The sequence below is a fragment of the Streptomyces sp. NPDC041205 genome (assembly GCF_055591765.1).
In genome coordinates, this window is sequence record NZ_JBVIZH010000004.1 from 308,639 (window position 1) to 366,309 (window position 57,671).

Here is a 57,671-nt window from a genome sequence, read left to right on the forward strand (position 1 = left end):
AGGAACTGACCCAGGGCGAGATCGGCGACCGTCTCGGCGTCTCCCAGATGCAGGTGTCCCGGCTCCTGAAGCGCATCCTCGGCCGCCTGCGCGCGGGCCTGATGCCGGCCGGGGTCTGACCCGGGAACAGCGGTGCGACCCGACAGGATCGATCCCGCAGGATAGATCCCGCTCATCCGGGAACCCGGCCCGTGGCGAGTCCACCGGCCGGGCTGCTCCCGGGAGAGTTCGGAGGTGAGCTCCCTGCCTCTGCCCCCGTAGCCGGACGCGGGGGCAGAGGCACAGCTGTGTCAGGGAACGCCGGTCCCGCTCACCGACCCTCGGCCCCCGGCTGCGGCACCGTCGCCCAGACGTTCTTGCCTCCGGGGCGCCATTCCACCCGCACGCCCTCGGTGAGGCCGCGGACCAGATGCAGGCCGAAGCCCCCGGGGCGGGCCGGGTCCGGCGGCAAGGTGCGCGGCGGCCGGTTGCCGGCGTCGCGGACCGAGACGGTGAGGCCCCGGTCGTGGTGGCTGAGCCGGAGGCCGGTCACCCCGCGGGCGTGCCGCAGGGCGTTGGTCACCAGCTCCGACACCACGATGAGGACGGCGTCCCGGTGTCTCTCGTCGTCGTAGCCCGCGGCCGCCATGAAGTCCCGTGCCATCGCACGGGCCTGCGCCGCCGACGTCGGCGCGTCCCGTCTCCACTCCCGGCACACCCGCTGCTCCCCTGGGGAGTGCACCATGGCAACCTCCCGTCGCTCTGCGGCTCCTGGACACCGTTCGCTTTCCCGGATCCGCCGCCTGTACGCGGGTGTCATCCAAGTGGCCGACAGTGGAGGACGCGAGGCGTGGAGCTAGCCGCAGTCGGGCCGGGGCTTCGGCGGTGTCGTGTTCCCCGAGTCCGCCTCCTGCGACGTCAGCACCTGGACCCTCAGGAAGCACTCGACCTGCTTCACGGTGTGGAAGAGGACCGTGTCGTCCGGCCCTGTCGGATTCTGCTTGCCACCGGCGACGAACAGCCCGACGAGCAACGCGCCGTGCACCGGATGTCCGTCGATCACCGTGTCGATCGGTACGAACACCGGCGCGCCCGAGTCGCCGAAGTCCGAGATCGTCTGGCCGCCCTTCACCGCGCGGGCGAGCCCCCTGGTGCACCGCTTCGGGGGATCCTTCTCGCACTCCACGCCGTCGCTGAGGTGCCGGACCGTGATGTCGCACACCAGCTTGGTGATGTTCCCGCTGATACACACGGTGGACCCCCGAGCCGGGGCGTCGGCCTTGCCGAGCACCCGGCGGGCGACCGGCGAACCGGCCGGGCCGCCGTCCGTCCAGAGGGTGGGCGCGTACGTCTGCGGACTGTTCGCCGTGCCGGTGATCAGCCCGAGGTCCGCCTTCTCCTCGAAGGCGGCCTTCGAGAACGAGCCGTACGCGTACTCGCCGGACGTCACCTTCACCCCGGTCAGGGCGTTCGAGCAGTGCCCTGCCGTAGCCATGGCGCGCTTGCCGTCGTCCCAGCGGCGCACCGTGAACCCCGATGTACAGCCGAAGTCGCCCTCGCTGCGGTGGACGACGAGGTCGGCGCCGCCCCGGTGCGGCTGCGGGTCGTTGGCCCGGCTCGCGGGCGCTCCCGAGGTGGGCGTCGACCACGTCAGAGCCATCATCAGCGCGGCCACGCAGGCCGTGATCGCCTGTCTGCGCATCCCGGTCCTCCTACAGTTCGAAGTCGAGGCGGCCGAGGAGGCCGACGGTCAGGCCGAAGTAGTCGGCGTGCACGAGGCGGCGGGCCGCCGCCACGGGCCGGCCGTTCACGGTGACGGTGTCCGTGGCGGTGTCCTCGTCGGTGCGGTACAGCTCGTACTCCTGTACCAGCAGCCGGTAGAGGGTCAGCAACTGGCCGCCGGGCGCGGGGACGCCGCCGCTCCACACGAAGCCGCCCCCCTCGGCCCGGCAGGCGAGGTCCACCGGGGCGGCGGCCTGCTTCCAGTCCATGTCGTCCTCGCCGAGGCTCGCCCGGCTCTGCAGGGTCACCACGACACGGCGGCTCGCCGCCGCCGCACTCGCGCCGGTGCCGCTGATCTCACCGAGTTCGTTGAACGTCGCCGGGCCCGTCAGCTTGATGTCGAGGCGATCGCCCTCCCGGCGGCCCGTGAGAGTGCGCTCCGGGAGGACCTGCGCGAACTCCGCTACCTCGACCTTCGACAGGTGCAGCGGATCGACCGAGTACGGCTGGTAGCGGGCGAGGGCGAGGCGCAGATAGGGGAAGTACGCCGCCGCACCGGCGACGGCGCCGAAGTCCACATCGATGTCCACGTACCAGAGCTGTCGCTCCTGGTGGTACTTCGGTGTGAAGGCCACCGCGTCGACGAGGACCGGCGCGGAGTCCGGCGACTCGGCGAGGCGCAGCCCGGTGGGTCGCCGCTCCGCGTTCGGGAAGTGCGCGGCCGCCGGTTTCGGCAGCGGCGCGGTGCCCGACCAGACGGGGTCGACGCCCCAGCGGGTGGCGAGGTGATCCTTGAGGTCGGTGCCCGGGTCGAGGACCACGGCGAGCATCTCGTCGTCGCCGGAGGAGTACCACGGCCGGTCGAGGTAGACCCGGAGCCCGGCCGTCGTGCGCCGCTGGGTGACCGTGAGGCGCTGGTGGTCGACGGTTCGCCCGCGGCGGAAGGTGGGCACGACGTACGCCACGACCGGCGGCTCGGGCCTGCGGGAACTGGGCACCGGCAGCGGGGCGTGCGTCGGGCCGACGCGGATGACCTTGCTCCGGTCCTGGGTGATGCTGGGGTGGAAGTACTCGCGGAAGCGGGTGACGGCGGTCGGGGTGTAGCGGACGTTGCGGTGCCGGGTGTCGCCGAACTCGTGCGTGCGGCGGACCGGTTCCACGTCGTCGGTGTACGCCAGCGTGATGTCCTCCAGGTGCGTGTGGCCGTCGACGCGGCTGGGCGCGGCCTGGGTGACGTCGTCCAGCCACTCGCTCCAGTGCGCGTCCAGCTCGACATGGCCGCTGCTCTCGGCGTGGCTGGTCAGCTCGCCCGTCAGCAGGGCGGCCGTCTTCTCGGCCTCCCGGGTGGACCCGAGGCCGTTCAGCTCGGGCGGGTGCACGGGCTTCTCCACGGCGTGCACCAGGGTCAGTTCGACCCAGGGCGTGAGCATCCAGTTCTCGCCGTCGGCGCTGGCGCGCGTCACGAAGGTCTTGTCCCGCTCCGGCAGGTCCGTCCAGAACTGCGAGGCGGTCAGCAGGTTCCACTGCCGCAGCAGCGGCAGCTTCGCCGCGTCCAGGTAGCAGCTCAGCCGGACCTTGGCGATCTCGCCCTTGGGCAGGAACACCTCGAGGACCCGCTCGATGACGCCGTCGTGCCAGTGCGGCTCCCCGGTGCCCTCCAGGACGCGCAGCTTGAACGGCTTCGCCTGCGGCCACGGCCCGGGGAAGGGGATCTTGCGGTTCTCCCGGTCGCCCGGCAGGCCGCGCAGCATGACGCCCTCGGCGAGGACGTCCGGCAGGTAGGGCAGGATCAGCTGGTCGCAGTCGTGCACCACGAACTCGCCCTGCTCCAGCCCCGCACCGCGCCGGGGCAGCGGCAGCGGGGTGAGGGGCAGCGGATCGTGCACGTCGTGCTTGGCGACGTGGATGCTGTCCTCACGCAGCAGGTCGTGCTCCCGATACGGCCACTCGGGGTCGCGCACCACCGTGTCCAGGAAGGAGCCGGCCTCGCGGGAGGCCACGGTGAAGTACTCCTTGCGCAGCCGCTCCGGCTTCCCCGCGCCGAACGCGGCGTCGAACACACCGTGCTCCTCGGCCATCTGCAGGGCGGTCTTGGGCGGCGCCAGATGACGTTCGGCGATGGCCTTGTACCGCCGGTCCAGGCCGTCGACGTCGGAGTGCGCCTTGTGGTCGGGGACGTTCGAGCGCCACAGGACGTACTCGTCGGTGGAGATCTCCCGGCCGTCGTCGGTGACCGTGCTGCGGATGACGAGCCGTTCGGTGGACTCGCCCTCGTTGAACGGAAGCAGGGGGAGCACCACCGGCTGCGGCACCGGCTCCCAGCGGCCGTACGTGATCGCCTCCGAGTGCACGGCCTCCTGCGTACTGGCCGTGTGCTCCAGGCTGTTGCCCGCGAGGTCGACGACCCGGGCCCGCATCCGGTACGTCCGGCCGTAGCGCAGCGCGGGCAGCGAGCCCGGTTCCGGGGTGAACTTGGTGTCCAGCGGCACATCCGGGGAGACCGGCGGATCGGGTTCCTCCGGAGCGTCGCCCAGGCCGATGGTGCGGCCGGGACGGGGCGCCGCGAGGCTCCAGCCGTGCCAGCCGAACACGGCCTGGTGGCCGTACAGCTGACGGTCGTCCGCCCCGTCCTCGGTGACCACGCTGGCTCGTACGGTGCCCTCGTCGGGGCGGACCTGGATCTCGACGGGCGGCTGCCCGGGCCTGCGGATCGCGTAGCGGCCCCGGCGTCGCAGCAGCGACCGCCACTGCGTCACCAGACCCGTGGCCGGGTCGACGGCGCCGATGTCCACCCGATAGCCGCGCACCAGGCTCTCGGCGGTCAGGTGGGCGTCGGCGGCCGCCGTGCGGCGGCGGACGTCGGCGCCGATCAGACCGGCGAGCTGCCGGTCCCTGTCGGTGTGCAGGAGCGTGATGCCGGAGCCCCGGGCAGCGGGGGTACCGGTGCCCGTCACCTGCTGGGCGACGGAGCCGATGCCGGAGGGCAGGCCGCTGCTCCGCAGGCTGTCGATGGAGCGGGCGTAGTCGATGTGTTTGAGGGCCGCGCCGTCCACGTCGAGTTCGGTGAGGTGCCAGGACTCGGGGTCGCCGAGGTTCAGGACCCGGCCGGTCAGCGCCCCCGGGGTCTCCTCGGCGGCCTCGAAGACGCTGCCGCGGCTGAACCGGATCCTCGTCCAGGGGCGTTTGCCGTCGGCGTTGAGCTGGGCGTCGCCGGTGACGCCGTCGTCGAACAGCACCCGGACCTTCGCCCCGTCGGCCACCCCCGACGGCATCGTGAAGCGCAGGTCGACGACGAGACCGAATCTGCGCTGCAGCTCCGGGTAGTCGCCGATGAGGCCGCACGCCTCGTGGAAGTCCACCCGGTGCTCCGGCTCGTCGGCGAGCGGGGCGGGTTCCTTGCCGCGCTCGTAGAAGCGGGCCGCCTCGGCGAGGGGCAGCATCCGCCGCTTCTCCTCGTCGGTGTACACGTCGCTCTGCCGGTTCATGAAGCGCGGCTCGTGCTCGGGCGCCGCCGCCCGCGGGCCGTCACCGTGCGGTTCGAGCGCCTCCTCCACGGCCGCGAACCCGGTCTGCACGTTCTGGCCGAGGTCGAGGACCTGCTGGGAGATGATGTCCGTCATCCGGTACACCGACGGGAGTTCCCAGCCGCGGTGGTCCGTCGGCGGCTCCTCGCACAGCATCCGCTCCTCGCGGGCCCAGTGCGCCCCCAGCCTGTTCCGGGTGGTGTGCACGGCGACCGCCTCGTACACCCCCGTCACCTCGTCGTGCACGAGCTTGCCCGGGTACGACCGCAGCGTGCGACGCTCGGCCGCGGCGAACGCGGTGGGGTCCTCGGGCCGCCGGACGAAGGTGGTGGGGGAGAACAGGGCCTGCCACAGCGTGGCGTCGGCCGCTGCGTAGCGGCCGGTGGGCTGCCACTGCTTGACGACGGTGCCCGCGGGGCTGTCGAACTCCAGCCACAAGCCCGGCAGCAGTCGGGTGAGTTTGTCCGGCCAGTTCACGAAGTACCCGGAGCCGGCGAGCGTGTCGATCCCGGACAGGCTGGGGCTGACGAGGACCGAGACGCGCACCGCGTCGCCCTCCACCACGCCGTCCGGGAGCACCGTCCATCGGATGCTGTCCATGGTCACGCCACCTCCGCGAAGGCCGTGCAGTAGTCGAAGACGGGGTCGACGCGCGCTCCGGTCACCGGGTCCACGTACGGGGACATCAGGTCGGTGAACGTCGGCGGGGCGATGCCCGGGGCGGCCGCGCCACCGGCGAGCGCGAACGTCGCGCCGCTCCCGGCGAACCGCTTCTCGCAGCGGATCGTCACCGACGTCTCGAAGAAGCCGATCTCGATGCTGATGGTCAGGCTGGCCCGGCCGACCGCGTAGCCGTCCTCGTAGCCCAGCTCCAGATAGAGCTCGATGGACGCCGAGACGATGCCGAGGACGTCGACCTCGCCGCGCGCCCGGAGATAGCCGACGAGCTTGACCTTGTTGCGGGGCGAGCCGGGGCCCCCGGTCAGTTCGAGCCGGAAGTAGATCCCGGCCATCACCGACAGGCTGCCGCTGGCCACACCGAAGTTCATGGACACGGCGGCCCCGAACTCCAGGGCGGCGTCCAGGACGGCGATCTCCTTCGGGCTCAGCACGATCCCGAAGTGGCCGCCGCCGCCCAGCATCGACACGGTCAGCCGGAACGGCGCCTCGCGGCGGCAGAAGGAGAACCCGGCCTGCAGCGGTGTGTCCCCGATGAACGGCACCGAGAGCGCGGCGTTCAGGGAGAGGTTCTCCAGGCTGAAGACGCCGACGGCGGCGTTCGGCAGCTGCATGGAGAAGTTCGCGTGGATGCCCGAGCCGTCGACGGTGATCGCCGGTGGGTCGCTGAAGCCGTCCAGCGGGATGATGTTCCGCAGGGTCTGGACGAACGCCAGGTTCCCCACGAAGTCGATGCCGCCGAACTTCACCTCGACGTCGGGCTTCTGCCCGGCGCGCATGCCGAACCGGATCCGGTCGAACTTCAGCACGATCGCGTCGAAGCCGGGGACCATGCGCAGCTGGAACTTGTCCAGCGTGCAGGAGACGTCCGCGGCCTGGGGCACGTCCGGGCGCAGCGAGCCGCGCAGGTCGGCGACCAGCGTCAGCTTGCCGAAGGGCCAGAACACGGCGTGCTCGGGGTCGGTGGGCGTCGGCTTGTCCGGCGACCAGGGCTTGATGTCGGGCTGCCACTGCAGCCGGGAGTTGACCACGTCCGGCAACTTGGTGCCGAGGGCGGCGAGTTCGATCGCCTTCTTCAGCGCGAGTGCCTGGCCGACGGCGCTGTCCCAGGTGGCGGCCTGCTCGGCGATGCGGGTGAGCAGCTGCCGCACGCCGGTGTCCACGGCGGCGGGCAGGGCGACGCGCAGCGCGGTCAGCGCTTCGGAGAACGCGTTGAAGGCGTTCTCGACCTCGCCGATGGGGATCGGGTCGGGGTCCTGCTCCAGATGGCTGGTGATGAACTCGACGAGGGTCTCGGCGAACAGCGCCGCCGCGTCCGTCACCCGGATGACCTGGTCGGCGATCTGTGGGAACTGCTCCTCGACCGAGGCGAGCAGATCGCGCAGCCCGCGCAGGTCGTTGAGGAATCCCGTGACGGCGTCGACCGTCGCCGTGAAGAAGTTCGGCGCCTTGAGGTTGTCCAGGCCGATCTCGCTCATGATCTCGGTGAGCGGGAACATCCCGAACAGCTTCGCCCCGGACAGCTGCCCGAAGAAGTCCAGCGGATTGAACCGGCCCTGGGCGAGCTTGGCCCACTTGTCGACGCCGGGTCCGGCGCCCGGCTCGGAGCCGAGGGCGGTGGTGGGGGTCGCGGCGACCGGGCCGGTGAGCCGGGAGAGCCCCGCCACGGGGAAGTTGGGCTGGGCGAGAGCCCCCGCCGTCTGCCCGCCGTTGCGGAACGTCAGGTCGACGGGCTCGGCCAGCTCGATGAACAGCTGCGCCTTGTTCGCCTCCGTGAAGGCGTTGGTCACGTACGGCTCGGGATAGAACACCGACTGCGTCTGGTCACCGCCGAAGCCGGTGGTGAACTGGCTCAGCGCGGGCACGACGGCCCGCGCCCAGCGCACCGTCGGCAGGAACCGGGGGTGTTCGGTGGGGTCCAGGGCGAGGATCGACGGTGTGGTGACGGCGCCCCAGACGAACTGGCCGGTGGGCAGCGTCGTGTCGTCGGGCTTGCGGCTCGGCGCGTACGCCACGGACTGGCCGCGTACGTCGGCGACGACCCGTCGCACGTCGGCGCTCGTGAGGTCCGGTGGCTCCGGCCGTCGCGCGTCGTCGATCAGCCCGTGGTAGTGCTGGATGATCTTCTCGACGTCGGCGGTGTTCTCGTGCACCCGCTTGCCCACGAACGCCATGGGCGTGGCGAACTCCAGGACGCGGCCGTCGATGTCGACCATGCTCACCTGGAACCGGAACGGGTCCTCCGTAAGCGTCACCGGGAAGAAGGCGAACTTGTCGTTGGGGTCGCCGCCCGCGGAGGACAGGCCGGGGATCGGCTCCGGAGGCAGCAGGTCCGGCGTGACGAGGGTGAGCAGCCGGACACTGCTGAAGGGGAAGAGCCTGCGCAGTCGCTTCTGGTCGTCGTCGTCCGTCCTCGAGCCGTACGCGCGCACCGGCTCGCGGACCATGATGAAGAACCGCTGGTTGAGGTAGGCCGCCTTGTCCGGGCGGTCGTGGTCGAACTTCCGCTCGGTGACCTTCACCAGGTCGGCGAGGTGGCCGAAGGGGAAGAGCCGCCCCCGGTACATGACGCGCACGTAGTGGTCGCGGCCCATGGAGGCGCGGTGCCGCCACTGCGTGACGTCGAAGTTGGTGGGCGGCCGTTCCCACACGCCGAGCGAGTCGAGCCAGCCGCCGAGGGACGACAGGATGAGGTTGTCGACCTTCACGGGCGCGGGTGTGAAGCCGTCCGGCAGGTTGGTGTTGGAGCTCAGGTGCACGACGGAGGATCGGTCCCCGCTGGTCAGCGCCATCGTGAACTCGCTGGGGCCGTCCAGCGGGCGCGGTTGTGCGGGGTTGAAGCCGGTGTCGCGCGTCCACACCGCACGGGCGTCGCCCGCCGGCATCCGGGTGTGCCACAGCTCGATGCGGCCGTCGGGGTCGGGGAGTTCGGTGGTGTGCGTCCAGGTCGCCGTCTGGGGCGGGGACAGGAGCAGCCGGTAGGGGAGTTCGATGCCGGTACGGGGGTTGGCGGGGTCGGCCAGGGGGTTCTCGGGGCCGGGGCCGACGGCTTCGGCCGCGGACCGCTCGAACGGGTCCGCCGGGGCGGGCGCGGCGCGGAGGCCCGCTGCGACGGGGCCGTGGGGGCCGTGCCGCGAGGAGAGTTCCGCCATGGTCCGGGCGAGACGCAGCGCCTGGAAGACGTCGTCGGGCCGACTGGTCATGGCCTGGCGCGGTCCTGCCGCGACGGCGGGTCCCCGGGCTGCGTCCACGACCCGCAGGGGGAGCGTCCGCATGGCGGTGAGCAGCCCGGATTCCGTGTACGGGATGACGTCCTGGGGGCCGACGGCGAAGACGAGGACGCTGCGGCCGCCGATGCGGGAGGCGACGGGAGGTGGCTTGTGCGGCTCGCTGCCGCCGGGGGCGGCCGGCGGCTCCGGTTCGGGGATGCCGGGGCTCACCTCGAAGAAGGCCTGTTCGGCGACGTGCTGAGGGCCGAACGTGACGACGAGGTAGGCCGGTTGGGCGGGGGCCTCGCGGATCAGGCGGCGGGGCCCGATGAGAGGGCGGTCGAGGCGGAGCCCTTGGAAGAGGAAGTGAAGGTCGAGCAGGTCGGTGGCGCGCAGCAGTCGGTAGGGCTGAGGTGACGGTGGCACGGACATGCGATTCCCCCGTGGGACATTGGACGTGGGACGTCGGCCGGACCGGGGCCCACGCGAACCATGTGTCGGGCTGGAAACGTGCGACGGGCGTGGTCGGAGAGCTGGCTCAGGGCGACGGCGACGGCGCCGACGACTGCCGTGCTCGGGGACACGCTCGGTGAGATGCGAAGGCGCGGAGCCGCGTGGATCCGGAGCGGACACGTCGGCGCGCGGAGACGTGGATGACGTGAAGACGTGGCTGAGTGGGAGACCGCCGGAGCGGACGTGCGGTGGGGTGAGTCCCGTGAGGGGGGACCGGACCCGTGACGAGTGGTTCCCTTTTGTGCAACACGCTTTCTATCGCACGCGCGGGGCTATCGTCTCCGCCGGTTTCGGCCGACTCGCGCCGCTCGGAAGGCGTACGACCGGGGAGGTCAGGCACCCGGCCACCCGCACCACGGACCCGGGAACGCGGGCGTGCGGCAGTGCGCGTGCATCACGGACGCCCCGCGTCCCGCCGCGTTCGGCAACCGCTTGCCACATGCCTGCCCCCTCCCCGAGACGCCTCGCTTCCAGGCTCCCTGGCACCACGGGGCACATGTCTACAGGCGGCCACGCATGTCACCCCATTGGGTGAACTTGCGGATTGGCTTGGTTCCGACGGTGCGGGGACGGATCACCGCCGGGCGCGCCCGAGTTCGGCCAGGCGGGTCAGGGCCGGCAGAGCCTCGGTGAGGGACTGGCGCTGCTCCGGGGTCAGTTCGGCGATCAGGGGGGCCAGGTGGCGGGTCCGGTCCTCGTGGCGGGACCTGCCGATGCGGCGCCCGGCCTCGGTGATGTGGACGAGCACGGCACGCCCGTCGCTCGGGTCGGGGTGGCGTTCCACCAGGCCGTCCCGTTCGAGGCGGGTGACGAGCTGCGTGATGCCGGGCTGGCTGACCTGCTCGGTGCGGGCCAGGTCGCTCAGGCGCATCGGGCCGTCCCCGAAGGCGAGGGTGTCCAGGACCGAGAGCGTGGTGAAGGACAGCTTCTCCAGGGCCGGCAGGCGGATGTAGAAGCGGTTGAAGTTCTCCACCGCGGCGGCGAAGGCCTCCACGTCCAGGCCGCCGTCGACGCCGTCTCCCGCGCTGTTCTTCATGGTGTCGTCCACTCCAAAAATATATCGCACACTTAATTAAGTTGCTTATGATGTTCTCGTCGGCGCCCCGCGACCTCGACAGACCTTCGCACGAGGGGCGCCGCACGCCTCGTAGACGCAAGAAAGGGACAGCCCCATGACTGTGCGCATAGGCATCAACGGCTTCGGCCGGATCGGCCGCAATGTCTTCCGAGCGGCGGCCGCCCGCGGCGCGGACCTGGAGATCGTCGCCCTGAACGACCTCGGCGACGTGGCCACCATGGCCCATCTGCTCGCGTACGACTCCGTTCTCGGCCGCTACCCCGGCGAGGTCACCGCCGAGCCCACGGGCATCCGCGTCGGCGACGCGACCGTGCGGGTCCTGGCCGAACGCGACCCCGCCGACCTGCCCTGGGGGAAGCTGGGCGCGGACGTGGTCATCGAGTCCACCGGCGTGTTCACCTCGGCCGCGAAGGCGCGGGCGCACGTCGACGGTGGCGCGAGGAAAGTCATCATTGCCGCCCCGGCCGACGGCGAGGACGCGACGATCGTGCTCGGCGTGAACGAGGACACGTACGACCCCGAGCGCCACACCGTCATCTCGAACGCCTCCTGCACCACCAACTGCCTTGCCCTGCTGGCCAAGGTGCTGCACGACGCCGTCGGTGTCGAATCCGGAATGATGACCACGGTCCACGCCTACACCCAGGACCAGAACCTCCAGGACGCCCCGCACAAGGACCCGCGCCGGGCCCGGGCCGCGGCCCTCAACATCGTCCCCACCTCCAGCGGCGCCGCCAAGGCCATCGGCCTGGTGCTGCCGGAACTCCAGGGCCGCCTCGACGCGTTCTCGCTGCGGGTGCCCGTTCCCACCGGCTCGGTCACCGACCTGACCGTCACGACCACGCGCGCCACCACGGTCGAGGAGGTCAACGCCGCGTACGCAGAGGCGGCCGCGGGCCCGCTCAAGGGCCTGCTCACCGCCACCGAGGCCCCGCTCGTCAGCACCGACATCGCGGGCGACCCGGCCTCCTGCGTCTTCGACGCCGGGCTCACGCGCGTCCTGGGCCCGCAGGTGAAGGTGGTCGGCTGGTACGACAACGAGTGGGGGTACGCCAACCGGCTCGTGGACCTGGCGCTCCTCGTGGGCAACGGGCTCTGACCGCACCGGAGCCGGTTCCTCGCGGGTGCGGACGGTCCGCGCCTCGGGCGGAGCTCCGGCCCGCCGCTGGGGGCAGCGGACCGGAGCGGCTTCGCGCGGGCGGATCAGTTCCAGGGGTTGGCGGGCTGGTCGTTGATCGCCGTCCAGAAGCGGGTGCCCGCGGGCACCTCGCCCTTGGCCCAGTAGCTCCAGCCGCCGGAGCTCTCCAGGTTCGGTCCGTACCGGCCGTCGTGGAACTCGGCCATCCGCCAGCCCGTGCCGAAGGTGTTCGCGCAGACGCTGTCGGCGACGGAGCGACTGGTCAGACGGGTGCCGCGGATCGGGTTGCTCGCGGCGACGGTGCCGCGGGCCCAACCGGCGTAGAAATTGGGGGTGATGCCCGTGGGTGCGGCACTGTTGTCGACCTTCAGACACAGCACCGGGAGAGCGGTGGTGATGTCCGTGTCACCGGTGTACGCGTTGCTGAGCGGGCCACCGCCCACCTGAACCGTGCCGCTGGGGCCGTCGGACAGGAGTGTCCAGGTCATCGCCTTTCCGTTGTTGTCCGGCGCGGCCGCGGCGGGGCTCGCCGCTCCGGCGGCCACCACCAGGGCGGCGGCGCCGAGGGGCAGAGCCAACTTGATCGGGCGCAAGGCTTCTCCTCACGGATGTCACACGAGTTACGTGCCAGGACGGTCACGGATTCTTCACGTTCTTCAGATTTTCTCCAAGGGGGAGAATGCGACATCCCTGATGTCCGGAACCGGGGCCCAATGGGCTGGCGGCACGGTGGCCCGCACGTCGGGGAGCGGGCTCCGTGTCGCGTTCGCCGCCGCGCCGGTCCCGGTGGCGCTCCTCGAACCGTCCGTCCTGCGCCGTCGGCGGGTGCTCGGCGACGACCACCCCGGCACGCTGACCAGCCGCAGCAACCACGCCGCGATCCTCCTGGACCAGGGCCGGGCGGACGAGGCCAGGGCCGAGAACGAGGCGGTGCTGAGCGCACGCTGCCGCACCCTCGTCCCCGATCACCAGCGGGTGGCCACCAGTCGCAGGAACCTCGCCCTCGCCCGGCGGCGCTGCGCGGGCCGCCGGGACGTCGAGGCCGCCGACGTCACCGGCTACTGGGGTCGCCCAGGCGATGGCCGGGGGCGGCGGTGTGCCGGTGCGGTGGCGGCCGACGGCCGGTTACCACAGCGTGCCGAGGCCCGGAGGTCACCGCCCGCCGAGGTCGCCTGCGCGCCTGTTCACCGCCCGCCGAGGTCAACCGCTCATCGCGTGTCGAGGTCAGCCGCCCACCGCCCGCCGAGTTCCCCCGGTCACCGGGCGCCGAAGTTCTGCGTCCACCACGGCCCGCCGGAGCCCTTCACGATGCCCACCCCCAGCTCCTTGAACGAACAGTTGAGGATGTTGGCGCGATGGCCCTCGCTGTTCATCCAGGAGGTCATGACCGCCGTGGCGGTCTGCTGGCCGCGGGCGATGTTCTCGCCGTAGGTGCTCCACCGGTAGCCCGCCGCGGTGATGCGCTTGCCCGGGTCGGTGCCGTCGGGGGAGGTGTGCGAGAAGTAGTTGCGGGCCTTCATGTCGGCGGAGTGCCGCTGCGCGGCCGTGGCGAGCTTGCTGTTGGTGGTCAGCGGGCGGCAACCGGCCTTCTGGCGTTCGGCGTTGACCAGGTTGAGTACCTGCTGGGCGGTCGAGCCGGAGCCCGCGTCCACGCCCGAGGGGGCCCTGGGCGTCGGGGTCGGGCGGTTCGTCTTCACAGGCGCCGGGGGCTTCGGCTTCTCCTGCTTCGCCGCCGGTGCCTTCCCGGGCTCCTTCGAGGGCTTCGCGGACTTCGGCTGCTTCGGCTCGGCGGACTCCGACGGGGACGCGGACTTCGTCTTCTTCGCCTTCGGCGTGGGGGACGGTGCCTCGCTCGCCGGCGTGGGCTCGTCCGCGCCCGTGCCCGCGCCCGTGCCCGCGTCCGTGTCCATGGCCGCGGCCGCGGTCTTCCCCGGGGTGTCGGAGCCGTCCGAGCCCCACTGCATGACGGCGGTCAGCGTCGCGATGGCGGCGATGCCCGCGCCCGCCGCGATGGCCTGCCGGCGGCGCCGCGTGGTGCGCCGCTGCCGCAGCTCGGCTCGGGAGCCCGGGGCGCCGGACGCGGCCGGGGATATCGCCGTGACGCCCTCGGCCAGGTGCGGGTCGCCGCTGTGCGGCGAGGGGTAAGTCTGCCCCGGGCCGGTGCCCGGTTCGTACGCGTACGGGTCGGGGTGATGCGGATAGGGGCCGCCGGGCGCCGTGGAGTCGGCGGGGTGCGGGTGGGACAGCGGGTCTGCCGGATCTTGTGGATTCATGGTGTGGGGGAGCGCCTCGATGTGGTCGGAAGGGGAGATGAGGAGGTCGGCGTGGGCGGGTCGCGCCGGGGTCGGTGAGGGCGGTCAGGTGGATGGTGCCCGCCGTCGGCGCGGGTACGAGTGCGAGACCGGCCAGGAGCACCTTCGTGGGAGTGCGGAGCACGCCGTGCCCCGTGCGCGCGGCGCACGCGCGGGTGGGGCGCGCGAGTCGCCTCCGCCGCAACGCCGACGGTCTGCCGTCCCAGGGCGCGGTCGGGGCGCTGCTCGGGCTTGTGCCGGTCGTGCTCCACCACGCCCTCCTCTCCTGGATCCTGTGTGACCCGCCGATGGGGAGATCCTGCGCGCAGGGGCGACATAACAGAAAGCGAAGGGATTGCTTTGAGAGCCGGGTCACGTTTTTCGGATGTGACGCCCGGGACATGTTCTCGAAGGAGGGGAATCGCCGAAACGGGAGGAACGCACATGCGAAGGACAACGACGGCTGCGCTGACGGTCCTGACTCTCACCATGGGGTTGGTCGTCACCGTGGGGGTTGCGGCAGCGGTCGCACCAGCGAAGGACGTACCGAGAGCAGCCAAGGTGGAGTCGCCGACATCCGGCTTGTGGCGTGTGGATGGTTATGCTGCGATCTGGTCGATACGTGACGGCGTGCTCCAGGAGTACGAGACCACGTCCGTGAGTTGCCTCAAGGGCGACGTCGCGAAGCGCACGGGCCCCGGGCGCTACGTCACCGAGTTCGGCGGCGGCCTGACCCTGCGCACGGCGCCCGGCCGGGACCGGGCGACCCTGAGCATGGACGGCTCCACGGGCCACCAGGACCTGCGGCGCGTCGGGAAGCTCCCCGCCACCTGCACGCGACCGGCTCCACAAGGCCCCGTGGCCGCGTTCGACGTCTTCTGGCAGTCGTACGAGGAGAACTACCCGTTCTTCGCCGCCAAGGGCATCGACTGGCACGCCGTGCGCGACCGGTACCGCCCCAAGGTGCACGCCGACACCACCCCCGAGGAACTGCTCGCGGTCTTCTCCGAGATGCTCGACCCGCTCGAGGACATGCACGCCGGAGTGGGATACGGCGACCGGTTCTTCAACCGGGGCCGGTCCGGCACGGTGCCGCCCAGCGAGGAACTGGACGCCCGGGTCAAGAAGTTCGTCCTCGCGCGCGACCTGAAGGGCGCCGAGCACGTCCAGGACTTCGCCAAGGGCCGCATCACCTACGCCGACCTGCCGGGCGGCCAGGGCTATCTGCGGATCTCCGGCTTCAGCGGATACGCGGGCGACGGCGGCTCGTACGCCGAGCAACTCGCCGAGCTGGACCGGGCACTGGACGCCGTCTTCACCAAGGACCGCACGCGGAACCTGCGCGGCCTGATCATCGACCTGCGCGTCAACGGCGGCGGCTCGGACGCCCTCGGCGTGCATCTCGCCGGGCGCCTCACCGACACCGGCTACGTCGCGTACTCCAAGCGCGCCCGCAACGACCCCGCCGACCCCACGCGCCACACCCGCCCGCAGCCCATCCACGTCACGCCTGCCGCCGCGCCCCGCTACACGGGACCCGTCGCGGTGCTCACCGGCGGGTCGACGGTGAGCGCGGGCGAGACGTTCGTCCAGGCGCTGATCGACCGGCCCGGCTCGGCCGTGCGGATCGGGCAGCCCACGCAGGGCGTGTTCTCGGACATCCTGCCGCGCAGGCTGCCCTTCGGCGGCATGGGGACGTGGCTGCCGAACGAGGAGTTCCTGACCCGGTCCGGAACGACCTTCGACGGCCCCGGAATCCCCCCGCACGTGACCGAACCGGTCTTCACGGAGGAGGAGTTCGAGAAGAACAAGGACTCGGCCTTCGACAAGGCCCTGAAGATCCTGCGGAGTTAGCCTGCCGGGATGTCGAGCAGCGGTGGGGTGGAGAAGGGGGGAGCCGGTCCGGGGCGGGCTGATCGGGGACGAGGCGCGGCCGCCGGCCCTGGAGGTCGACGCGATCCACGGGCTCGTACGGGACCACGGGCCCGTACCGGATTCGGGGGAGCCGCCCGCCGTGCGGGACGCGACCGTGCTTGCCGCCTGGGCGTGGTCACCGCGGGCCCGGCTGCGGGCACTCGGCCCCGGCGTCGCGCGCCCCGTCCGCGCGGAGAGTGCGTCCGCCGTCCACGCCGACGACGAGCCGTACGCCCCGGACCGGCCCCCCGCACCCACACCCCCGCGGCCAACGCCCAGGCCGCCGAAGCGGGCGTCTGGACCCGCCCCGACCACCGGGGCCGCGGCCTCGCCCGGGCCTGCGTCGCGGCCTGGTCGGGGCGGGTACGCCCCACGAAGGACGTCCTCTCCTACAGCACGACCAGCACGACCAGCACGACCAGCACGACCAGTACGAACCACGCCTCCCAGGCGGTGGCCCGCCCCCTCGGCCTCACCCCGCTGGGCTCGATCTGGACCGTGCGCCCGGGAGTCACCCGCCCGGCCCCGTAATCCTGTTGAGCACTGGGCTCACGCACCCGTACGTTCGGTGGCGTGACGAGCTCCGTGACTCCCCGCGACGGGGTTCCCGACCTCCCCACGGGGCTGCCGGACCTGGTCCTGCGGTAACTGACCGCCGAGGACGCCGACGCGTACTACGCGCTCCTGGACCGCAACCGGCAGCAGCTGAGCCGCCTCGGCGACTACCAGGAAGAGAGCCGCGCCACCCCGGCCTGGGTCCGCGCGCACCTGTCCGACGCCCCTGGCCCCGATCTGCGCTACGGCATCCGCCTCGGCGGCGAACTGATCGGCCGCGTCGACCTCATCGCCGTCGACCCGCCGAACTACGGCACCGGCTACTGGATCGACGAGGCCCACCAGGGCGCGGGCCGCGCCACGGCCGCGTGCGCGGCGCTGTACGGCCACGCGGCGCGCCGGCTCGCGGCGACGGACATCTACCGCCGGGGTGACGCACGGCAACGACCGGAGCGTGGCGCTGCTCGGGCGCCTGGGCTTCGAGCGGGTCGCGGAGTTCGCGGACTACACGCGATTCCATCTGGGTCTCCAGCGGTGATGCGGTAAGCGGTATGCGGCAACGGGGGGGCGGTGTGGCGGACGGCGCGTGCTCCGCCGTCCGCCACACCGCCCCCCCCGTCGGGTCGTCGTCAGTGGCTCTCACCCACGGGAACCCTCGCCTCCGCGGCCCCCTCGGGTGTCTCGGCGGTCGCCTCGCCCTCGGCCCTCTCCTCGAAGCCCGTCCGCACCTGCCGCAGCAGCACCAGCGCTGCCACCGCGAGCACCGCCACGACGGCGCCCGCGACTCCGGCGGCGACGTTCAGGCCGTCGGTGAAGGCCTCCCGTGCGGGTTCGAGGAGTTCCTGGCCCAGGGGGCCGGGGAGTTCGCGCGCCACGGCGTCCGCGTTGGCGAGCGTGGCGCGGGCCGCGTGCGCGGCGTCCTCAGGGAGGGCGGGGGGAAGCGTGTCGACGGTCTCGTCGCGGTAGACGGCCGTGACCACGCTGCCCAGACCGGCGATGCCGAGGGCGATCCCGAACTCCATGCCCGTCTCGGACATGGCCGCGGCCGAACCCGCCTTCTCCGGCGGGGCCGAGCCGACCACCAGGTCCGTGCCGAGGACCATCATGGGGCTGATGCCCGTGTAGACGAGGACGAAGCCGGTCACCAGGAGGGGCAGCCCGCCGCCGCTGTCCACCTGGGTGATCAGGGCGTAGCCGGCCGCCGAGACGAGCAGAGCGCCGCCGACGACGTACCCGGGACGAATCCGACGGGCAAGGGCAGGGGTCAGCGACGAGGCGACGATCAGCGCGACCGCGGCGGGCAGCAGCCACAGTCCGGCCTTCAGCGGCGAGAGGCCCTCGACCAACTGCAGGTACTGCGTGATGAAGAGGTAGAGCCCGCCCATCACGCCCAGGCCGAGGAGCAGGACGAGCAGCGCGGCGCCGAACGCGCGGTTCTGGAACAGCCGCAGGTCGAGCAGCGGGTCGGCCAGACGGCGCTGGCGCAGCGCGAAGAGCACGCCGAAGACCGCACCGGTCAGCAGCGCCGCGACCGCGAGCGCGTCGATGCCGTGCTCGGCGAGCCGCTTGACGCCGTAGATGCCCGGAAGCACCGTCACCAAGGACAGCGCCACGCTGGCCGCGTCGATACGCCCCGCCGCCGGGTCCCGGTACTCCGGGAGCAGCAGCGGAGCGGCCACCAGCAGCACGACCATGACCGGGACGCCGAGCAGGAACACCGAACCCCACCAGAACCACTCCAGGAGCACACCCCCGAGGACCGGGCCGACGGCGATGCCCACGGAGAAGCAGGTCACCCACACGCTGATGGCCACTCCGCGCTGTCGCGGATCCTTGAACATGTTGCTGATCAGGGCGAGCGTGGACGGCATCAGGGTGGCGCCCGTGATGCCGAGCAGCGCCCGGGCGGCGATCAGCATCTCGGGGCTGGTGGACTTCGCCGCCAGGACCGAGGCGAGGCCGAAGCCCAGGGCACCGGTCATCAGGAGCCTGCGGCGGCCGATCCGGTCGCCCAGCGTGCCCATCGTCACCAGAAGACCGGCGATCATGAAGCCGTAGATGTCGACCGTCCACAGCAACTGAGCGCTGCTCGGCTCCAGATCGGCGCTGATCTCCGGCACGGCCAGATTCAGCACGGTCGCGTCGAGCGCCAGCAGGATCGTGGGCAGCGTGAGCACGAGGAGGCCGAGCCATTCCCGTGGCCCTGCTCCGCGCTCCGCCTCTGGCGGGGCACCGGAGGCCGTACGTGGCGTGGGTGGCGTGGGCGTCGCGGAGTTCGTGGACGTCGTGACGGCCTTAGTGGCGGCCTCCGTTGCGTTCGTCGCCTTCGGTGTGTTCGACGCGGTCATGATGGGCCTTCCGCAAGGGGACAGTGCTCGCTCCCGGGCTTGATCACCGGGGCGGACGCCAGCTTGCGGCAGGGCGCTCACGAACCGCTCTCCGTCCGCTCACGGCACCCTCACGCCCGCCATCCCGCTGGTCACAGCGCTGAGTTACGGTGACGCCATGCGATTCGGGGTGCTCGGGCCACTGGCCGTGCGGACGGCGGACGGCGACCCGGTCACCGTGCCAGGAACCAAGACCCGCGCCCTGCTGGCCGCGCTGCTGGCGCACGACGGGCGGCCCGTGTCCGCGGACCGGCTGATCGACGACCTGTGGGGCGAGGAGGAACTGCCCGGCAAGCCCGCGGCGGCGCTGCAGACCAAGGTGTGGCAGGTGCGGCGCGCCTTCGAGGACGCCGAGCCCGGCGGCCGCGGGCTCCTGACGCTCCAGGAGAGCGGCTATGCGCTGCGCACGGGCCGGGACAGCGTCGACGCGGGCAGGTTCGGCGCGCTGACGGCCCGCGCGCGGGCCGCCGACGACCCGAGCGTCCGCGCGGGGCTCCTGTCGGACGCCCTGGCGCTCTGGCGTGGTACGGCGTTCGCGGGCTTCGAGGACACCGCGTTCGCGCGGCCGGTCGTGGCGCGCCTGGAGGAGGCCCGGCTCGCCGCCGTGGAGGAGTACGGGCAGGCGCGCGTCGAACTCGGCGCGTACAGCGACGTGGCCGGGGAACTCGGCGCGCTCGTCGCGGAGCACCCGCTGCGGGAGCGGCTGCGCGCGGTCCAGATGCGCGCGCTCCACGGCGCGGGGAGGGCGGGTGACGCGCTCGCCTCGTACCGGGAGCTGCGGGTCCTGCTCGCGGACGAGCTGGGGATCGACCCCGGCCCGGAGCTTGTCGGCCTGCAGCAGGCGATCCTGGAGCAGGATCCGGCGCTCGGGGCGGCGGGGGTGAAGCCTCGGGGCCGCGCGATGCCGGCCGACGGCTCCCGGTCGGTACGCGGCGACGAGGACCGGGCCGTACGACGTGACGACGACTGCTCTGTCCGTGGCGACGACCACCCCTGTGTACGACGCGACGAAGACCGCTCTGTACGCGGCGACGAGTCGCGCCCCGCGCCGCCTCCCGCCCCTCGCCCTCACACCGGCCTGCCCGTGCCCCTCACCGAACTCATCGGCCGCGAGGGCGCGTTGGCCGAAGTGACGTCCCTGCTCGGCTCGGTGCGGCAGTTGACGTTGACCGGGGCCGGAGGGGTGGGCAAGACCCGGCTCGCGCTCGCCGTGGCGGCGCAGGTGGCGGGTGACTTCCCCGACGGTGTCCGGCTCGTCGAGCTCGCGTCCCGGGGGCGTACGGAACCGGCGGACGCCCCGCACGCCGTCGCGGAGGCGGTCATGGCCGCGCTCGGCATCCGCGAGGAGACCGCCACCGAAGCCGCCGCCCCGGACAGCCCCGCCGCACCGGTCGACCGGCTCGCCGAGGCGCTCGACGACCAGCGGTTGCTGCTGGTCCTCGACAACTGCGAGCACGTGGTCGACGCCGTCGCCGACCTGACCTCCGTGCTGCTGCGCCGCGCCGCCGGTCTGCGGGTCCTCGCCACCAGCCAGGAACCCCTCGGCATCCCCGGCGAGGCGATCTGGGCCGTACCGCCGCTCGACGTGCCCGACCCCGCGCGGGACGAGGAAGCGGCGGACGTGGCACGCGCCGGCGCCGTGCGGCTCTTCGTCGCGCGAGCCGCCGCCGCTGCCCCCGGATTCCGCCTCGACGCGGGCAACGCCCACGACGTCGCGACGGTCTGCCGCCGGCTCGACGGCATCCCGCTCGCCCTCGAACTGGCCGCCACGCGTGTACGGGCCCTCGGAGTCAGGGAGTTGGTGGCCCGGCTCGACGACCGGTTCCGGCTGCTCGCCGCCCGGCAACGCGGCACCCCGCCCAGGCAGCAGACCCTGCGGGCGATGATCGACTGGAGCTGGGAGCTGCTGACCGCGCCCGAGCAGACCGTGCTCCGCAGGCTCGCCGCGCACGCCGACGGCTGCACACTGGCGGCCGCCGAGGAGGTGTGCGCGGGCGAAGGCCTGCTGCCCGAGGACGTGTTCGACCTGCTCGCACGCCTCGTGGACCGCTCACTGGTCGTCGCGGTCGACAGCGGCGACGGGCTGCGCTACCGGCTCCTGGAATCCGTCGCGCACTACGGCGCGGCCCGCCTGGAGGAGGCGGGCGAGGCCGGGCGCGTACGCCGTCGCCACCGTGACCACTACACCGCGCTCGCCGAACGCGCCGCACCCCACCTGCGCGGCCGCGACCAGCGGCGCCACCTGCGGCTCCTGGACGCGGAAGCCGCCAACCTCCGCCGCGCCCTCGACGAGGCCGTGCGCGACGGCGCCGCCCACCACGCGCTGCGCCTGGTGAACGCGCTCGCCTGGTACTGGTTCCTGAGCGGTCGGCTCAGAGAGGCCTGCAGATCCCTGGAGACCGCGCTCGACGCGGCGCGGCACACGGGACCCGCCGCGACCTCGGAGTCCGTCGCCTCCGCCCGGGCCCAGGCACGGGCCTGGCAGGCCGGATTCGCGGTGCTCGTCGGGGACGGAGCCGACCGCGCGGAGTGGAACTGGGGCGCCGTCGAACTCTCCAAGGACATCACGGACCGGCGCGAGGGCGCCCGCGCCCAGTGGTTCCTCGGCTTCGCCCTGTTCGGCGTGGGCGACCAGGCCGCCAGCGAGGAGCTGATCCGCCTCGCCCTCGACGGATTCCGTGCCCTCGACGACCAGTGGGGCCTCGCCGCGGCCCTGTGCGTCCGCGCCAACCAGGCCCACGTACGCGGCGACCTGCGCACCCTCGAACGCGCCGGGCGGCAGAGCGCGGACCTCTTCGCCGGACTCGGCGACAGCTGGGGGCAGTTGCTGACCGTCGAACCCCTCGCCGGACTCGCCCAGATGACCGGCGACTACGGGCGGGCCGCCCGGCTGCACGAGGAGGGGCTGCGCCTGGCCGAGGACCTCGGGCTCTGGCCCGAGGCCGCCGACCAGCTCTGCGGCCTCGGCAGCACCGCCACCCTCACCGGGGACCACGACGCGGCGCGCGCCTTCCACGAACGGGCCATGCGGCTCGCCGCGGAGCACAGCTTCACACCGGGCGTGATCCGCGCCGAGGTCGGCCTCGCCCTCGGCGCCCGCCGTGCGGGCCGCCTCGACGCCGCCGAGACCCGGCTGCGCCAAGTCCTGCCGTGGCTCACCCGGATGGCCTTCGAACCGGGCATCGCGCTCGTCCTCGCCGAACTCGGCTTCATCGCCGAACAGCGCGGTGACGCGGCGGCGTCCCTGCGGCTCCACCTGGAGGGCTGGGCCGCGGCCCGCAACACCGGGGACGCCCGCGCCCAGGCCTTCGCCCTCGAAGGCCTCGCCGGAGCCCACGCCCTCGATGGCAGCCCCGTGTGCGCCGCCGTGCTCCTCGGCGCGGCACACACGGCCCGCGAGTCGGTCGGCATGCCGCTGCCACCCGCCGAACACGGCGACGTCGATCGGATCAGCGCGGCGGTACGCGGCCTTCTGGACGAGGAGGCGTACGGGGTCGCGTACCGGCGCGGGGGCGCGATGACGCCGGAGGAGGCGGTGGCGGCTTGTCGGGTGGAGGCGTGCGCCGTGGCGTGATGGGGGCGCTGGAACCGGCGGCCCGAGGCGGGCGCGCGCCGAAAAGGCGGTCCCAAGCGGCCCCCGGCCGAAAAAGCCGACCGCCCCGGCGCATTGCCGAGGCGGTCCACTTCCTGGCGGGCGTGCACCCCGTCCCCGAGGCACCCCGCCCACCCCCTCACACCTTCGCCTCCGCCTCCGCCTCAGCCTCCGTCCCCCGCGCCGCAGCCGTCGGCCAGCCGATGCGTGCCGCGCACACCGACACCAGCGACGCCGAGACCGCCACCGCCGCCATGCCCCAGACCAGGCTCGTGCCGTGGGCGAGGAAACCGATGAGCGGCGGCCCGGCGAGCAGGCCCGTCGTACCCATCGCGGCGACAAGAGCCAGCGCCTCCGAACCCTGCCGCGCCGCCGCCACGTACACGCACGGCGTGACCGCGGCGATGCCGAGGCCCATGCAGGCGAAGCCGATCAGGGCCGGTACGACACCACCGGCGAGGAGGGCGAACGCGAGGCCCGCGGCGGCCAGGAGACTGCCCACGCGCACGACGAGGCCGTCGCCGAACCGGGTGCGCCAGCCGTCGGCGAAGAGCCGGGCGAGCACCATCATGACGGAGACCACGGCGATGCCGAGCGGCGCGAGGCGCGCCGACGCGTCGGCGACCTCCTTCATGTACAGCGCCGACCAGTCGTTCATGGCGCCCTCCGCCACGGTGCCGCACACCATGGCGCCGCCCATCCACAGGGTCACGCGGGAGGGCAGGCTCCAGCCGCGCCGGGCCTTCTTCCGCGCCCCGTCTGCGGGTTCGTCGACGTCCTGCTCGGTGGCCGCGTCGGCGGGCTTCTCGTCCGGAAGCAGCGCCGGTTGGGCGAACAGCGTCAACAGCAGGACCAGCACGGTGGCGACGCCGAAGTGCAGCGCCACCGACGAACTCAGCGCGCTCATGCCGGAGGCGAGGAGCGCGGCCCCCAGTGAACCGGCGCTGAACGTCGCGTGCAGCTGCGACATGGCCGTCCGCTCGTGCCGGGCCTCCAGCGCGGCGCCCTGCGCGTTCATGGCGACGTTCAGACATCCGACCCCCACGCCGTCGGCGCACATGACGACGAGGGCGACCGGGTAGTTCGGCGCGGCGGCGAGGGCGAGCAGGAGCACGCCGAGGAACAGGGCCGACACCAGCGCGAGGCGCCGCGAGCCCCAGCGCCGGGTGAGCGCGGCGACCAGCGGGAAGGACGCCGCCGCGCCCACACCGCAGGCCATCAGGAGCAGCCCCAGCTCGGCCTCGGACAGGTCGAGCCGGGACTTGAGCGCGGGCAGCCTGGCCGCCCACGTGGCGTACTGGAAGCCCAGGACGCAGAACAGCGCCGCGATGGCCAGTTGTGCGCGCCGGAACTCATCGCGAACGAGCGATCTTTGCATGAGCGTCTTCAGCCTCTTCGTCCTTCCGGCACCGCCGCGGACATGTAGACCGCGTCCGTGCCGTAGCTGCCCGGGAGCGGGATCTCCCGATGGGCCCGGTACCCCTGCGCCGACCAGAAGGTCTCGCTCCCCGCGACGGCGACCAGGGAGATCTGCTCGTACGTCTGCGACCGCGCGGTCGTCGCCAGATGCCGCAGGAGCCGCCGGGCGAGCCCGCGCCCCCGGAAGTCCTCGGCGACGACGAGGTCGTGCAGGTGCAGATTGTCGGAGGGGAAGGCGGGGGAAGCGGGGGCTTGGGGGGAGCCGGGGTCGGCGCCGGGCACGGGCTCCTCGGGCCGCGCCAGGTCCGGCGACTCGAACGGCGGATACGGCAGCGCGAGCAGATACCCCGCGGGCCCCCCGGCGTAGTCGAGCACGAAGCAGGTGCTCGGCGAGGCCCGTGCCCGTGACTCCAGGGCGGCCCGCCCCTCCGAGAGCCCGAGCGGCGTGTACACCTCGGCCTCCAGCGCCGCGATGCCGTCCCAGTCGCCGTCGGCGATGGGGCGCAGCCGGACGCGTACGTCGTGAGTCATCGCGCGCGCCCTCCCGCCGAGGAGACGACGGGCGCGGTGTCGCCCTCGCCGCGTATCCACGTGTAGGGCAGCGGGCCGAAGCCGTTGAAGCCCTGCGTGGTGTAGCTCGCCGCGTACGCGCCGGAGGACAGGATCCACACCGGATCGCCCGACGCGACGCTCCGCGGCACGTGCACGAGGCTGCCCTCGTGGCTGTACGCGTCGTCGCTGTCGCAGGTGGGACCCGCGACGACCGCCGGGACGTAGTCGCTGCCCCGGTACTCGGGGAACACCAGCGTGTACTGGAGCGCGTCCATCTCGTACAGGCCGTTGAACTTGCCGCAGCTCAGGTACAGCCAGTGCTGGCGCTCCCCGCTGACCTGCTCGCGCGCGGAAAGGCGCGACACATGGGCGCGGACGGCGCCGTGGTCGGCGACGAGATAGCGGCCCGGCTCGATGACGAAGTCCAGCGGGGTCCCGGTGACGGCCCTGAGCCGCTGCATGCCCTCCCGGATCACGGCGAAGATCTTGTCCAGGGGCGGGTCGAGGGGCCTGCCGTGCCGGTCCCGGTAGCCGAGGGCGGGCAGGCCGCCGCCCAGGTTGATGTGGTCGAGGCGGATGCCGCGCCGCTCCAGGGCCACGAGCACGTCGGCCATGCGGTCGAACGCGGCGTGCCACGCCTCGGCCGTCATCTGCTGGGAGCCGACGTGCACGGACAGACCCGACGGCGTCAGACCCGACGCCCGCGCCGTCGAGAGCACCCGCAGGGCGTCGGCGGGGGAGCAGCCGAACTTGTGGCTGAGGCCCCACAGGGCGCCCTCGCCGTCGGTGGCGAGGCGGCAGAACACCCGGGAGCCGGGGGCGAGCGCCGCCAGCGCACGCACGTCCTCCACGCTGTCCGTCGCGAAGTCCCTGATGCCGAGGTCGTACGCCTCGGCGATGTGCCGGTCGGACTTGATGGTGTTGCCGTAGTGGATCCGGTCCGTCGGGGTGCCGGTGGCGAGGGCCTGCGCGATCTCGTGCGGGCTCGCCGCGTCGAACCCGGCGCCCCGCCCCGCGAGGCAGGAAAGCACCTCGTCGACCGGACAGGCCTTCATCGCGAACCGGACGGCCACGCCCGGCAGTTCCCGCACCAGGGAGTCGTGCCGGTCGGCGATGCCGGGGAGGTCGTAGACGATCTGGTCCTCCGTGGCGGCCGCCAGGGCCGCCCGCAGGTTGGTCGTTTCGTACATGGTGGATGCCCTGTTCCGCTACGCGTGCCGTCGGCCGAGGCGCGTGGACCGGCTCGCCCGGACCAGCGCCGCCCAGCCCTCGATGAGCAGCGCGAAGTCCTCCATGTCCTGCCGTGCCTCGTCGAGCAGCCGCCCGCGCCGGGGCACGAGCGTGTCGGCGAACGCGGCGTACTTGCCGCCCAGCTTCCGGTAGGAACGATCGAGGGCGTCGAGCCGCGCCACGTTCTCCGCCGTGTCCAACCGGGTGCTCTCCCGGACGAGTTCGGCGATCCTCGGGACGCGCACCTCGTGGTGCTCGTCGAGCAGCGCGGACCCGGCCGCCGTCATCTCGCGGTAGACGTGGTTGAGGTACAGCATCGACAGGAAGAACTTCACGAACCGGTTCTGGTACGCGACGAAGCCGGACTGGGTCCTGCGCTCGCCCGTGTAGAAGTTCACGATGTTGCGGTTGTGCACGACCCCGGGCAGCGTGGCGTCGTACACCAGATGCAGCAGGAAGTAGTCGCTGCCGATGGTGTCGGTGGCCGGGGGCAGCGGCACCCGCTCGTGTATTCCGTGGAAGCTGACGTTGCACATGTCGACACGCATGGGGTCGACGAGGGTCAGGTCCGCGCGGTCGCCCGTGAACGGCTCGTGCCCGGCGCCCCGGAAGGACTCGTCGACCAGTTCCCGCTTCTGCTCCGCGGACCACTCCGGCGGCGCCCACAGACTGACGACGTCGTAGTAGACGTCGCGGTCCAGGTCGCGCATCTCGCCGATGTCCACGGACAGTTCACCGATGAACGACGAACCCACGAGCACCACGGGCTTGTCCGCGTGCTCCGCCGCGAGGTCGGTCCCGGTGACGCCCCCGGCCGCGTCGGCCGCGCGCTTGCCGAGGGACATCAGCTCGTGGTGGACGGGGTAGACGGGCTCACCGCCCAGGACCTGGTAGTCGCTGTCGGAGTCCCTGCGGTGCACCGACGCGCAGCCGAGCGCGGCGGCGACGAGGAACGCCCGGTTGGTGCAGGCGCCGTACGACACGGCGGCGGGCAGCATCAGGTCGAGCAGCAGCTCCTGCTTCACGGCGCCCGAGGCGTCGATCACCTCCCGCAGGAAGTCCCGCTGCTCGTCCTCGCCGAGGTGATGGACCACGATCCCCGCGGCGGCGGGCGCCGTCCGGGCGGCGCGGGCGTGCTCGGCGAAGGTCGCGGGTCCTGAGGAGTCCAGGATCAGGACGTGCACCTCGACGTCGAAGGTGCGGGCCGCGTACTCCGCCTCCTGGAGCAGGGCCACGATCATCGCGGTGCACGCCCTGTTGGTGGGCAGGGTCAGGCAGATCTTGCGCATGGCGGTTCTCCGCTTCACCACTAGGCGTTGTCGGCGTGCCAGGAACTGAGGCCGAGGAGCTTCTCGCCGAGTTCGCTGAGTTCGGCGGTGCCGTAGCGCAGCGACTCGTGCTTCGTGGCGTCGCCGACGAGCGTCGCGTTCCAGTCCGGCGTGGACAGGTTCCGCCAGGACTCGACGCGCGACTTGCGCAGCGCGTGACTCTCCTCGAGCGCCGGCATCATGGAGAGGTACTGCACCGAGCGGACCCCGTTGTCGGAGGTGTTGGGGGCCACGCCGTGCGCCAGCATGCCGTTCCAGATCAGCAGGTCGCCCGCCTTCAACTCGGGTCTCACCACCGGGAATTCGGCGCGGTCGGTGTTGGGCCGGATCGGGTCGCGGTCCGCGGGCTGGTCGAGCTTCCACCGGTCGAACTGCCGGAACAGCTCCGGTGAGCACTGGAAACCGCCCAGCTCGGGCTGGGTGTCGTGGAGCGCGATGATGCCCTGCACCCGCTGCGGCAGCACCCCGCGCGTGGAGTCGACGTCCCAGTGCAGCTCGATGTCGAAGCCCTCGTCGGTGGGCGCGATCAGCGCGCGGTCACGGTTCCTGACGTTCGGCGGGTTGAGGTTGAGCCGGTCGAGGGTCACCCACAGCTCTTCGCAGTCCCACACGTCGACGAACGCGTCGTAGACCCGCTGCGTCTGGCGGCTGTCCCAGATCAGCTGGTGGTGGTACGCCTCCACGAAGCCGTAGATGTAGAGGTCCCGCTCCAGGTCGGTGCTGAACTCCCGCTCCTCGTACCAGGTGTCGGGCCGGGACCGGTCGAGTCCCTGGAACTCCCAGGTGAAGTCGAGCAGACGGCCCGCGGCCTCGGCGGATATCGCCTCCGGGACCACCACATAGCCGTAGGTCTGCCAGGAGGCGAACTGCTCCTCGGTGAGGACGCGCAGCGGGTGTGTCTTCTTGATCTCGTTCAGCGGGAACTGCGCCAGGTACGTCTCGCCGTCCGAGCTGAAGTACGGGCGGTCCGACGCGGCTCGGTGCAGGAATTCGTACGGGGTGGACATGCGGGGTCCTCCAAGGCTGCTGGGACGCGGTGAAGGGGCACTTGTGGGCACGGCGAAAGGGCAGGCGGGGGCCGCGGCTCGGCGGGTTCGCGCGTGGGGGGAGGCCTCGCTGGGGGAGGCGGCGACGAGAAGGGCCAACGAGCTGCCGTCGTCGCGGTCCGGGAGCGGCACTGCCCGCCGGGCCGGGTGGAGATACCGGGGCGGCACGCGCCGCGGGCGTCCGGTCGCGGGGGCGTCATGCGACGACGTGCCCCGGTGTGTCCGAGGTCGGAGTGCGTGCGGGTTCGTTTCCCGCCGACCGCATGGGACGCGGTGTGCGGGGGTGGGCGAGAGGGGTGACGGACGGTCGGTGCGGCTGCCGTGGCGTGGGGGTGGTCGGTCCGGGGCCACGATGGTGGCATGGCGTGCGGATCGTGGCGGCGGAGCGCGGCCGAAGGGTACTCGGCCGTGGTCCGCCGGGCCGCGCCCTCGGCGAGGTGCGCCCGGGGCGGGCGGCGTGGCGGGAGGAGGGGCAGCGGGGTGGCAGGGCTGCGGGGCACTGTCGTGCCGGTGGCACGGGCGCCGTGGCGCTCGGTGTCGACAGAGCCGGTGGTGCTACCTCCTCGTACTTGACGCCGCTCCCGGGGCAAGAGGCCGCGGTGGACGCGCGCTGCCGGTCGTCCCCCTCGGCGGTGGACCCGCACCGGACTCCTGGATCCGGCGCGCACCCTCCCCGGAGTGGACTAGACCAGCTTCGGTTTCAACCAAAGATGGACTAGACCAAGGGCGAAGTCAACCCCCGCCCGAACCGGGTGTGTTGCTGCCTTTACGGGCATGTGTGCGGCCCGCGGGTGTGCCCTTCGGGGCTGCCCCGGAGGGCTTCACGGGTCGTCTCGGAGGGCCGTGCGGGGGGCTCGGGATGCCTCGGACTGCCTCGCGGACCGCCTTCGTGGACCGGCTGCGGGGCGGCCCGTCACCGGGCCGCCCCGGCGCTCAGGAGGCGCCGGTGAGTACCTCGGCGACGGCGATGCCGGAGACCCGGGTGGCGCCGTACGTCGTCACGTGGACCGCGCCGACCTGTTCGCCCGCGGGAACGCCCATCTCCACCACCAGGGCGTCCGGGCGGCGGCGCACCAGGCCCTGGAGCGCCTGGGACATCCACGGGTGCCGGGCCGCGTCACGGACGACGACGATCAGGTCCCGGCCGTTCGCGGGGGCCAGGGCGAGACGGTCGAGGAGGTCGTCCCCGCCGGTCAGTTCGGACTCGGAGATCCGCACGGACGTCGTGCCGGGGCGCAGCGCGCGCAGCGGCTCACCGACGCCCCACGGGGTGGCGCCGTCGACGGCGAGGCTCATGGTGGGGGAGAGTTCGACGACGTGCGGGTCGGCCGTGAGCGGGAGCTCGGCGCCGTTGCCGCTGCGATGCACGCGTACGGCGCGGCGGGCCGCGACCAGGCCGATGTCGGAGGCGTCCGCTTCGGGGTCCGCCTGCCGGGCGAGAGCGGCCGACCAGGTGGCGAACTCGCCCACGCGCGCGGCCGCTTCGGTCAGGCGCTCCTCGGGCAGCGTGCCGTCGAGCACCGCGCGCACGAGGGCGTCGGCGAGGTCGACGGTGGTGGACTCCTCCGCGCTCTCGCCGCCGACGCACACCGCGTCCACGCCCGCGGCGACCGCTCGGACGGTGGCGCCGGTGATGCCGTACGGGCCGGTCACGGCGCCCATCTCGATGCCGTCGGTGACGACGAGGCCGGTGAAGCCGAGCTTCTCGCGCAGCAGGCCGTTGATGATCGGGCCGCTGAGCGTGGCGGGCATCTCGTCGTCGTGGGCAGGGACGAGCATGTGCGCGGTCATGACGGCGCGGACGCCCGCGTCCATCGCGGCGGCGAACGGCGGCAGGGCGGTCCGGGCGATCTCGTCGGCGTCGGCCGTGAACCGCGGCAGGCCGTGGTGGGAGTCGACGTCGGTGTCGCCGTGGCCGGGGAAGTGCTTGGCGCAGGCGGCGACGCCGACGGACTGCAGGCCGCGGATCCAGGCGGCGGTCTGCCGGGCCACCACGTCCGTGCTCGCGCCGAAGGAGCGGACCCCGATGACCGGGTTCATCGCGTTGGAGTTCACGTCGGCGCTGGGCGCGAAGTCCAACGAGACGCCGATCGACCGCAGTTGGCGGCCGATGTCGCGGGCGACCTGCTCGGTGAGGTCGGGGTCGTCGATGGCGCCGAGCGCGAGGTTGCCCGGCCAGGAGGCGCCGGTGCGGGCGCCGATGCGGGTGACGTCGCCGGCCTCCTCGTCGATGGCGACGATCAGGTCCGGGTTCTCGGCGCGCAGGGCCGCGGTGAGGGCGGCGACCTGCTCGGGGCTCTCGATGTTGCGGCCGAAGAGCACGACGGATGCGAGCCCGTCGGCGATCCGGCGGCGCACCCAGTCCGGGGCGGTGGTGCCCGCGAAGCCCGGTTGGAGCACGGAGTTGGCCAGCCGGGTGAGGTGCGGGTGGCTGTCGCTTGCCATGAGGGACCTCCGGAGGAGCGGGGTGCGGGATCGGCGGATCGGTCGACCGCGGCGAAAGCGGTGCGAACGAGGTGGATATTGGCCTATACCAATCAACCGCGTCAAGGAGTCGTTCCGTGCCGGTGTGTGCTCAAATGTGCTGCACGGGCAGGGGGTTTGGGGTGATCGCGGGGCAGCGGTCGTTCGCTTGTCGACCCCTGCCTCCCGTGCCTCAGGTGTCAGTCATTGGCCTAGACCTTTAGGTGGGCGGCGAGTTTACGCCGATCGCCTGTCTCCCGTGCATCGGACATCCGGATTGCCCGGGTCAGCCGAAGGATGTACCCGAATGTCGTTCAGGCTGTCGATCCCGCTCCGTCGGCCGCGGCGGAGCATGAAAGGAGATCCCGGACTGAAGGCGGTGCCACGATGCTGCACGACGGACTCTCCTCTCCGCGCGGCGGACCTTCCTCCCCGCACAACGGACGTCTTTCCGCGCGCGACGGACACCTCTCCCCGCGCGACGGATCCTCGAACAGCGGACTGCCCGCCCTGCTCGGGGAACTGGCCCGGCTCGCCGAGCTTCCCCTGGAGCGCGGCGAGACCCTTCCCGCCCGTGCCTATACCAGCGAGGACTTCCACGAGCTGGAGAGGGACCGCATATTCGGCAGCGACTGGCTGTGCGTCGGCCATGTCTCGCAGGTCCCCCGCCCCGGCGACTATCTGCGTACGGACGACCTCGGCGAGCCCCTGGTCATCACCCGCGACGAGAACGGCGACCTGCACGCCTTGTCGAGGGTGTGCAGGCACCGTTTCATGGACGTACTGCCGCCCGAGACAACCCCCGACCAGGGCTCGCTCAAACGGCTCACCTGTCCGTACCACACCTGGACGTACCGCCTGAACGGCGAGTTCGCGGGTCAGCTCGCGGGCGCCCCGCTGATGAACAAGGTCGAGTTCGACCGTGCCGCCTGCCGACTCCCCGAGCACCGCCTGGAGGTCTGGCACGGCCTGCTGATGGTCAACGCGGCCCCGGACGCGGACCCGCTGGCCCCGCAGCTGACCGCGCTCGACGCCACGGTGGCCCCGTACCGCCTCGCGGACCTCGTCGTCGGGTTCACGGCCCGCTGGGACGGCGTTCCCGCGAACTGGAAGGTTGCGTTCGAGAACGGTTCGGAGAACTACCACCACATGGGTTCGCACGCCGACACCCTCGAACGGATCCTCCCCGGCAAGGACACCGTCGTCGACGCCTGCGAGGGGCGCGGGTTCAGCATGTACACCCCGTTCTCACCCGACATGGAGATCCCGCAGGGGCCGGACGGCATGGACCTGGTGGGCACCCTCATCCCCGGACTCGGCATGCGCCAGCTCTCCGGCATGACGGTCGCGGGCGTCTTCCCGAACATGGCGATGGCCCTGATGCCCGACAGCGTGGCGTTCGCGCGCTGGATCCCGAGGGGCCCGGCCGCCCATGACGCGGTCTTCACCGTCCTGGTCCCCGCGGAGGCCAAGGAGCGGCCCGGCTTCGACGCCTATGTGGAGGCGTCCCGGCAGCGGTTCGAGATCATCCAGGCCGAGGACCTGGTGGCGATCCACGGGGTCCAGCGCGGCCTCGCCACCGACCCCGCGCCGTCGGGCGGTCGCTTCTCGCATCTGGAGCGTCCGTTGTGGCAGTTCCAGCGGTATCTGGCGTGGCGCCTCGCCGGGGTGGGGGGCAGTGGCGACCTGAGCTGGCGGTGACGACCTGAGCGGGCGGTGGTGCCCGGCGCGGGCGGCCGCGGAGATCAACAAGGGGGTCGCAGAGTCAATAGGGGGACCGCGGAGGTCGACAGGGGGGCGGCCGCAGAGATCAATATGAACGCAATCCCCGAGGCCTCGTCCACCCCTTCACCGGTGCCTAGCATCGAGCCCTCCGCGCGAGGGCCGCGCCTGGAGGCCCGGGGAAGGACGACTCATGGGCAACTGGCTGACCGCACGCCGACAGCGCCGTGCACGCATGTCCCACCGGCGGTGGTGCGCCGCCGTCCTCGCCGGTGGCGTCGCCGTGGTCCTCACGGCGGGCCTCGCGGGACCCGTGCCCGCCACCGCGGCCGACCCCGGACGCCCCCGCCCCGTGGACTGCCCGGCGGGTGTGGGCGCGAAGGCCGCGTGTTACGCCGGCCGGGACGGCAACGGCGCGTACTACACCATCGCCGTCCCCCGGGACTGGAACGGCTCTCTGGTCCTGCACGCGCACGGCGGCCCTGACCTCGGCGCCCGCTCCGACCCGCAGCGCAGCGCCGACGACCTGGACCGCTGGTCGGTGATGGTGGACGAGGGGTACGCGTGGGCGGGCTCCTCCTACCGCCGGGGCGGCTACGGCACGCGTATGGCCGCCGCGGACACGGAGAACCTGCGCAAGCTCTTCGTGCGGGAGTTCCGCAAGCCGCGGAAGACGTACCTGCACGGCCAGTCCTGGGGAGGTGACGTCGCCGCCAAGGCCGTGGAGACCTACGGCTCGCGCGGCGGACGGCCCTACGACGGCGCGCTGCTCACCAACGGCGTGCTCGGCGGCGGGTCGCGCGGCTACGACTACCGCGTGGATCTGCGCGTCGTCTACCAGTACTACTGCCAGAACCACCCCCGGCCGTCCGAGCCCCAGTACCCGCTGTGGAGCGGCCTGCCGAAGGACTCCACGATGACCGGCGCCGACCTCGTGGCCCGGCTTCAGAAGTGCACCGGCCTGGCCTCGGCGCCCGCCGCCCGCACGGCCCGCCAGCAGCGCAACCTCGACGACATCCTCGCCGTCACCCGGATCCCGGAGCGCGCCCTGGAATCCCACCTGAAGTTCGCGACGTTCACCTTCCGCGACATCGTCGACAAGCGGCTCGGCGGCCGGAACCCCTTCAGCAACAAGGGCGTGCGCTACTCCGGGTCCCACGACGACAAGGCCCTCAACGCCGGGGTGCAGCGGTTCGCGGCCGACCCCACCGCGGCGCGCGACCTGTCGTACGACAGCGACCTGACCGGGAAGGTCGCGATCCCCGTGCTCACGCTGCACGCGATCGACGACCCCACGGCCTTCGTCGAACACGAGGCGGCCTACCGCGCGTCGCTGCGCGGAGCGGGCCGGGACCGGCATCTGGTGCAGACGTTCACACGGGAGCACGAGCACAGCGGGCTGAGCGCGGCCGAGTACGCCAACTCCCTTGCCGCGCTGGACACATGGGTGCGCAAGGGCAGGAAGCCCACCCCGGCGTCCGTGGCCGCCTCCTGCCCGGCCTTCGACGCGACGTACGGCACGGGCTGCTTCTACGACCCCCGCTTCGTGCCGGGGGAGTACGCCTCGCGGGTGCGGCCGCGCCCCGGCGGACACTCCTGGCCCGCGATGACTGCGGCGCAGGAGCGGGGGTGGGGGCGTATCCCGGGCGTGGGCATCGCTCCCTGAGCGGCGACCGCTCCGTACCCGGCGGTGCGGGGGAGGCCGCGCCCCGCACCGCCGGGTCCCCGGACCGTGCTTTGTCCTGCTGCGAGAAAAAGTTGGGTTCCTTGTCGCGCAAGGGCTTCCGGGTTCGATGAAAGCTGACTAGCGTCCCGCCCCAAGTCACCCGCACACGCCCGGAGCCCCTGTGGTGCCGGATGCCCCACCCCGCGCCGCGAGGCGCACCCGCGCACCGAAGACGCGTGGACCCGCGCAGTCCGCGGACCCGCACGGTCTTCCGGGACACGCGTCGAGGTGGCCGGAACGCCAGGTCCCTTCGCCTCATCACCTGCCGGGAGCAGCAATGAGCGCACGGTCGTACCGAAGATTCCGTACTCGCTTGAGCTTATTGGCCGTCGGATCCCTCCTCGCCGGACTCACCGGGGCCACGGGAGTCACCGGACCCGCCTGGGCGGCCCCCGCCTCGGCACCGGCCTCCGCCCCCACCGCCGACGATCCGAGCCCCTTCGTCGAACTCCCGCCCCAGGAGCCGGGGGTCACCCAGCGCGTCTACGACATGCAGCAGCCCCTGAACAAGCTGTGCGAGCTCAAGCCAGGGCAGACCCCGAACGTCGACGAGTTGAAGCCGGTCGTCGACTGGAAGGAGGCCGCGGACTTCGGCGGCCTCGCCGACAACTTCGTCTCGCACACCATCGCCAACCTGAACGTCCCGCGGGACGGCACCTACACCTTCCGCCTCACCAGCGACGACGGCTCCCGGCTGCTGATCGACAACAAGCGGGTCGTCGACCACGACGGCCAGCACGCGCCGAGCCCCAAGGAGGGCTCGGTCGAGCTGACGGCCGGGTACCACGCCCTGCTCATCGAGCACTTCGAGGCAGGCGGCGAACAGCAGGTCACGCTCGTCTGGAAGCCGCCGGGCGCCGGTGACTTCGCCGTCGTGCCGAACTCGGTCCTCAGCACCGACAAGGGCGTCGTACGCGTGACCGCGCCGGGCCGCAAGGAGTGCGCGAACTCCACCGAGACACCGGGCGACGGACTGCCGCTGAACGGCGTCCACCCCGACTACCGGCTCACCGACCTCAGGCCCAAGGGGTTCGAGCCGCAGGTCTCCGCGATGGACTGGCTGCCCGACGGCCGTCTCGCCGTGGCCACGTGGGGCGGCACCGACAACACCAAGGGCGAGGTCCACCTCCTCGACAACGTCACCGGCAGCACCGGCCCCGACAAGGTGACCACCAAGAAGGTCGCCGAGGGACTGAAGGAGCCGATGGGCCTCAAGTACGTCGACGGCTCGCTGTACGTCTCCCAGAAACACGAGCTGACCCGGCTGAAGGACGCCGACGGCGACGACGTCACCGACGCCTACGAGACCGTCGCCACCTGGCCGTTCGGCAAGAACTTCCACGAGTTCGCCTTCGGCCTGCTCTACCGGGACGGCTTCTTCTATCTGAACCTGTCCGTCGCGATCGACCTCGGCGGCGCCACCACCGACCCGCAGCCCGCGAAGAACCGCGGCACGACCATCAAGGTCAACCGCGCGACCGGCGAGGTCTCCTACGTCGCGGGCGGCCTGCGCACCCCCAACGGCATCGGCTGGGGACCCGACGGCGAGCTCTTCGCCACCGACAACCAGGGCGGCTGGCTGCCGTCGTCGAAGCTCCTGCACGTCAAGCAGGGCCGCTTCTTCAACCATCACACGAACCCCGACGGACCGTTCGACGACAAGCCCGTCACGCGGCCCGTGCTGTGGCTGCCGCAGAACGAGATCGGCAACTCGCCGAGCACCCCGGTCCTCCTGAAGGAGGGCACCTTCGCGGGGCAGTTGCTCTTCGGCGACGTGACCTACGGCGGTGTGCAGCGCGCGTCCCTGGAGAAGGTCGGCGGCGAGTACCAGGGCGCGGTCTTCCGCTTCACGCAGGGCCTGGAGGCCGGGGTCAACCGGATCAGCACGGGCCCCGACGGCGCCCTGTACGCCGGTGGTCTGGGCGCCGGCGGCAACTGGGGCCAGCCGGGCAAGCTGAAGCACGGTCTGCAGAAGCTGACGCCGCAGGGCGACGACGCCTTCGACATCAAGGCCATGCGCGCCACGAGGACCGGCTTCGAGATGGAGTACACCAAGCCGGTGTCCCAGGCGACGGCCGAGAAACTCGCCGCCCGCTACCAGGTGGCCCAGTGGCGCTACGTACCGACCGCGGCGTACGGGGGCCCCAAGGTGGACGAGGAGATCCTGCCGGTGCGCTCGGCGACGCTCTCGTCCGACCGCAAGAGGGTCACCCTGGAGATCCCGGGCCTGAAGCCCGACCGCGTCGTCCATGTGCGCTCGCCCCGCCCCTTCACCGCCGAGGACGGCAAGAGCCTGTGGTCCACCGAGGCGTGGTACACACTGAACCGCATCCCCGGAGCGAAGCCCGCCCCGCAGTCCCTGTACGAGGCGGAGGAGGCCCGGCTCGACGGCGGTGCCAGGACGAACAGCAACCACGCCGCGTACTCCGGCAGCGGTTTCGTCGACGGCTACGGCACCAAGGGCGCCGCCACCACCTTCGACGTCCGGGCGAAGAAGGCCGGCACTTATGACGTCGGCCTGCGGTACGCCAACGGCCCGTATCCCGAGGCCGGAACCAAGACGCTGAGCGTCCACGTCAACGGCGAGAAGGTGCGGCAGGCGAAGCTCCTCTCCACCGGCACCTGGGACAAGTGGTCCACCCACACCGAACGGCTGAAGCTGCGGGCGGGCGCCAACACCATCACGTACCGCCATGACGAGGGCGACACCGGCCACCTGAACCTCGATCTGCTGGCCGTCCACCCCCAGGGCTCCAGAGCCACCCTTTTCGACGGCGCCGACCGTTCGCCGTGGCAGCACACCGACGGCCGCACCCCGCAGTGGCCGCTCGTCGGGGACCGCGCGATGGAGGTCTGCTGCGGCGACATCCGCACCAAGCAGGCGTACCAGGACTTCAAGCTGCACGTCGAGTTCTGGCTGCCGAAGCTGCCGCCGGACGTGACCGGCCAGGACCGCGCGAACAGCGGCGTGTACCTCCAGGAGCGCTACGAGATCCAGATCCTGGACTCCTACGGCGACGACTCCCCGGCCAACGACGAGGCCGGTGCGATCTACAAGAAGAAGGCCCCGGACACCAACGCGGCCAAGCCGCCCGGAACCTGGCAGACGTACGACATCACCTTCCGCGCCGCCCGCTTCGACGACAGCGGCAAGAAGACGGACGACGCCCGGCTCACGCTGGTGTGGAACGGCGTCAAGGTCCACGACGACGTGGCGATCGACGGACCGACGGGAGCGGGTGATCCCGAGGGCCCGACGGCGGGCGCCGTCCGGCTGCAGGACCACGCGAACGCGGTGCGGTACCGGAACATCTCGGTACAGCCGCTGTAGGCCTCGCGGCCCACGGGGCCCGGTCGCGCGAGGGGACGTGAGAGGCCCCTCGCGCAACCGGGCTTTCGGCACGGGGGCAGGCTAACCGGCGTGATGGCCCTCGCCGGCGAAGCTCCAGGCGTCGACGTCCCGGTAGCGGATGGGCCCCGGACCGCGGCCGAAGTTGCTGGCGACCAGGTGCAGACGCTCGGCCTGCCAGGGGCGGCCGGTGAAACCGCTGAGTCCGGCGGCGGCCTCGACCGCGCACGAAGGCGTGTCGCGGCGGGCCCGGGCCAGTGTCAGATGAGGGCGCAACGGCCTTTCCGCGAAGCGGATTCCACACTCCTTGACCACGGCACGCACGTCGGCGGCGAGCAGACGCAGCTCGTCGAGGTCGCCGTCGACGCCGCTCCACAGCACCCGCTCGTCGAAGTGCCCGCCCCCGCGCAGCACCAGGGTGAGGGGGCGGTGGGCGGCCGCGAGGTCCGCCAGCGGCGGGCGCAGCACCGCGACGGCCGTGGGCGGGACCTCGCCGAGGAACGCCAGGGTGATGTGCCAGTCCTCGATGCGGTTCCAACGCATCCGGGGGTGCGCGCGGTAGGCGGGGCCGAGTTCCCGTGCCAGTTCCTGTTTCGCGTCGTCGGGCGGGGCGAGCGCGATGAACACACGCACGGTCTCGGGTTGGATCTCTTGGTTCACAGAGAGTTCGTACCGCACTCGGGTGACGCGACGGCCATCGGCCCCGCCGTGGACCCTGGAGGAGCCGCGTCCGGCCCCGCTCCGTCGCCGACGCGGGCGTAGGGTCCGCTGACATGCAGCCCCCACACGACACGCCGTCATGACCGGCCGCCGCAGCGCCGGACTGCTCCTTCACCGCCGCCCGGGCCCGGTGCCCGAGGTGCTCGTCGGACACATGGGCGGACCGTTCTGGGCACGCCGGGACCAGGCGGCCTGGTCGATTCCCAAAGGTGAGTACGGCGACGAGGAGGAGCCGTTGGCCGCGGCGGTGCGGGAGTTCGAGGAGGAACTCGGCCTGCCCGCCCCCGCCGGGCCCTACCAGCCGCTGGGCGAGGTGCGGCAGGCGGGCGGCAAGACCGTGACCGTCTGGGCCGTCGAGGCCGACCTCGACCCGGAGACGGTGGTCCCCGGCACGTTCCGCATGGAGTGGCCGCGCGGCTCGGGCCGTGTCCAGGAGTTCCCGGAGCTCGACCGGGTGGCCTGGCTGCCGCTGGACCGGGCGGGGGAGAAGCTCGTGGCGGGGCAGCGGGCGTTCCTGGAGAGGCTGGCCGTGCTTCTGGGTGCCTGAGGAGCGAGGCTGGGGTGGTCGGCGGACGGCACATGGGACCGGACGTGCTTGCTCACCCGGTGTGGGCCACCACGGCATCGATGAGCTGGGGCCAGAGTGCGCGCGGGCGGTCGTGGCCCATGTCGGGGACCAGCAGGAGTTCGGCGCCGGGCACCAGCTCCGCGGTGCGTTTCCCGCCACTTGGATCGATCAGCGTGTCGTCCAGGCCGTGGATCACCAGCGTCGGCACCCGCAGTTCGCGAAGGGAATCCGCCCGTGAACCGCTGAGGATCATCGCGCCGAGCTGACGTCCGGTCCCTGCGGGGTAGTGGGCGCGGTCGTAGCTCGCGGCGGCCAGCTCCTGCAAGGCCACGGCGTCGCCGTATCTCTTGGAGGCCCACACCAGTTCCCGCTCCGCCGCCGCAACGTACCCCTCACGGTCTGCGGGCTTGGGGCTGAACAGCACCGACTGGGCCTCCGGGCTGGGGCGGCCGTATTCACTCTCGCCGGTCGAGGACATCATCGACGTCAAGGTCAGCACCCGCTCCGGGCGGGAGAGGGCCATCGTCTGGGCGATCATTCCTCCCATTGAGGCGCCGACCACGTGGGCCCGTTCGACACCGAGCGCGGTGAGCAGGCCCAGGCCGTCGTCCGCCATGTCGAGCAGCCGATAGGGAACCATCGCGAGGGCGGCGGGAAGGTCACCCGAGCTGACGGCGGCGATGAACTTGCCCATGTCCACAGGATGATCGTCAAACTTGGTGGACAGTCCGCAGTCCCGGTTGTCGTACCGGATCACGTAACGCCCGCGGTCTGCCAGTGCTCGGCAGAAGTCCTCGTGCCAGGCGAGCATCTGCGCGCCGAAACCCATCACGAGCAGGACTGGAGGGTCTCCGGGGTCGCCGAAGCTCTCGTACGCGATGGATACCTCAGGGGACACGTCAACGATCGACATAGACGGAGCCTGTCATGGCCGCCCAAGGAGCGCACCCAGAATATCGGCGGGTGACCTGCACATACCCCTCTGGCTCTGCGCATGATCCGTCGGACAGGCCCTACGGTCCCGGGGATCAACCGGCCGGCCGGCTCCGGGGGAGGGGGAGGGGGAGGGGAAGGCGGGCGGCGATAGTCTGCGCGGCATGATCAACTCGTATGTGGATGCTACGGATGTCGAGGTTGCGACAGCCGGGGCGAGCGCCGGCGCGGAGGTGGTGCGCACCCTGTACGGGCAGCGGCTCTCCCGGATCGACAAGGGTGCCGGGGACTTCGCCACCGCCGCCGATGTGCAGGCCGAGGAGGCGATCCTCGACGTCATCCGTGCCGCGCGGCCCGATGACGCGGTGCTCGGCGAGGAGGGCGGGCGGCACGGCGCCGACGACGCCGCGCGCCGGTGGCTGGTGGACCCCTTGTGCGGCACGTTGAACTACGCCGTCGGCAACATGCTGGTGGCCGTGAATGTGGCGCTGCGCGACGGGGCGGCGGCGGTGGCCGACCCGTTCGGCGCCGAGGTGTTCTGCACCGACGGAACCTCCGCCTGGGTGCGGCAGGACGGTGTCGACACCCCGTTGGAGCCGACGCCCGCCACACAGCTGGTGGACGTCAATCTGGACCCGCCGTTCCCGAGCGCCCCCGGGTTCTGGGCCGTCGACCTGCTGGCCCACCCCGACTTCGGCGGGCGGTTCCGGCCGCGGGTCGTGTCCACGACGCTGGCGCTGGCCTGGGTCGCGGCGGGCAAGCGCGCCGCGTACGTCACCGACGGCGGCGACCTGTCGGGGAGCGTGCACTTCGCGGCCGGCATCGCGCTGTGCCGGGCCGCGGGGTGCGTGGTCACAGGGGTCGACGGCGCCCCGATCGGGCAAGGGGGCCGCGGACTTGTGGCGGCGGCGGACGCCGAGACCCATGGGCTGCTGATGTCGATGATCCGAGGCTGAGACAGCCGCCGGATTCCCCTTTCACACGGGGCGGGCATGTCTCGCCCCCGGGCGCGGGCGTGTTCGCGACGAGGCCGCAGCGCTCCATGCGGCCGAGGTGCAGTGAGAGGCGGCTGTGTGCCCAGTGCAGGTGGGCGGCGAGGCGGCTGACGCGGATGCAGGTGTCGGCGGAGGCCGGCGCCGTCACGGCGGCCAGGACGTCGTAGTCGGCCATGGACAGGCCCGTCTCCTGCTCCAGGTCGCGGGCGACCTCCACGTCGATGAGCAGGGGCAGCGCCCGGTAGGTGCGCCAGGCGGCGAGGGCGGCGAGGGCGGCGATGCCGTGCAGGGTCGACAGGAGAATCACGCTGAACCGCTCCGCGTCGTCGATCGCCACGTCGTCGCCCGTGAGGAGGCGAGCAGGACCGCCGCGTACACCACTCCGTCCTCCACGCCCGAGACATCAACGGAGCCGCCCGTGGCGAAGGGCGGCGGGCCGCCCTGCCTCGTACGCGCGGGAACGAGCAGTTCTGAGAGTGTCCTGGACCAAGGCCCGTTCATCCGTCAGTGTGGAGGCTTCGTACGCCTTCCGCAGTCAGGGGCATGCGCCATGGGGAGACGCTCGTGCGTCCGGGGAGAGAGTTCGCGCGTCCTGGGCGGGCGCCGCACACACCGCCTTGGCCTGGTGGCCCTGGTCGCGCTGATCACCACCGCGCTGCTGGGCGCGGGCCTGGCCCCTGCCGCCCCGAACCGGAAGGTCGGGGACGGCGCGCGCAGCGGGCCATCGTCCTTGACCGGTAAGGCAGTTGCGCCCGCAGCCCCGTCCGCCGACGGCATCCCCCGCCTCACCGACGACCGGGGGCGCGCCCTCACCCTCCGCGGCTGGAACGTCGAGGACAAGCAGCACACCGGCGAGGACGCCCTGAGCGCCATCACCGAACGGCACTTCGCCGACCTGCGCGCCAACGGCTTCAACTTCGCCCGCCTGCTGGTCTTCTGGGACGACCTGGAGCCGCGGCGCGGCCAGTACAGCGAGTCGTACCTGCGCAAGATCCGACGCATCCTCAACTGGGCGCACCGGCACGGGATTCACGTCGTCATCGACGCCCATCAGGACGTGTTCGGGCCCGCGTTCGGCCACCGCGGCATCCCGGAGTGGGCGACCCGCACCGACGGCCTGCCCTTCACCCCGCACCCCGACGACTGGTTCGCCGAGTACTTCGAGCCCGCCGTCCAGCGCGCCTTCACCCATCTCTACGAGGACGCGGACCTGCGGCGCGCCCAGGAACGCATGTGGCGCCTCCTCGCCGACCGCTTCGGCACCCACCCCGCCGTGTTCGGCTACGACCTGATCAACGAGCCGATGGGGGAACTGCGCGAAGGCGAGGACCTGGCGACCGCCGCCCGCCGCATCGAGGCCACGCACCTCACCCCGATGTACAACCGTCTCGCCGACGCGATCCGCACCCGGGACCGCTCGAACTGGCTGTTCGTCGAGCCGACCCCGATCGTCGGCGAAGGCGTACCCACCGGCCTCGGCCGCATCCAGGACCAACGGGTCGTGTACGCACCGCACTTCTACAACACCGCGATGGAGGCGGGCGCCGACTACGACCCTGCAGCGGGCTGGATCACGGCGTACGAGAAAGCCGTCACCGCCTACCCCCGAGAGCAGTCGATCCCGGTCGTCGTGGGGGAGTGGGGCCCGCTGAACAGCGGCCTGCCGAACATGCGCCGCTTCCACGACGACGCGCTCGCCTCCTTCACCCGCTACTCATCGGGGTGGGCGGCCTACGTCTGGTGCTACGGCGGCGGCTACTGCGCCCTCGACCGGGAAGGACGCTTCCGTACGAACAAGGAGCGCACCGCCACGCCGTACGCCCCCGCCGTCGCGGGCGCCGTGCGGGCCGAGGGGCACGACGCGGAACGCGGCACGTACCGCCTCGCCTACCGGGCGGCGAAGCGGCCGGGCCACAGCGTGCTGTCCCTGCCGCCGAGCACCACCGGCTGGCGGATCACGGTGTCGGGCCGGGGGGCGTGGGCCAGTGCGCGGAGCGTGCCGCCCGGGCGGGCGCGTCAGGTGTGGGTGGGGGCGCCCGGTGGTACCGACGTGGTCGTGACGGTACGGCCGGGCTGAGGCGGCCGCGGCGGACTCTTGGCGGCGACGCCCTTCCTCGGGGGTGGCGCGTGCTCAGTGCCGGTGGTGGTCGCGCCGGACATGGATCGACCCCGGCAGATCCAACGACGACGAACGCCGTCCGTCGGAGTTGATCGTGTGGTGCCCGCGCCTCCCGCCCAGCGTGATCGACCACTTGCGGCCGTTGATGTGCACGCGGACCCCAGGAAGGACCCGGAACGACTTGCGGAACGTGATGGACATGGTCGACTCCTCGAACTCCTATGACCGGCCGAGGACTTGGCCCTCGGCCCGGTGCATACCCCGTCCCGAACACCCTCGCGCACGCCTCCTGGCCCGAGCGGTTCCCGACCGATCCCGTAGCCAGGCCGTGACAATGCCCCGACGCGTCCGGAGTCAGTACTGCCCGTCGACCGGAATCCAGCCGGACCATGTCTCGGGCTGGTAGAACTTGCCGTTGCCGCCGTCGTAGCGCATGACCCGCAGACGCACCTTCCCGTCTTCGCGGTAGTCCTTGTTGCAGGTCGCCCAGGTGTCCACGCCGAGCTTGTTGACACAGACCGCGGCGGGCCGGCCGTAATCGGTGTAGATCCCGATCGCCGCGGACATGCCGTCCTTCTCCGTGTCGCGGGCCCAGACGATGTCGCCGCTGTGCTGGAAGCAACCCCTGGCGCCGTAGGCGGAGGTCGATCCGAGGCACGCGTCGGACGCGGCGGCGGCCTTCAGCGCGGCTCCCGTGAACGGAACGGCGGCCTCGGGCGCCGGGGCGACCCCCTCGAGGATCTCCACATCTGCCGGCATCTGCACTTCCTGCAGGCCCCCCGGTGCCTCGTCGGCCAGTGCGGGCGCCGCAACGACGACCGAGACCGCAAGTGCCGACGCACCTGCGAGAACGCTCAACTTCACTCGCCAGTTCACACGCATGATCCGCTACCCCCGCCCCCAGACCTCTGATTCGAGGTCACTGTTTCAATTGTGAACGAGGTGTGAGGTTAATGGATCTTCGGATGCGGCGGAAGGGGCTCCTTGCGGGCGGGAAGTCGCTTGTGCGGGAAGTCCCTCACTCACCGCGTGACAGGCGCTCCGGCAGCCGGTTCGCCGTCAGTGCTCTCGGTGAACGAGACGTCGAGAGCGCACTTCTCCGGGATCTCCGCGGCGGAGGTCGCACACTCCGTCGCGTCCTGCCCCGCTGCCTTCGGCGCGCCCGCCTGGCGCTTGCCCGTCTCGATACGGCCCTTCAAGTCCTCGGCGGCGGCAGGCTTCTCGGGGGCGGAGGGACCGGCGGGCCGGGTGGTGTCCGCGGCATCGGACGAGGAGGAACAGGCCGCTGCGCCCGTCGTGGCGGAGAGGACGAGTGCGGCGGAGGCCGCGACGGTACGAAAGCGCATATAAATCCCCCTACGTGGACGCTCAGAGGCCCGGATCAACAGTTGATCTACGATGCCACATCGCGCGGCGCGGAAGGCCGGGAAGGCGTGAACAAGCCACGCGGGGCGCGGTGCCCCATCACGTCGTGATCAGTGGGTGGCAGCCCGCCGTCGTTCCACGAGCAAACGCAGTCGTGGGGCGCGCCGGACATGGGGGAGAATCTCCAGGTTCACCTCTGTACCAGGAGATTCATGCACAAGCGTCTGCCCCTGCTCGCCGCCGGTCTCGTCCTCGCCGCTCTCGGCGCCTCGGCGTGCGGCCCGTCCGATGACCGTGGGTCGAGCACCCCGGCGACACCGACGGCCGAGTCCGCGTCCGGCTCGGCCACCCCGTCCGGGAGCCCATCGGCGGCCCCCGCTGACGTACGCGAGCTGAAGGGGCTGTCAGCCAAGCTCTACCTCAAGACGATCCGGGACCACTACCCGGACCTGGACCGCATCAACGACGACGTGCTCGTCACCCATGGCAACGCGCTCTGCGTCGCCCGCGGACAGGACCTCGTCGACCAGGCGAAGAAGACCAAGCGGGAACTTCGGCTCACCGGGAAGCAGGCTTCCCGGATCCTCGGCACCGCGCACGGCAGTTGCGGCAGGAACACGCTCGGCTGAGGTTCCGGAGCCGGCTCGTCGGCCGACGGCGCTGCCTAGTCGGCGATCCGTTCCAGGAGCGAGGGCAGTGCCGTCCCGATCGGCTCGCGTACGACCTCGTCGGCCTGGTCGTCGTACGGCGTCGGCTCGGCGTTGACGATGATCAGGCGGGCGCCGTGCTCGGCGGCGCGGCCCGCGAGGGCGGCGGCGGGTTGCACCTGAAGGGTGGTGCCGACCGCGATGAACACGTCGCAGGCCTCGGCGATGGCCACGGCCTCGCCGAGGACCGCCGGGTCGAGACGTTCGCCGAACATCACCGTCGCGGATTTGAGGACGCCGCCGCACTCCAGGCACGGCGGGTCGCTCTCGCCCGCCTCGACGCGGGCCAGCACGTCCGTCATCGGGCCGCGCGTCCCGCACGCGGTGCACATCACCGTGCGGGCGGTGCCGTGCAGCTCAAGGACCTTGCGGTCGGGCATCCCGGCGAGCTGGTGCAGGCCGTCCACGTTCTGCGTGATGACGCGCACCGGCACCCCGGAGCGCTCCAGGGCGGTCACCGCGTGGTGCGCCGCGTTGGGCTCCGCCTGGAGGGTGCGGTTGGCGCGCCGCATCTGCCACGAGCGGCGCCTGATCTCCGGGTCGCCCATGTAGTACTCGTACGTCACGAGCTTCTCCGCCTCGGGGTCGCGCCGCCACAGGCCGTTGGGCCCGCGGTAGTCCGGGATGCCGGAGTCCGTGGAGATGCCGGCTCCGCTGAGGAGGGCGATGAGGGGCTTGCTCATGGCGTCGAGCCTAGGCCGGGGGGCTCGGTCCGGGCCATGGGTTATACGGGGGCACGGCTGCCCGCCCCGATGTCCCGATCTGTGGGATACCTGGCCGGACAGCCATGGCGCCGTCCTCATGCCGACGTGATCCTGGAGGTACGGAAGCGGACGGTCGCGCGCCAGGTCATGGACACCGTCACCGCCGACCCCGCGCACGACCACAGCCTCGACTTGCTGGCCCGCCAGGCGGGGGTGAGTGCCAGGCACCGGGGCCGTCTCTTCCGTGCCGAGACCGGCATGACGCCCGGGCAGCACGTCGAAGCCGTCCGCCTCGAGGCCGCCCGGGCTCTGCTGGAGGCCGGGCCCGACATCGTCGAAGAGGTCCCCCGGCGTGCCGGGTTCGGGTCGTCGGAGTCGCCGCGGCGGGTGTTCCCACAGCAGTTGGGGGTCGCGCCGACCGCGTACCGAGCCCGGTTGCGTACGACCGCGGCCGGGGCGGGGCGTGTGCCGCCCTCACGCAGGAGGAGCAAGTGGGGGCGGTGGGGCGGGAACTGGCGGAGGGCTAGGGGCAGAGCTGGTGCGGTGTCGGCCGGCACTCCGGCGGGTCGACCGGGCCCGTGCCGGGGCGGTGGTTGGACCACCACAGCGGGGTGCCGCCTTGGTACACGACCAGGTTCCCGGAGTTCTGGATCGCCAGGTGGGCGCCCGGGTGGTTGTGGGTGCGGCTGTTCCACACCGGTCGCATGGCCGCGTCGTACACGACCAGGTTCCCGTCGGCCTGCATGTAGAGCGTGTTGCCGATGCCGTAGCTGCCCGGGGCCGTCCAGATCGCGGAGCCGTCGTGGTAGAGCACGACGTGTCCGTCGGTCTGCATGGCGAGCGTGGTCCGGCCGTCCGGCGAGTGCCACGCCTGGCCGCGCTCCAGGGCGCTGGTCCCACGGATCACCGTGTCGGTGTCGCTCGCCCTCACCCCTGACGCGATGCTCGCCGTGCTGCCGGTGGCGGACGCGGCCGGGGCCGCGTGCGCCGAGGTCAGGCCGAGCCCGACCGGGGTCAGCGCGAGGACTGCGGTGGCGGCGAGAGCCGTCAGACCGCTACGGGTTCTGCTCATGAAGTCTCCTTACGGGTGCGGCTGAAGGGACGTCGGAAGACTTCCAGGGGAATGAGGGGGACAGGAGGGAGGAATGAGCCTTTCCGGGCAGACCGGAATCAGCCGGTGTTCCGCTCCAAGGGGTGCGGAACCGGTCGGAGCGCTCCCACGGACAGAAGTTCTCCCCGATCGGGGTGCGGCGACGCGATCCGGGGGTATGCGTGGATCATGCTCGTCGCGCTTCACGGCGGCGGGCACTTGTCTCGGCGGCCCACAACAGGAGGCGACCCATGAACGAGCACTACGCTCTCCACCAGCTTCTGCACCTCGTCGACCGCAGCGAGCAGCACGCCATACGTCCCGACGAGGCCGCCGAACTCCGCGCCGCGATACGCGCGCTCTACGCCCGCCCCGCCGCCGATCGCGAGATCGCCCTGCACCGCCGCATGACCAAGGCCGTCGAGGCGGCCGTCGACGACTACCGCGAACTCACCTCTCAGTGGACCGAGGCGGACGGCACCACCCAGGAGATCGCTCGCAGGGCCACGGCGGCCGCGTTCGGCGCGGTACGGGCCGTGGTGCCGATCGACGAAGCACCTCGGAAGGCCGTCGCCGGCGGACTGGGGGTCGCCGTGACGGACGGCGCGACCAAGAGGGGGCGGCGGGTGCCCGCGTAGGGCTTCGACAAGAGCGGTGGGCTGGGCCTGGTCGCCGGTCGGTGTCGTGGCCGAGGACGCCGGGAGCGGGACGTGGCCAGCCGCGTCTCCGCACGCGATAAACCTGGCGACGTCGGCAACCATCCCCGGGATACTGGTCGCCCATGGATGAGGTCAACGTCGTCGTCGCCCATTCCGAGCGCGCGACGCTGCGCGTCGGTGACGTGTTCTTGAAGGTGGACGCCGACCAGGCGCGCATGGACGCCGAGGTCGAGGCGATGTCCCTCGCACCGGTCCCGACCCCGGAGGTCCTGTGGCGCAAGCCGCCCGTGCTCGCGATCGCCGCACTCCCGGGGACGACGCTGGGGCGCCTCGGCGGGCCGTCGACCGGGTCGCCGGGGGCGTGGGCCGCGGCGGGCGCCGCCATCCGGAAGCTGCACGAAGCGCCCCTGCCGCCCCGCTCGGGCCGGGCCGGGCGGAGCGGCGCCGCGCTGGCGGCGGAACTCGACGACGAGTGCGAGTCGCTCGTGGCGAACGGTGTCCTGCCCGCCGACCTGGTCACCCGCAACCGCCAGGTCGCCGAGGCGGCGCTCCGGCCGTGGACTCCGGCGTTCACGCACGGAGACCTGCAGATCGCACACGTCTTCGTCGACGGCGACGAGGTCACCGGCATCATCGACTGGTCCGAGGCGGGTCAGGGTGACGCCCTGTACGACCTCGCCACCTTCACGCTCGGACATGAGGAGCACCTCGACGACGTCATCGCCGGCTATGGCACCGGCATCGACCTCGACGTGATCCACGCGTGGTGGTCGTTGCGAAGCCTGCTGGCAGTCCGCTGGCTGACCGGGCACGGCTTCGACCCCTTCGCGCCGGGCTGCGAGGTCGACGTGCTGAGATCTCGGATGTGAGGCTGCGCGGGCCCGACCGCTCCGCATGCGTTCTGACACATCGAGCAGGCCATCCCCGAGCCGAAACCCGGCTCCTGGGGCAGGTCAGTTCGTGAGCGCGGCCCGTGCCGCCGCGACGGCCTGCTCGGCGTAGCCCCGGCCGAACAGCACGGCGTGCACCAGCAGCGGGAACAACTGGTGCACGCCGACGCGTGCGCGCCAGCCGTCGGCGAGCGGGGCCTCCCGCTGATAGCCGTCCCGTACGTCGTCGAGGTGTGGGCAGCCGAACAGGGCGAGCATGGCCAGGTCGGTCTCCCGGTGGCCGCCGTGCGCGGCCGGGTCGATCAGCCAGGCCTGCCCGTCGGCGCCCCACAGGACGTTGCCGTTCCACAGGTCGCCGTGCAGCCGGGCGGGCGGCTCCGCGGGCCCGGCGAGTTCGGGCAGCCGTGCGCAGGCCCGCTCGACCACGTCGGCCTCGGCGGGGCGCACCGTCCCGTCGTCGACGGCGCGGCGAAGGTAGGGGAGCACCCGGTGCTCGGCGTACCAGCGCGGCCAGTCGTCGCCGGGGACGTTCCGCATGGGGGCGAGTCCGATGTAGGCGTCCTCGGTGCCGTCGGGCGGCGGCGCGCCGAACGCGGGGGCGCCGGAGGCGTGCAGGGCCGCCAGGTCGCGGCCGAACCGGACGGCCGCCCGGGCGGTCGGCGCGCCCTGCGGTACGCGGTCGGTCACCAGCCAGCGCCGGTCGTGCCCGCGCACGGCCGGGACCCGCACCGTGCCGGAGGCGGCCAGCCAGCGCAGCCCGGCCGCCTCGGCCCGCACCGCGCCCGGCGCGTCGGCGCGCTTGACGACGACCGACTGCCCGCCGTCGAGGGCGACTTCGGCGAGCGCTCCGGACAACGGGCGCTGCGCCGACGCCGCGTGGCCGGTGAGGCGGGTGGCCGCGGCCGCCGGGCTCTCGGCCGGGTGGTCGGGCTCTGCGTGGGGTGTCACGTCGTCGAATCCCTTCCGGTGCGGGCGAGTTGAGGGAGCCAGAGGGCAGTGGGAGGGGGCGGCCGGGGGCGGTCCGTGGTTCCGTCGGTGCATCCGGCCACCGCGTCGAGCCACCCGTCCGGCCATCGCATGCGCCCCGGGCCCTTAGCGGCTGTCCCCGGCCGTCGCCGCCACCCGCGCGGTCGGCACGACGACCGGAGCGCCGTCGGACGGCGCGAAGAGGATCTCCGTGTCGATGCCGTACAACTCCCGGACCAGGTCCGCGTCGATGGTCTCGCGCGGCGGGCCGGACGCCACGACGCGGCCGTCGCGCATCGCGACGACGGTGTCGGCGTAGCGGGCCGCGGCGGCGAGGTCGTGCACGACCATCACGACGGTGCGCCCGCCCGCGGCGATGTCGCGCACCAGGTCCAGGACCTCCACGGCGTGGCCGATGTCGAGTGCGCTGGTCGGCTCGTCGAGCAGGACCACCGGGGTCTCCTGGGCCAGGACCATGGCGAGCCAGCAGCGTTGGCGCTGGCCGCCGGAGAGTTCGTCGAGGCGGCGCTCGGCCAGCGGGGTCGTGCCGGTGGCGTGCAGCGCCTTGGTCACGGCTTGTTCGTCCTCGCGGGACCACTGGCGGAACAGGCCCTGGTGCGGGTGGCGGCCGTAGCGTACGAGACCCGCGACCGTGACCGCCTCGGGTGCCTGCGGGGCTTGGGGGAGCAGCGCGATGCGGTGCGCCGCGTCGCGCTGGCGCAGCCGCCACACGTCCGTGTCGCCGGCGAGGACCCGGCCCGACTCCGGCGTGTGCAGCCGGGCCATCGTCCGCAACAGGGTCGACTTGCCGCAGCCGTTGGGGCCGACGACGGCCACCACCTGGCCGGAGCCGATCGTGAGGTCGACCTCGTCGACCACGGTGCGACCGGCGTATCCGGCGGTGACTCGCTCGACGCGCAGTTCCACGGTGTGCCTCGTCCTTCCCGGGGGGATGAGGCAACCCCTTGCCTCGCAACTGTAAGGTAAGGCTAACCTTAGTCTCTGCGTCGTGGGATGGCGCGGCCGGATGGCTGCGCGCGCCCCGGCCCAGTCATGTCCCATTGAACACGGAGCCCTCGATGAACCTGCCCCGCAGATCCCTTCCCCTCGTGCCGCGCCGCGCGGCGCAGGCAGTCGCAGCCCTCGGGGCGGCCGCGCTGCTGCTGACCGGATGCGGTTCCGACTCCGGCTCGGACAAGAAGGACTCCAAGGGTGCCTCGGCGGGCGAGGCCTCCGGTACGCGCACGGTGAAGGACGCCACGGGTCGCACCGTCAAGGTCCCCGCGCACCCCAAGCGCATCGTCACCCTGACCCAGGAGGACCTGGACGCGGTGCTCGCCCTCGGCGTCAAGCCGGTCGGCATCACCAACGGCCAGGGCCTCGACAAGCCCCCGGCGTACCTGGCCGACAAGGTCAAGGACATCGACGTCGTCGGCAATCTGCTCCAGCCCGTGATGGACAAGGTCGTCGCCGCCAAGCCCGACCTCATCCTGGCCGGCGACATGCAGGACGAGCAGGTCCTCAAGCAGCTCCGCGAGATCACCCCGGCCACCCTGGTCACAATGGCGCCCGCCGACGAGTGGAAGCTCTCCTTCCGTGGCATCGGCAACGCCGTGAACAAGCTGGACAAGGCCAACAAGGTCATCGCTGACCACGAGGCCGCCGCGAAGGCCGCGGGCGCGAAGCTCGGCGCCAACAAGGGCGCCGAGGTGTCCATCGTCCGCTGGAACCCGGACGGCCCCAGCTGGATGGAGAAGAAGCAGTTCGCCAGCGGCGTCGCCCTGGAGATGGGGCTGAAGCGGCCCAAGGCGCAGAACAAGGACGGCAACGCCCACACCCCGTCGCTGAGCCTGGAGAAGATCGACCAGATCGACGGCGACTGGCTGTTCCTCTCGACCCTGACGTCCGACGGCGAGAAGGCCCTGAAGGACGTCCAGTCCAAGCCCGCGTACAAGGAGCTCGGCGCCGTCAAGAAGAATCATGTCGTGACCGTGAACGGGTCGGTCTGGTCCACCCGCGGCGGGCCGCTGGCCAGCGACGTCGTGTTGAAGGACATCACCAAGGCGCTGTCCAAGTCCTGAGGGTCTTGGGGACCTTGAGCGCATTGAGGGTCTTGGGGGCCTTGAGGGTTCTGAGACGCCTGAGGGTTCTGTGAGTCCTGACATGCCGTCGGCAGCCGGTCGCTGATCGGTCCCGATGGGCCGTCATGTGGCCGTGGTCGCTTCCCGCTGGAGCCCGGGGAGCGGCCACGCCAGGCCACATGGACGTCAGCCGCCGGGTGTCTCCCCGGCGGCGCGGGCGAAGTCCACCGCCGTCCACGCCATCGCCGTCGCCCCGTCAAGGAGCGCTCGTTCCCCCGCCGGGGACAGCGCCGCCTGCGCGAACTCCGGCTCGTGCGGGCCGCAGGCGCCGCCACTGATGTCGAGCACCGGGTGGATGGACGGCACCTCGTGCGACACATTGCCCATGTCGGTGCAGGCGAACGGCGGGCGCTCCACCGGCTCCGGCCGCCCGAGCGCCCGCGCGTTGCGCGTCCAGAGCTCGATCAGCGCGGGGTCGCCGCGGAAGTCCAGATAGTCCGGCTCGGGCCGCTCCAGCGTGACGTCGCATCCAGTCGCAAGCGCCCCGGCGCGGAAACAGTCCTCCACACGGGCGCGCAGCTCGGCGAGGTCCTCGGCGGCCAGCGCCCGCAGTTCGTACGAGGCGGTCGCGCGGACCGGGACCGCGTTGGGGCTCGTGCCCGCCTCCGTGGTGATGCCGTGCACCCGCCACCGCGGAGGCAGGTGCTGGCGCAGCAGGCCGAGCGCGACCTGCGCGACGGTCAGGGCGTCGGCGGCGTTGCGGCCCTCGTGCGGGTTGAGGCTGGGGTGCGCGGCGCGGCCGGTGTACGTGACCGACAGCGTGCCGAGCGCGAACGATCGGAAGTCGGACATCTCGAACGGGCACGGGTGCACCATCATCGCGGCGTCCACCCCGTCGAACGCCCCGGCGTCGAGCATCAGGGCCTTGCCCGCGCCACGCTCCTCGGCCGGCGTCCCGAGCACCCGTATCCGCAGGCCGAGTTCGTCGGCGAACGGGGCGAGCGCGAGGGCCGCGCCGACCCCCGCGGCGGCGATCAGGTTGTGGCCGCAGGCGTGCCCGAGGTCCGGCAGGGCGTCGTACTCGCAGACGATCGCCACCGTCCGCGGCCCCGAGCCGATGGCTGCCGAGAACGCGGTGTCCAGGCCGTACGCGGGGGAGTCGACCGCGAATCCGGCCGCCGTCAGGGCCTCGGCGCACCAGGCGGCGGCGCGGTGCTCGGTGAAGGCCGTCTCCGGGTGGCCGTGGATGCGGCGGCTCAGGGCGACGAGGTCGTCGCGGTGCGCGTCGACGCGCTGTTGCACGGCGGACTTGAGGCCGTCGGGTGCGGTGGTGGCGCCTTGTGTCGCTGCGGCTTCGCCGGGGGTGGGGTGTGGCATCGGTCCTCTTCGTGTGCGGGGGCGGACGGAACGGTTCGCGTCATCGCCCCCGAGAACATAGCTTAGGCTTACCTAACTTCGCGCTGGTGGTCCGGTGCGCTCGATCCCCGAGGAGTTGTACGCATGCATCCGCGTCCGGACGACGTGTTCCCGCTGCTGACGCCGCAGGCCGGTATCCACTACGCGCAGCAACTGGATCCCGGCGGCGCCGCGTTCCACACCGCGGACCTCATGGAGATCCACGGGGCCTTGGACGAGGATCGGCTGGAGCGCGCCGTGCGCCGGACCGTCGCGGAGGCCGACACGCTCCGCCTGCGCGTGACCGAGGTGGACGGCGAGCCGCGGCAGTGGGTACGGGACGCGGCGTACGCGACGGACATGCTCGTGCACCGGATCGACCTGCGCGCCGAGAACCGGCCGGAGGAGGCCGCCGACGCCTGGATCCGCGCCGACCTGGCCCGCCCGGCCGATGCCGGGGACGCCGGAGACGCTGGGGGCGCCGGGGACGAGCACGGCCTGATGACGCAGGCCCTCATCCGGATCGCCGACGACCGCACCTGGTGGTACCAGCGCGTCCACCACATCGCCGTCGATGCCTACGCCCTCCAGCTGATCGGCCGCCGCGTCGCCGAGCTGTACACCGCGTTCACGGCCGACCCCGAAGCACCCGCTCCCGCCTGCCGCTTCGCGCCCCTGCGGGAACTCGTCGAGGACGAGGCCCAGTACCTGGCCAGCGACCGCCTCGCCACCGACCGGGCGTTCTGGGCGGAGCGCATGGCGAACGCCCCCGCGCCCGTGACCCTCTCCGGGCGCCCCGCGACCGGCGCCGCCGGCGAACTCCGCAAGGCGACGGCCGAACTGGCGGGCCTCGACCGGATCTCCGCCGCCGCCACCGCCGCCAAGGCCACCTGGGCGGAGCTCGTCGTGGCCGCCGCCGCCACCTACCTGCACCGGATCACCGGCGCCTTTGAGGTCGTGCTCGGCCTGCCCGTCACCAACCGCCGCGGTCCCGCCGCCCTGCGCACCCCCGCCATGACGGTGAACGTGCTGCCGCTGCGCCTCGCCGTCCGCCCCCAGGACAGCGCGGCGGAACTGCTGCGCCGCGTCGTCCTGGAGATCCGCGCCGTGCGCCGCCACCAGCGCTACCCGCAGGCGGACCTGCGCCGGGACCTCGGCCTCGGCTCCGCGGCGGCGCCCCTCACCGGCCCCATGGTCAACGTCAAGCCGTTCGACGGCGAGCCCCTCGACTTCGCGGGCCTGCCCGGCGTCGTGCGCAATCTCGCCGCGGGCCCCGTGGAGGACCTGGCGATCGGGGCCTGGCCCAGCCGCGACGGCGGCCTCGCCCTCAGCCTCGACGCCGCCGCAGACCGCTACGACGCCGATGAACTGACCCGCCACCAGGCCGCGTTCCAGCACCTCCTGCGCGCCCTGGCCGACCAGCTCCTCGCCGACCCGCACCGCCCCCTCGCCGCCCTCGACCTGATGGCCGCCGACGAGGTGCGCCGCGTGACGTCGGGCCGGACCGAGGAGCCCGCGACGACGACCGTGCCCGCCGCCTTCGCCGCGCAGGCCGCCCGCACCCCCGACGCCGTCGCCGTGCGCTGCGGCGACCGGGCCCTCACGTTCGCCGAGCTGGACGCCGCCGCCAACCGGCTCTCCCACGAACTGGCCGCCCGGGGTGTCACCGCCGAGACTCCCGTCGCCCTCGCCCTGCCGCGCGGCATCGACATGGTCGTCGCCCTGCTCGCCGTCCTCAAGGCGGGCGGAGTCTGCCAGCCCCTGGACCTCGGCCACCCCGCCGCCCGCACCCGCGCCGTCCTCGCGGACGCCCGGCCCGTGTGCGTGCTCGGCACGACCGACACCCTGGCCGCGCTGCCGTCGCACACCGTGCCCGAACTCGCCCTGGACGAGCCCGGAGTGCGGGCCGCGCTCGCGGCGAGACCCGCCCTGGTCCCCGCGGCCGCGCCCGCCCCGGACAGCGCCGCCTACGTCATCCACACCTCCGGCTCCACCGGCCGCCCCAAGGGCGTCGTCGTCACCCACGCCTCCCTGGCCAACCTCCTCGCGAGCCACGGCAGCGACCACATCGCCCCGGCCGTCGCCCGCACCGGCAGCGCCCGCCTGCGCGTCGCCCACAGCGCCTCGTTCGCCTTCGACGCGTCCTGGGACCCCGTCCTGTGGATGGTCCACGGCCACGAACTGCACCTGCTCGACGACGTGACGTACCGCGACCCGGCGGCCCTCACCGCCTACGTCGACGCCCACCGCGTCGACTACCTCGACGTCACGCCCTCCTACGCGGAGGCCCTGCTCGCCGAGGGCCTGCTCGACGAGGGCAGACACCACCCCGCCGTCCTCGTCGTGGGCGGCGAGACCGTGCCGGAGCCCCTGTGGCGGCGCCTGTCCGCCGTCGCGGGACTGCATCCTCTCAACCTGTACGGGCCCACGGAGACCACCGTCGACGCCTACTACTGGACCGGCGCCGACGCCGACGGGCGGCCCGTGCGCGCCAGCCGCACCTACGTCCTCGACTCCAGTCTGCGCCCCGCGCCCGACGGCGTGGCCGGGGAGCTGTACGTCGCGGGCGCCTGCCTGGCCCGCGGCTACCTCGGACGGCCCGACCTGACCGCCGAGCGCTTCGTGGCGGACCCGTTCGGCGTGCCGGGCGGCCGCATGTACCGCACCGGGGACCTGGTGCGCCGCCGGGCCGACGGCACCTTGGAGTTCCTGGGGCGCACCGACGACCAGGTGAAGATCCGGGGCTTCCGGATCGAACTCGGCGAGATCCAGAGCGTCCTGGCCGCGCACCCCGACGTGGCGCAGGCCGCCGTCATCGCCCGCGACGGCGTCACGGGCAAGCGGCTGCTCGCGTACGCGGTGCCGCGCACCGGCGCGGGGGCGGGCCCCGGCATCGGCGTGGACCTCGCCACCGGCCCGGACCCCGCCACCCTGCGCGACCACCTGGCCGCCGTCCTCCCCGAGCACATGGTCCCCGCGACCGTGACCCTCCTCGACGCGCTGCCGCGCACCGCCAACGACAAACTCGACCACCGCGCCCTGCCCGAGCCGGAGACCCCCGCCGCCGGCACGCCCGACGCTGCGGCCGCCACCGCCGATCCGCACACCGACACCATCCGCGGGCTCTTCGCGGACCTCCTCGGCCTCGACGGCCCGGTCGCCCCCGACGCCGGGTTCCTCGACCTCGGCGGGCACTCGCTGCTCGCCGCCCGGCTCGCCGCACGCGTCAGGGAGACCTTCCACGCCGCCGTCTCCCTCGCCGACGTCTTCCGCACCCCCACGCCCGCCGGGCTCGCGGCGCTCGTCCGGGCCCGGGAGGCCGAAGGCACCCCGGGCGAGGACCAGAAGACCGCGCCCGCGAACCCCGGCGCGGCCGTCACCCCCGTCCCCCGCACCGGCGACCTGCCCCTGTCGCCCGCCCAGCAGCGGCTCTGGTTCCTCCACCGCCTGGAGGGCCCGAGCGCCACGTACAACATCCCGCTCGCCCTCGGCCTCGAAGGCCCCGTCGACCGGGACGCCCTCACGCTGGCCCTGCACGACCTGAGCGCGCGCCACGAAACGCTGCGGACCGTGTATCCCGTCGCGGACGGCGCCTGCGACGACCTGCCGTGCCAGCGGATCCTCGACGCAAACGACCCGGCGGCCCGGCCGGTCCTGCACCTCGCCGCGCCCGGCGACGACCTCGGCGGCGCCGTCCGCCACTGCTTCGACCTCGCCGCCGAACCCCCGCTGCGCGCGACGCTGTTCACCACCGGCCCCGACCGGCACACCCTCCTGCTGCTCCTGCACCACATCGCCGGTGACGGCGCCTCCACCACGCCCCTCGCCCGGGATCTCGCCACGGCCTACACCGCCCGGCTCGCGGGCCGCGCCCCGCAGTTCGCCCCGCTTCCCCTGCAGTACGCCGACCACGCCGCCCACCAGCAGCGCCTCCTCGGCCCCGCCCAGGCGCCGACCGCACTCGCCGAACGGCACCTGGCGTACTGGAAGCAGGCCCTCGCGGGACTGCCCGACCAGCTGGAACTGCCCGTCGACCGGCCCCGCCCCGCCGTCGCGTCGCACCGGGGCGACACCGTCCCCTTCCACCTCGACGAGGCCGCGCACACGGCCCTGACGCGGCTCGCCCGCGCCACCGGCACCAGCGTGTTCATGACCGTGCAGGCCGGGCTCGCCGCCCTGCTCACCCGGCACGGCTGCGGCACCGACATCCCCCTCGGCACGCCCGTCGCGGGCCGCGCCGACGACGCCACCGCCGACCTCGTCGGGTTCTTCACCAACACCGTCGTGCTGCGAGCCGACACCTCCGGCGACCCCACGTTCCGCGCCCTGCTCGACCGGGTGCGCGCCACCACCCTCGGTGCCCACGAACACGACGCGCTGCCCTTCGACCACCTCGTCGAGGCGCTCAACCCGGCCCGCTCCCTGGGCAGGCACCCGCTCTTCCAGACCATGCTCGCCTGGCAGTCCGTCCCCGACACCGCCTTCCCGCTCGGCCCCGGCCTCAGCGCCCGCATGACCGCCGTACCGTCCGGCACCGCCAAGTTCGACCTCACCCTCAACGCCGGGGAACTGCCCGGCGGCGGCATCGGCGGATTCCTCGAATTCCGCACCGACCTCTTCGACCGCGCCACCGCCCAGGCACTCGCCGACCGCCTCGCGCGGCTGCTCACCGCCGCCGCCGACGCCCCCGACACCCCGCTCGCCCTCCTGCCCCTGCTCGGCCCCGAGGAACTGCGCCGCGCCCTGGTTGACGGCAACGCCCAGGCCCTGCCCGGCGGCCACGCCGAGCCCGCCACCCTCGCCGAGCGCTACGAGGAAGCCGCCCGCAGCCACCCCCACCGCGTCGCGGTCAGCCACGACGGGCAGCAGCTCACCTACGCCGAACTGTCCGCCCGCGCCCAACGCCTGGCCCGGCTGCTCGCCGCCCGCTCCATCGGCCCGGGTTCGATCGTGGCTCTGGCCCTGCCCCGCTCGCCCGAACTCGTCACCGGGCTCCTCGCGGTGTCCCTGTCCGGCGCCGCGTACCTGCCGCTCGACCCGGACTACCCGGCGGAGCGCCTCGCG

Annotated in this window: 41 protein-coding genes and 3 pseudogenes (2 of these 44 running past the window's edge); 18 read left to right on the forward strand and 26 right to left on the reverse strand. The window is 72.6% G+C overall.

Annotated elements, in window-relative coordinates; genetic code table 11:
* Positions 1–119, forward strand: the end of a protein-coding gene (locus tag ACZ6BG_RS21170; protein WP_469003558.1) for an RNA polymerase sigma factor SigF. It extends 760 nt beyond the left edge of the window; the window shows 119 of its 879 coding nt (coding positions 761–879); its start codon lies off the left edge, out of view; it ends in the stop codon at positions 117–119.
* Positions 120–310: 191 nt separating this feature from the next.
* Here the strand turns inward: ACZ6BG_RS21170 and ACZ6BG_RS21175 are convergent, their stop codons facing one another.
* From ACZ6BG_RS21175 to ACZ6BG_RS21195, 5 genes are all read right to left on the reverse strand, one after another.
* Positions 311–724 (reverse strand): ATP-binding protein, encoded by a 414-nt coding sequence (locus ACZ6BG_RS21175; RefSeq protein ID WP_469003560.1) that lies wholly within the window; start codon positions 722–724, stop codon positions 311–313.
* 111 nt (positions 725–835) lie between these two features.
* Positions 836–1,681: a chymotrypsin family serine protease gene (locus tag ACZ6BG_RS21180; protein ID WP_469003562.1), complete on the reverse strand. Its 846-nt coding sequence runs from the start codon at positions 1,679–1,681 to the stop codon at positions 836–838.
* 10 nt (positions 1,682–1,691) lie between these two features.
* On the reverse strand, positions 1,692–5,825 hold the full coding sequence (locus ACZ6BG_RS21185) for a hypothetical protein (RefSeq protein WP_469003564.1): 4,134 nt from the start codon (positions 5,823–5,825) through the stop codon (positions 1,692–1,694).
* Between the two features lie 2 nt (positions 5,826–5,827).
* Positions 5,828–9,544 carry a hypothetical protein gene (locus ACZ6BG_RS21190; RefSeq protein WP_469003566.1) on the reverse strand — a complete coding sequence of 1,239 codons (3,717 nt, stop codon included), beginning with the start codon at positions 9,542–9,544 and terminating at the stop codon, positions 5,828–5,830.
* Positions 9,545–10,199: 655 nt separating this feature from the next.
* Positions 10,200–10,673, reverse strand: coding sequence for a MarR family winged helix-turn-helix transcriptional regulator (locus ACZ6BG_RS21195; protein ID WP_469003568.1), 474 nt, complete (start codon positions 10,671–10,673; stop codon positions 10,200–10,202).
* 124 nt (positions 10,674–10,797) lie between these two features.
* Here ACZ6BG_RS21195 and gap point away from each other — a divergent pair, with 124 nt between their 5' ends.
* Complete coding sequence (gene gap, locus ACZ6BG_RS21200) at positions 10,798–11,802, forward strand: type I glyceraldehyde-3-phosphate dehydrogenase (protein WP_469003570.1); 1,005 nt, start codon at positions 10,798–10,800, stop codon at positions 11,800–11,802.
* A gap of 104 nt (positions 11,803–11,906) precedes the next feature.
* On the opposite strand, the gene ACZ6BG_RS21205 is transcribed toward gap, so the two are convergent.
* Entirely contained in the window at positions 11,907–12,434 is a 528-nt protein-coding gene (locus ACZ6BG_RS21205) for a hypothetical protein (RefSeq protein ID WP_469003572.1), read from the reverse strand.
* A 100-nt stretch (positions 12,435–12,534) separates the two neighbouring features.
* Between ACZ6BG_RS21205 and ACZ6BG_RS21210 the strand changes: the two are divergent.
* Positions 12,535–12,801 (forward strand): annotated as a pseudogene (locus ACZ6BG_RS21210) (tetratricopeptide repeat protein); the annotation flags it as partial.
* Between the two features lie 296 nt (positions 12,802–13,097).
* Here the strand turns inward: ACZ6BG_RS21210 and ACZ6BG_RS21215 are convergent.
* Positions 13,098–14,114: a CAP domain-containing protein gene (locus ACZ6BG_RS21215; RefSeq protein ID WP_469003574.1), complete on the reverse strand. Its 1,017-nt coding sequence runs from the start codon at positions 14,112–14,114 to the stop codon at positions 13,098–13,100.
* Between the two features lie 507 nt (positions 14,115–14,621).
* Between ACZ6BG_RS21215 and ACZ6BG_RS21220 the strand changes: the two genes are divergently transcribed.
* Positions 14,622–15,986: a S41 family peptidase gene (locus ACZ6BG_RS21220; protein ID WP_469004132.1), complete on the forward strand. Its 1,365-nt coding sequence runs from the start codon at positions 14,622–14,624 to the stop codon at positions 15,984–15,986.
* Between the two features lie 449 nt (positions 15,987–16,435).
* Here the strand turns inward: ACZ6BG_RS21220 and ACZ6BG_RS21225 are convergent, their stop codons facing one another.
* Entirely contained in the window at positions 16,436–16,561 is a 126-nt protein-coding gene (locus ACZ6BG_RS21225; RefSeq protein ID WP_469003576.1) for a hypothetical protein, read from the reverse strand.
* Positions 16,562–16,751: 190 nt separating this feature from the next.
* On the opposite strand from ACZ6BG_RS21225, the pseudogene ACZ6BG_RS21230 reads away from it, so the two are divergent.
* Positions 16,752–16,982 (forward strand): annotated as a pseudogene (locus ACZ6BG_RS21230) (GNAT family N-acetyltransferase); the annotation flags it as partial.
* Between the two features lie 248 nt (positions 16,983–17,230).
* Here the strand turns inward: ACZ6BG_RS21230 and ACZ6BG_RS21235 are convergent.
* Positions 17,231–18,949 carry an MFS transporter gene (locus ACZ6BG_RS21235; RefSeq protein ID WP_469003578.1) on the reverse strand — a complete coding sequence of 573 codons (1,719 nt, stop codon included), beginning with the start codon at positions 18,947–18,949 and terminating at the stop codon, positions 17,231–17,233.
* A gap of 157 nt (positions 18,950–19,106) precedes the next feature.
* On the opposite strand from ACZ6BG_RS21235, the gene ACZ6BG_RS21240 reads away from it, so the two are divergent.
* A complete protein-coding gene (locus ACZ6BG_RS21240) occupies positions 19,107–22,562 on the forward strand; it encodes an AfsR/SARP family transcriptional regulator (protein WP_469003580.1) in 3,456 nt (1,151 codons plus the stop codon).
* 157 nt (positions 22,563–22,719) lie between these two features.
* Here ACZ6BG_RS21240 and ACZ6BG_RS21245 read toward each other — a convergent pair whose 3' ends face one another.
* The 6 genes from ACZ6BG_RS21245 to ACZ6BG_RS21270 form a co-directional block, all read right to left on the reverse strand.
* Positions 22,720–23,958, reverse strand: coding sequence for an MFS transporter (locus tag ACZ6BG_RS21245; RefSeq protein WP_469003582.1), 1,239 nt, complete (start codon positions 23,956–23,958; stop codon positions 22,720–22,722).
* Between the two features lie 8 nt (positions 23,959–23,966).
* On the reverse strand, positions 23,967–24,530 hold the full coding sequence (locus ACZ6BG_RS21250; RefSeq protein ID WP_469003584.1) for a GNAT family N-acetyltransferase: 564 nt from the start codon (positions 24,528–24,530) through the stop codon (positions 23,967–23,969).
* Positions 24,527–25,741 carry a type III PLP-dependent enzyme gene (locus ACZ6BG_RS21255; protein ID WP_469003586.1) on the reverse strand — a complete coding sequence of 405 codons (1,215 nt, stop codon included), beginning with the start codon at positions 25,739–25,741 and terminating at the stop codon, positions 24,527–24,529. The genes ACZ6BG_RS21250 and ACZ6BG_RS21255 overlap by 4 nt, the downstream gene beginning before the upstream one ends.
* Positions 25,742–25,759: 18 nt before the next feature.
* Entirely contained in the window at positions 25,760–27,070 is a 1,311-nt protein-coding gene (locus tag ACZ6BG_RS21260; RefSeq protein ID WP_469003588.1) for a DUF6271 family protein, read from the reverse strand.
* Positions 27,071–27,090: 20 nt separating this feature from the next.
* A complete protein-coding gene (locus ACZ6BG_RS21265) occupies positions 27,091–28,116 on the reverse strand; it encodes a phytanoyl-CoA dioxygenase family protein (RefSeq protein ID WP_469003590.1) in 1,026 nt (341 codons plus the stop codon).
* 972 nt (positions 28,117–29,088) lie between these two features.
* Positions 29,089–30,600 carry a glycoside hydrolase family 3 protein gene (locus ACZ6BG_RS21270; protein ID WP_469003593.1) on the reverse strand — a complete coding sequence of 504 codons (1,512 nt, stop codon included), beginning with the start codon at positions 30,598–30,600 and terminating at the stop codon, positions 29,089–29,091.
* Positions 30,601–31,005: 405 nt separating this feature from the next.
* Between ACZ6BG_RS21270 and ACZ6BG_RS21275 the strand changes: the two genes are divergently transcribed.
* From ACZ6BG_RS21275 to ACZ6BG_RS21285, 3 genes are all read left to right on the forward strand, one after another.
* The gene (locus ACZ6BG_RS21275) at positions 31,006–32,319 is read left to right on the forward strand and encodes an aromatic ring-hydroxylating oxygenase subunit alpha (RefSeq protein ID WP_469003595.1); all 1,314 of its coding nucleotides are present in this window, start codon (positions 31,006–31,008) and stop codon (positions 32,317–32,319) included.
* Between the two features lie 214 nt (positions 32,320–32,533).
* The gene (locus tag ACZ6BG_RS21280; protein WP_469003597.1) at positions 32,534–34,006 is read left to right on the forward strand and encodes a hypothetical protein; all 1,473 of its coding nucleotides are present in this window, start codon (positions 32,534–32,536) and stop codon (positions 34,004–34,006) included.
* A 337-nt stretch (positions 34,007–34,343) separates the two neighbouring features.
* Positions 34,344–37,397: a 3-keto-alpha-glucoside-1,2-lyase-like domain-containing protein gene (locus tag ACZ6BG_RS21285; RefSeq protein WP_469003599.1), complete on the forward strand. Its 3,054-nt coding sequence runs from the start codon at positions 34,344–34,346 to the stop codon at positions 37,395–37,397.
* 81 nt (positions 37,398–37,478) lie between these two features.
* On the opposite strand, the gene thpR is transcribed toward ACZ6BG_RS21285, so the two are convergent.
* Positions 37,479–38,075: an RNA 2',3'-cyclic phosphodiesterase gene (thpR, locus tag ACZ6BG_RS21290; RefSeq protein WP_469003601.1), complete on the reverse strand. Its 597-nt coding sequence runs from the start codon at positions 38,073–38,075 to the stop codon at positions 37,479–37,481.
* Positions 38,076–38,214: 139 nt separating this feature from the next.
* On the opposite strand from thpR, the gene ACZ6BG_RS21295 reads away from it, so the two are divergent.
* Positions 38,215–38,682 carry an NUDIX hydrolase gene (locus ACZ6BG_RS21295; protein ID WP_469003603.1) on the forward strand — a complete coding sequence of 156 codons (468 nt, stop codon included), beginning with the start codon at positions 38,215–38,217 and terminating at the stop codon, positions 38,680–38,682.
* Positions 38,683–38,734: 52 nt separating this feature from the next.
* Here ACZ6BG_RS21295 and ACZ6BG_RS21300 read toward each other — a convergent pair whose 3' ends face one another.
* Entirely contained in the window at positions 38,735–39,616 is an 882-nt protein-coding gene (locus ACZ6BG_RS21300; protein ID WP_469003605.1) for an alpha/beta fold hydrolase, read from the reverse strand.
* Positions 39,617–39,800: 184 nt separating this feature from the next.
* Between ACZ6BG_RS21300 and ACZ6BG_RS21305 the strand changes: the two genes are divergently transcribed.
* A complete protein-coding gene (locus ACZ6BG_RS21305) occupies positions 39,801–40,592 on the forward strand; it encodes an inositol monophosphatase family protein (protein WP_469003607.1) in 792 nt (263 codons plus the stop codon).
* Here ACZ6BG_RS21305 and ACZ6BG_RS21310 read toward each other — a convergent pair.
* Entirely contained in the window at positions 40,489–40,968 is a 480-nt protein-coding gene (locus ACZ6BG_RS21310; protein WP_469003609.1) for a hypothetical protein, read from the reverse strand. The two genes, ACZ6BG_RS21305 and ACZ6BG_RS21310, sit on opposite strands and share 104 nt — an antisense overlap.
* A gap of 213 nt (positions 40,969–41,181) precedes the next feature.
* Between ACZ6BG_RS21310 and ACZ6BG_RS21315 the strand changes: the two genes are divergently transcribed.
* Entirely contained in the window at positions 41,182–42,708 is a 1,527-nt protein-coding gene (locus tag ACZ6BG_RS21315; protein WP_469003611.1) for a glycoside hydrolase family 5 protein, read from the forward strand.
* A 54-nt stretch (positions 42,709–42,762) separates the two neighbouring features.
* Here ACZ6BG_RS21315 and ACZ6BG_RS21320 read toward each other — a convergent pair whose 3' ends face one another.
* From ACZ6BG_RS21320 to ACZ6BG_RS21330, 3 genes are all read right to left on the reverse strand, one after another.
* A complete protein-coding gene (locus tag ACZ6BG_RS21320) occupies positions 42,763–42,951 on the reverse strand; it encodes a DUF4236 domain-containing protein (protein WP_468456758.1) in 189 nt (62 codons plus the stop codon).
* Between the two features lie 153 nt (positions 42,952–43,104).
* Positions 43,105–43,632 (reverse strand): hypothetical protein, encoded by a 528-nt coding sequence (locus ACZ6BG_RS21325; RefSeq protein WP_469003613.1) that lies wholly within the window; start codon positions 43,630–43,632, stop codon positions 43,105–43,107.
* Between the two features lie 140 nt (positions 43,633–43,772).
* Positions 43,773–44,096 (reverse strand): hypothetical protein, encoded by a 324-nt coding sequence (locus ACZ6BG_RS21330; protein ID WP_469003615.1) that lies wholly within the window; start codon positions 44,094–44,096, stop codon positions 43,773–43,775.
* Between the two features lie 231 nt (positions 44,097–44,327).
* Here ACZ6BG_RS21330 and ACZ6BG_RS21335 point away from each other — a divergent pair, with 231 nt between their 5' ends.
* The gene (locus ACZ6BG_RS21335) at positions 44,328–44,744 is read left to right on the forward strand and encodes a hypothetical protein (RefSeq protein WP_469003617.1); all 417 of its coding nucleotides are present in this window, start codon (positions 44,328–44,330) and stop codon (positions 44,742–44,744) included.
* A gap of 35 nt (positions 44,745–44,779) precedes the next feature.
* Here ACZ6BG_RS21335 and ACZ6BG_RS21340 read toward each other — a convergent pair whose 3' ends face one another.
* Positions 44,780–45,505: a Sir2 family NAD-dependent protein deacetylase gene (locus ACZ6BG_RS21340; RefSeq protein WP_469003619.1), complete on the reverse strand. Its 726-nt coding sequence runs from the start codon at positions 45,503–45,505 to the stop codon at positions 44,780–44,782.
* A 168-nt stretch (positions 45,506–45,673) separates the two neighbouring features.
* Here ACZ6BG_RS21340 and ACZ6BG_RS21345 point away from each other — a divergent pair.
* Positions 45,674–45,949: pseudogene (locus ACZ6BG_RS21345) on the forward strand (helix-turn-helix domain-containing protein); the annotation flags it as partial.
* Between the two features lie 100 nt (positions 45,950–46,049).
* On the opposite strand, the gene ACZ6BG_RS21350 reads toward ACZ6BG_RS21345, so the two are convergent.
* Positions 46,050–46,598 (reverse strand): hypothetical protein, encoded by a 549-nt coding sequence (locus tag ACZ6BG_RS21350; protein WP_469003621.1) that lies wholly within the window; start codon positions 46,596–46,598, stop codon positions 46,050–46,052.
* Positions 46,599–46,867: 269 nt separating this feature from the next.
* Between ACZ6BG_RS21350 and ACZ6BG_RS21355 the strand changes: the two genes are divergently transcribed.
* Both ACZ6BG_RS21355 and ACZ6BG_RS21360 read left to right on the forward strand, forming a co-directional pair.
* A complete protein-coding gene (locus ACZ6BG_RS21355) occupies positions 46,868–47,254 on the forward strand; it encodes a hypothetical protein (protein WP_469003622.1) in 387 nt (128 codons plus the stop codon).
* Positions 47,255–47,397: 143 nt separating this feature from the next.
* Positions 47,398–48,144, forward strand: a complete 747-nt coding sequence (locus tag ACZ6BG_RS21360; protein WP_469003624.1) for a phosphotransferase family protein — start codon at positions 47,398–47,400, stop codon at positions 48,142–48,144.
* An 84-nt stretch (positions 48,145–48,228) separates the two neighbouring features.
* On the opposite strand, the gene ACZ6BG_RS21365 is transcribed toward ACZ6BG_RS21360, so the two are convergent.
* Both ACZ6BG_RS21365 and ACZ6BG_RS21370 read right to left on the reverse strand, forming a co-directional pair.
* Complete coding sequence (locus ACZ6BG_RS21365) at positions 48,229–49,113, reverse strand: fructosamine kinase family protein (protein ID WP_469003626.1); 885 nt, start codon at positions 49,111–49,113, stop codon at positions 48,229–48,231.
* 144 nt (positions 49,114–49,257) lie between these two features.
* Positions 49,258–50,058: an ABC transporter ATP-binding protein gene (locus ACZ6BG_RS21370; protein WP_469003629.1), complete on the reverse strand. Its 801-nt coding sequence runs from the start codon at positions 50,056–50,058 to the stop codon at positions 49,258–49,260.
* Positions 50,059–50,210: 152 nt separating this feature from the next.
* Between ACZ6BG_RS21370 and ACZ6BG_RS21375 the strand changes: the two genes are divergently transcribed.
* Entirely contained in the window at positions 50,211–51,212 is a 1,002-nt protein-coding gene (locus ACZ6BG_RS21375; protein WP_469003631.1) for an ABC transporter substrate-binding protein, read from the forward strand.
* A 186-nt stretch (positions 51,213–51,398) separates the two neighbouring features.
* On the opposite strand, the gene ACZ6BG_RS21380 is transcribed toward ACZ6BG_RS21375, so the two are convergent.
* Entirely contained in the window at positions 51,399–52,589 is a 1,191-nt protein-coding gene (locus ACZ6BG_RS21380; RefSeq protein ID WP_469003633.1) for a M20 family metallopeptidase, read from the reverse strand.
* Between the two features lie 123 nt (positions 52,590–52,712).
* On the opposite strand from ACZ6BG_RS21380, the gene ACZ6BG_RS21385 reads away from it, so the two are divergent.
* Positions 52,713–57,671 carry the 5' portion of an amino acid adenylation domain-containing protein gene (locus ACZ6BG_RS21385; protein WP_469003636.1) on the forward strand. Its footprint extends 2,331 nt past the window's final position, so 4,959 of the gene's 7,290 nt are visible here — the first part of the coding sequence; the start codon lies at positions 52,713–52,715; its stop codon lies beyond the right edge, outside the window.

Coding starts and splice junctions, on each gene's coding strand:
- ACZ6BG_RS21185 (WP_469003564.1), bottom strand. CDS start 5,825: ATGGACAGCATCCGATGGACGGTGCTCCCGGACGGCGTGGTGGAGGGC.
- ACZ6BG_RS21375 (WP_469003631.1), top strand. CDS start 50,211: ATGAACCTGCCCCGCAGATCCCTTCCCCTCGTGCCGCGCCGCGCGGCG.
- ACZ6BG_RS21270 (WP_469003593.1), bottom strand. CDS start 30,600: ATGGCAAGCGACAGCCACCCGCACCTCACCCGGCTGGCCAACTCCGTG.
- ACZ6BG_RS21315 (WP_469003611.1), top strand. CDS start 41,182: ATGGGGAGACGCTCGTGCGTCCGGGGAGAGAGTTCGCGCGTCCTGGGC.
- ACZ6BG_RS21360 (WP_469003624.1), top strand. CDS start 47,398: ATGGATGAGGTCAACGTCGTCGTCGCCCATTCCGAGCGCGCGACGCTG.
- ACZ6BG_RS21340 (WP_469003619.1), bottom strand. CDS start 45,505: ATGAGCAAGCCCCTCATCGCCCTCCTCAGCGGAGCCGGCATCTCCACG.
- ACZ6BG_RS21355 (WP_469003622.1), top strand. CDS start 46,868: ATGAACGAGCACTACGCTCTCCACCAGCTTCTGCACCTCGTCGACCGC.
- ACZ6BG_RS21215 (WP_469003574.1), bottom strand. CDS start 14,114: ATGAATCCACAAGATCCGGCAGACCCGCTGTCCCACCCGCACCCCGCC.
- ACZ6BG_RS21280 (WP_469003597.1), top strand. CDS start 32,534: ATGGGCAACTGGCTGACCGCACGCCGACAGCGCCGTGCACGCATGTCC.
- ACZ6BG_RS21350 (WP_469003621.1), bottom strand. CDS start 46,598: ATGAGCAGAACCCGTAGCGGTCTGACGGCTCTCGCCGCCACCGCAGTC.
- ACZ6BG_RS21295 (WP_469003603.1), top strand. CDS start 38,215: ATGACCGGCCGCCGCAGCGCCGGACTGCTCCTTCACCGCCGCCCGGGC.
- ACZ6BG_RS21260 (WP_469003588.1), bottom strand. CDS start 27,070: ATGCGCAAGATCTGCCTGACCCTGCCCACCAACAGGGCGTGCACCGCG.
- ACZ6BG_RS21305 (WP_469003607.1), top strand. CDS start 39,801: ATGATCAACTCGTATGTGGATGCTACGGATGTCGAGGTTGCGACAGCC.
- ACZ6BG_RS21335 (WP_469003617.1), top strand. CDS start 44,328: ATGCACAAGCGTCTGCCCCTGCTCGCCGCCGGTCTCGTCCTCGCCGCT.
- ACZ6BG_RS21220 (WP_469004132.1), top strand. CDS start 14,622: ATGGGGTTGGTCGTCACCGTGGGGGTTGCGGCAGCGGTCGCACCAGCG.
- ACZ6BG_RS21285 (WP_469003599.1), top strand. CDS start 34,344: ATGAGCGCACGGTCGTACCGAAGATTCCGTACTCGCTTGAGCTTATTG.
- gap (WP_469003570.1), top strand. CDS start 10,798: ATGACTGTGCGCATAGGCATCAACGGCTTCGGCCGGATCGGCCGCAAT.
- ACZ6BG_RS21255 (WP_469003586.1), bottom strand. CDS start 25,741: ATGTACGAAACGACCAACCTGCGGGCGGCCCTGGCGGCCGCCACGGAG.
- ACZ6BG_RS21275 (WP_469003595.1), top strand. CDS start 31,006: ATGCTGCACGACGGACTCTCCTCTCCGCGCGGCGGACCTTCCTCCCCG.
- ACZ6BG_RS21320 (WP_468456758.1), bottom strand. CDS start 42,951: ATGTCCATCACGTTCCGCAAGTCGTTCCGGGTCCTTCCTGGGGTCCGC.
- ACZ6BG_RS21300 (WP_469003605.1), bottom strand. CDS start 39,616: ATGTCGATCGTTGACGTGTCCCCTGAGGTATCCATCGCGTACGAGAGC.
- ACZ6BG_RS21235 (WP_469003578.1), bottom strand. CDS start 18,949: ATGACCGCGTCGAACACACCGAAGGCGACGAACGCAACGGAGGCCGCC.
- ACZ6BG_RS21175 (WP_469003560.1), bottom strand. CDS start 724: ATGGTGCACTCCCCAGGGGAGCAGCGGGTGTGCCGGGAGTGGAGACGG.
- ACZ6BG_RS21245 (WP_469003582.1), bottom strand. CDS start 23,958: ATGCAAAGATCGCTCGTTCGCGATGAGTTCCGGCGCGCACAACTGGCC.
- ACZ6BG_RS21240 (WP_469003580.1), top strand. CDS start 19,107: ATGCGATTCGGGGTGCTCGGGCCACTGGCCGTGCGGACGGCGGACGGC.
- ACZ6BG_RS21380 (WP_469003633.1), bottom strand. CDS start 52,589: ATGCCACACCCCACCCCCGGCGAAGCCGCAGCGACACAAGGCGCCACC.
- ACZ6BG_RS21265 (WP_469003590.1), bottom strand. CDS start 28,116: ATGTCCACCCCGTACGAATTCCTGCACCGAGCCGCGTCGGACCGCCCG.
- ACZ6BG_RS21190 (WP_469003566.1), bottom strand. CDS start 9,544: ATGTCCGTGCCACCGTCACCTCAGCCCTACCGACTGCTGCGCGCCACC.
- ACZ6BG_RS21325 (WP_469003613.1), bottom strand. CDS start 43,632: ATGCGTGTGAACTGGCGAGTGAAGTTGAGCGTTCTCGCAGGTGCGTCG.
- ACZ6BG_RS21250 (WP_469003584.1), bottom strand. CDS start 24,530: ATGACTCACGACGTACGCGTCCGGCTGCGCCCCATCGCCGACGGCGAC.
- ACZ6BG_RS21330 (WP_469003615.1), bottom strand. CDS start 44,096: ATGCGCTTTCGTACCGTCGCGGCCTCCGCCGCACTCGTCCTCTCCGCC.
- ACZ6BG_RS21180 (WP_469003562.1), bottom strand. CDS start 1,681: ATGCGCAGACAGGCGATCACGGCCTGCGTGGCCGCGCTGATGATGGCT.